The organism is Shewanella sp. KT0246 (assembly GCF_019654955.1).
Taxonomy (GTDB): Bacteria; Pseudomonadota; Gammaproteobacteria; order Enterobacterales; family Shewanellaceae; genus Shewanella; species Shewanella goraebulensis.
This window is the reverse complement of sequence record NZ_BPEV01000009.1, coordinates 1-57,671: the sequence shown is the minus strand read 5'-3', so window position 1 is coordinate 57,671 and position 57,671 is coordinate 1. Positions and strand designations below refer to the sequence as shown.

44 protein-coding genes and 1 tRNA gene (1 of these 45 running past the window's edge) are annotated in these 57,671 nt (G+C 40.5%); 30 read left to right on the top strand and 15 right to left on the bottom strand.

All coding sequences use genetic code 11. The annotated features are described in order from the left end of the window. The 3 genes from K5Q58_RS06100 to K5Q58_RS06090 all read left to right on the top strand — a co-directional run. On the top strand, nt 1-91 hold the 3' end of the coding sequence (locus tag K5Q58_RS06100) for a cytochrome b (RefSeq protein ID WP_220753069.1). The gene continues 461 nt to the left of window position 1, outside the view; 91 of the gene's 552 nt are visible here — the last part of the coding sequence; the start codon falls outside the window, past its left edge; its stop codon occupies nt 89-91. A 211-nt stretch (nt 92-302) separates the two neighbouring features. After that, complete coding sequence (gene lspA, locus K5Q58_RS06095; RefSeq protein WP_220753068.1) at nt 303-803, top strand: signal peptidase II; 501 nt, start codon at nt 303-305, stop codon at nt 801-803. Nucleotides 804-1,284: 481 nt separating this feature from the next. Further along, nucleotides 1,285-2,277: a choice-of-anchor H family protein gene (locus K5Q58_RS06090; protein ID WP_259651256.1), complete on the top strand. Its 993-nt coding sequence runs from the start codon at nt 1,285-1,287 to the stop codon at nt 2,275-2,277. A 118-nt stretch (nt 2,278-2,395) separates the two neighbouring features. Here the strand turns inward: K5Q58_RS06090 and xseA are convergent, their stop codons facing one another. Then, the gene (gene xseA / locus K5Q58_RS06085; protein WP_220753067.1) at nt 2,396-3,724 is read right to left on the bottom strand and encodes an exodeoxyribonuclease VII large subunit; all 1,329 of its coding nucleotides are present in this window, start codon (nt 3,722-3,724) and stop codon (nt 2,396-2,398) included. Between the two features lie 121 nt (nt 3,725-3,845). On the opposite strand from xseA, the gene guaB reads away from it, so the two are divergent. The 3 genes from guaB (at nt 3,846) to tadA (ending at nt 7,803) form a co-directional block, all read left to right on the top strand. Then, entirely contained in the window at nt 3,846-5,318 is a 1,473-nt protein-coding gene (gene guaB, locus K5Q58_RS06080; RefSeq protein ID WP_220753066.1) for an IMP dehydrogenase, read from the top strand. A 135-nt stretch (nt 5,319-5,453) separates the two neighbouring features. Beyond that, entirely contained in the window at nt 5,454-7,031 is a 1,578-nt protein-coding gene (guaA, locus tag K5Q58_RS06075; protein ID WP_220753065.1) for a glutamine-hydrolyzing GMP synthase, read from the top strand. A gap of 166 nt (nt 7,032-7,197) precedes the next feature. Next, on the top strand, nt 7,198-7,803 hold the full coding sequence (gene tadA, locus K5Q58_RS06070) for a tRNA adenosine(34) deaminase TadA (RefSeq protein ID WP_220753064.1): 606 nt from the start codon (nt 7,198-7,200) through the stop codon (nt 7,801-7,803). Nucleotides 7,804-8,005: 202 nt separating this feature from the next. On the opposite strand, the gene mltF is transcribed toward tadA, so the two are convergent. Next, a complete protein-coding gene (mltF, locus tag K5Q58_RS06065; RefSeq protein WP_220753063.1) occupies nt 8,006-9,469 on the bottom strand; it encodes a membrane-bound lytic murein transglycosylase MltF in 1,464 nt (487 codons plus the stop codon). Nucleotides 9,470-9,876: 407 nt separating this feature from the next. Here mltF and purL point away from each other — a divergent pair, with 407 nt between their 5' ends. Beyond that, nucleotides 9,877-13,758: a phosphoribosylformylglycinamidine synthase gene (purL, locus tag K5Q58_RS06060; protein ID WP_220753129.1), complete on the top strand. Its 3,882-nt coding sequence runs from the start codon at nt 9,877-9,879 to the stop codon at nt 13,756-13,758. A 154-nt stretch (nt 13,759-13,912) separates the two neighbouring features. On the opposite strand, the gene K5Q58_RS06055 is transcribed toward purL, so the two are convergent. Continuing rightward, nucleotides 13,913-14,512, bottom strand: coding sequence for an Sbal_3080 family lipoprotein (locus K5Q58_RS06055; RefSeq protein ID WP_220753062.1), 600 nt, complete (start codon nt 14,510-14,512; stop codon nt 13,913-13,915). A gap of 1,903 nt (nt 14,513-16,415) precedes the next feature. Here K5Q58_RS06055 and K5Q58_RS06050 point away from each other — a divergent pair. The 3 genes from K5Q58_RS06050 to cydX are packed head-to-tail and all read left to right on the top strand — an operon-like array spanning nt 16,416 to nt 19,263. Beyond that, complete coding sequence (locus K5Q58_RS06050; RefSeq protein WP_220753061.1) at nt 16,416-17,972, top strand: cytochrome ubiquinol oxidase subunit I; 1,557 nt, start codon at nt 16,416-16,418, stop codon at nt 17,970-17,972. A 15-nt stretch (nt 17,973-17,987) separates the two neighbouring features. Further along, nucleotides 17,988-19,127 (top strand): cytochrome d ubiquinol oxidase subunit II, encoded by a 1,140-nt coding sequence (cydB, locus tag K5Q58_RS06045; RefSeq protein ID WP_220753060.1) that lies wholly within the window; start codon nt 17,988-17,990, stop codon nt 19,125-19,127. A gap of 13 nt (nt 19,128-19,140) precedes the next feature. After that, on the top strand, nt 19,141-19,263 hold the full coding sequence (cydX, locus tag K5Q58_RS06040; protein ID WP_220753059.1) for a cytochrome bd-I oxidase subunit CydX: 123 nt from the start codon (nt 19,141-19,143) through the stop codon (nt 19,261-19,263). A 97-nt stretch (nt 19,264-19,360) separates the two neighbouring features. Here cydX and K5Q58_RS06035 read toward each other — a convergent pair whose 3' ends face one another. From K5Q58_RS06035 to K5Q58_RS06020, 4 genes are all read right to left on the bottom strand, one after another. After that, nucleotides 19,361-19,843, bottom strand: a complete 483-nt coding sequence (locus K5Q58_RS06035) for a DM13 domain-containing protein (protein WP_220753058.1) — start codon at nt 19,841-19,843, stop codon at nt 19,361-19,363. 209 nt (nt 19,844-20,052) lie between these two features. Continuing rightward, entirely contained in the window at nt 20,053-22,056 is a 2,004-nt protein-coding gene (locus tag K5Q58_RS06030; protein WP_220753057.1) for a methyl-accepting chemotaxis protein, read from the bottom strand. A 171-nt stretch (nt 22,057-22,227) separates the two neighbouring features. Next, nucleotides 22,228-25,302 carry an efflux RND transporter permease subunit gene (locus tag K5Q58_RS06025; RefSeq protein ID WP_220753056.1) on the bottom strand — a complete coding sequence of 1,025 codons (3,075 nt, stop codon included), beginning with the start codon at nt 25,300-25,302 and terminating at the stop codon, nt 22,228-22,230. Further along, nucleotides 25,299-26,411, bottom strand: a complete 1,113-nt coding sequence (locus K5Q58_RS06020; RefSeq protein ID WP_119969032.1) for an efflux RND transporter periplasmic adaptor subunit — start codon at nt 26,409-26,411, stop codon at nt 25,299-25,301. Before K5Q58_RS06020 ends, K5Q58_RS06025 begins: the two co-directional genes overlap by 4 nt. A 233-nt stretch (nt 26,412-26,644) precedes the next feature. On the opposite strand from K5Q58_RS06020, the gene K5Q58_RS06015 reads away from it, so the two are divergent. Together K5Q58_RS06015 and K5Q58_RS06010 are read left to right on the top strand one after the other, a co-directional pair. Beyond that, nucleotides 26,645-27,289, top strand: a complete 645-nt coding sequence (locus K5Q58_RS06015) for a TetR/AcrR family transcriptional regulator (protein WP_119969031.1) — start codon at nt 26,645-26,647, stop codon at nt 27,287-27,289. A gap of 159 nt (nt 27,290-27,448) precedes the next feature. Then, nucleotides 27,449-28,378 carry a DUF6268 family outer membrane beta-barrel protein gene (locus K5Q58_RS06010; protein WP_220753055.1) on the top strand — a complete coding sequence of 310 codons (930 nt, stop codon included), beginning with the start codon at nt 27,449-27,451 and terminating at the stop codon, nt 28,376-28,378. Between the two features lie 79 nt (nt 28,379-28,457). Here K5Q58_RS06010 and K5Q58_RS06005 read toward each other — a convergent pair whose 3' ends face one another. The 4 genes from K5Q58_RS06005 to K5Q58_RS05990 all read right to left on the bottom strand — a co-directional run bounded on the left by K5Q58_RS06005 (nt 28,458) and on the right by K5Q58_RS05990 (nt 34,233). Continuing rightward, nucleotides 28,458-29,030, bottom strand: a complete 573-nt coding sequence (locus tag K5Q58_RS06005; RefSeq protein ID WP_220753054.1) for a chalcone isomerase family protein — start codon at nt 29,028-29,030, stop codon at nt 28,458-28,460. Between the two features lie 350 nt (nt 29,031-29,380). Then, complete coding sequence (locus K5Q58_RS06000; protein ID WP_080916282.1) at nt 29,381-29,860, bottom strand: DUF2947 domain-containing protein; 480 nt, start codon at nt 29,858-29,860, stop codon at nt 29,381-29,383. Between the two features lie 163 nt (nt 29,861-30,023). Further along, nucleotides 30,024-31,586: a PAS domain-containing methyl-accepting chemotaxis protein gene (locus K5Q58_RS05995; RefSeq protein WP_220753053.1), complete on the bottom strand. Its 1,563-nt coding sequence runs from the start codon at nt 31,584-31,586 to the stop codon at nt 30,024-30,026. A gap of 355 nt (nt 31,587-31,941) precedes the next feature. Further along, nucleotides 31,942-34,233, bottom strand: coding sequence for a peptidase U32 family protein (locus K5Q58_RS05990; RefSeq protein WP_220753052.1), 2,292 nt, complete (start codon nt 34,231-34,233; stop codon nt 31,942-31,944). Nucleotides 34,234-34,359: 126 nt separating this feature from the next. On the opposite strand from K5Q58_RS05990, the gene K5Q58_RS05985 reads away from it, so the two are divergent. After that, complete coding sequence (locus K5Q58_RS05985; protein WP_259651255.1) at nt 34,360-35,022, top strand: glutathione S-transferase; 663 nt, start codon at nt 34,360-34,362, stop codon at nt 35,020-35,022. A 43-nt stretch (nt 35,023-35,065) separates the two neighbouring features. Continuing rightward, entirely contained in the window at nt 35,066-35,410 is a 345-nt protein-coding gene (locus K5Q58_RS05980) for a helix-turn-helix domain-containing protein (protein ID WP_220753051.1), read from the top strand. Nucleotides 35,411-35,592: 182 nt separating this feature from the next. Here K5Q58_RS05980 and K5Q58_RS05975 read toward each other — a convergent pair whose 3' ends face one another. Beyond that, nucleotides 35,593-37,005 (bottom strand): endonuclease/exonuclease/phosphatase family protein, encoded by a 1,413-nt coding sequence (locus K5Q58_RS05975; RefSeq protein WP_220753050.1) that lies wholly within the window; start codon nt 37,003-37,005, stop codon nt 35,593-35,595. A 381-nt stretch (nt 37,006-37,386) separates the two neighbouring features. Beyond that, nucleotides 37,387-39,972 carry an acylase gene (locus K5Q58_RS05970; RefSeq protein WP_220753127.1) on the bottom strand — a complete coding sequence of 862 codons (2,586 nt, stop codon included), beginning with the start codon at nt 39,970-39,972 and terminating at the stop codon, nt 37,387-37,389. A 442-nt stretch (nt 39,973-40,414) separates the two neighbouring features. Here K5Q58_RS05970 and K5Q58_RS05965 point away from each other — a divergent pair, with 442 nt between their 5' ends. The 4 genes from K5Q58_RS05965 to K5Q58_RS05950 all read left to right on the top strand — a co-directional run bounded on the left by K5Q58_RS05965 (nt 40,415) and on the right by K5Q58_RS05950 (nt 44,759). Then, a complete protein-coding gene (locus tag K5Q58_RS05965) occupies nt 40,415-42,493 on the top strand; it encodes a protein-disulfide reductase DsbD (RefSeq protein ID WP_220753049.1) in 2,079 nt (692 codons plus the stop codon). Between the two features lie 100 nt (nt 42,494-42,593). After that, nucleotides 42,594-43,115 (top strand): protein disulfide oxidoreductase, encoded by a 522-nt coding sequence (locus tag K5Q58_RS05960; RefSeq protein WP_220753048.1) that lies wholly within the window; start codon nt 42,594-42,596, stop codon nt 43,113-43,115. Between the two features lie 244 nt (nt 43,116-43,359). After that, nucleotides 43,360-43,863, top strand: coding sequence for a prepilin-type N-terminal cleavage/methylation domain-containing protein (locus K5Q58_RS21240; protein WP_308443210.1), 504 nt, complete (start codon nt 43,360-43,362; stop codon nt 43,861-43,863). Nucleotides 43,864-43,994: 131 nt separating this feature from the next. Next, nucleotides 43,995-44,759 (top strand): class I SAM-dependent methyltransferase, encoded by a 765-nt coding sequence (locus K5Q58_RS05950; protein ID WP_220753047.1) that lies wholly within the window; start codon nt 43,995-43,997, stop codon nt 44,757-44,759. A 206-nt stretch (nt 44,760-44,965) separates the two neighbouring features. On the opposite strand, the gene K5Q58_RS05945 is transcribed toward K5Q58_RS05950, so the two are convergent. Beyond that, entirely contained in the window at nt 44,966-45,646 is a 681-nt protein-coding gene (locus tag K5Q58_RS05945; protein ID WP_220753046.1) for an oligogalacturonate-specific porin KdgM family protein, read from the bottom strand. Nucleotides 45,647-46,241: 595 nt separating this feature from the next. On the opposite strand from K5Q58_RS05945, the gene pseB reads away from it, so the two are divergent. From pseB to K5Q58_RS05885, 12 genes are all read left to right on the top strand, one after another. Beyond that, nucleotides 46,242-47,255, top strand: a complete 1,014-nt coding sequence (gene pseB / locus K5Q58_RS05940) for a UDP-N-acetylglucosamine 4,6-dehydratase (inverting) (protein WP_220753045.1) — start codon at nt 46,242-46,244, stop codon at nt 47,253-47,255. Between the two features lie 6 nt (nt 47,256-47,261). Beyond that, entirely contained in the window at nt 47,262-48,428 is a 1,167-nt protein-coding gene (gene pseC / locus K5Q58_RS05935) for a UDP-4-amino-4,6-dideoxy-N-acetyl-beta-L-altrosamine transaminase (protein WP_220753044.1), read from the top strand. After that, nucleotides 48,425-49,117: a pseudaminic acid cytidylyltransferase gene (gene pseF, locus K5Q58_RS05930; protein WP_220753043.1), complete on the top strand. Its 693-nt coding sequence runs from the start codon at nt 48,425-48,427 to the stop codon at nt 49,115-49,117. The genes pseC and pseF overlap by 4 nt, the downstream gene beginning before the upstream one ends. Further along, the gene (pseG, locus tag K5Q58_RS05925; protein ID WP_220753042.1) at nt 49,114-50,166 is read left to right on the top strand and encodes a UDP-2,4-diacetamido-2,4,6-trideoxy-beta-L-altropyranose hydrolase; all 1,053 of its coding nucleotides are present in this window, start codon (nt 49,114-49,116) and stop codon (nt 50,164-50,166) included. Before pseF ends, pseG begins: the two co-directional genes overlap by 4 nt. Continuing rightward, entirely contained in the window at nt 50,163-50,810 is a 648-nt protein-coding gene (locus tag K5Q58_RS05920; protein ID WP_220753041.1) for a formyltransferase family protein, read from the top strand. The genes pseG and K5Q58_RS05920 overlap by 4 nt, the downstream gene beginning before the upstream one ends. Next, the gene (gene pseI, locus K5Q58_RS05915) at nt 50,803-51,873 is read left to right on the top strand and encodes a pseudaminic acid synthase (protein ID WP_220753040.1); all 1,071 of its coding nucleotides are present in this window, start codon (nt 50,803-50,805) and stop codon (nt 51,871-51,873) included. The genes K5Q58_RS05920 and pseI overlap by 8 nt, the downstream gene beginning before the upstream one ends. A gap of 19 nt (nt 51,874-51,892) precedes the next feature. After that, entirely contained in the window at nt 51,893-52,516 is a 624-nt protein-coding gene (locus K5Q58_RS05910; RefSeq protein WP_220753039.1) for a pseudaminic acid biosynthesis-associated methylase, read from the top strand. A gap of 139 nt (nt 52,517-52,655) precedes the next feature. Continuing rightward, complete coding sequence (locus K5Q58_RS05905; protein ID WP_220753038.1) at nt 52,656-53,798, top strand: N-acetyl sugar amidotransferase; 1,143 nt, start codon at nt 52,656-52,658, stop codon at nt 53,796-53,798. Next, nucleotides 53,788-54,408, top strand: a complete 621-nt coding sequence (hisH, locus tag K5Q58_RS05900) for an imidazole glycerol phosphate synthase subunit HisH (protein ID WP_220753037.1) — start codon at nt 53,788-53,790, stop codon at nt 54,406-54,408. Before K5Q58_RS05905 ends, hisH begins: the two co-directional genes overlap by 11 nt. An 11-nt stretch (nt 54,409-54,419) precedes the next feature. After that, nucleotides 54,420-55,127: a HisA/HisF-related TIM barrel protein gene (locus K5Q58_RS05895; RefSeq protein WP_220753036.1), complete on the top strand. Its 708-nt coding sequence runs from the start codon at nt 54,420-54,422 to the stop codon at nt 55,125-55,127. Further along, nucleotides 55,120-56,307 (top strand): N-acetyl sugar amidotransferase, encoded by a 1,188-nt coding sequence (locus tag K5Q58_RS05890; RefSeq protein ID WP_220753035.1) that lies wholly within the window; start codon nt 55,120-55,122, stop codon nt 56,305-56,307. The genes K5Q58_RS05895 and K5Q58_RS05890 overlap by 8 nt, the downstream gene beginning before the upstream one ends. 11 nt (nt 56,308-56,318) lie before the next feature. Continuing rightward, a complete protein-coding gene (locus tag K5Q58_RS05885; RefSeq protein ID WP_220753034.1) occupies nt 56,319-57,461 on the top strand; it encodes a DUF4915 domain-containing protein in 1,143 nt (380 codons plus the stop codon). A gap of 36 nt (nt 57,462-57,497) precedes the next feature. On the opposite strand, the gene K5Q58_RS05880 is transcribed toward K5Q58_RS05885, so the two are convergent. Further along, nucleotides 57,498-57,573: transfer RNA gene (locus K5Q58_RS05880), tRNA-Arg, on the bottom strand. Between the last annotated feature and the right edge of the window lie 98 nt (nt 57,574-57,671).

Sequence of the window (57,671 nt, the reverse complement as noted above, 5' to 3'; positions counted from 1 at the left end):
CATTATCGCATCGGTATTTTTACATGTGGCAGGTGCGCTAAAACATCATATTATTGATAAAGATAATACCCTGAAGCGTATGCTTAAATAATATATTGATGAACTTGAGTTATAGAATAGGGAGAGGTCTTCCCTATTTTTACTTATCATTTCTTTGACGCTACGACTTTTTAATAGATGATCATGCAATAAGGCTTTACTTCAAAACATTAAGCTGGAATTATTTAGCGCACGAAAAGAATTCGAATCAATTTAAGTAAAGGTTTACATCAATTAAGTAAACATTTGCCATGGAAGGTAAAATGAATATATGGAAAAGGTTACTCACCATCTTATTAGTCACATTGTCTTGTGTGGGGTGTGACCAAGGCTCTAAAGCACTAGCGGTTCAACACTTGCCTCGTAATGAAAGCTACAGTTTCTTCTTTGATATTTTTAGAGTCAGTTATGCTGAAAATATTGGTGCCTTCTTGGGCATGGGGGAACAATTCAGTGAACATACCCGTTTTATTATTTTCGTTGTGATTATAGGACTATTTTTATTAGGACTCCTTTTGTATCTAATAATAAATACTCAGCAACAACTCCCTTCAGTCATTGCGCTATCTTTGGTTTTTTCTGGTGGGTTAAGTAACTTTTATGACCGTATGTATAACAATGGCGCAGTCATCGACTTTCTTAATTTAGGCTTGGGTTCATTCAGAACCGGTATTTTTAATATTGCCGATATGGCCATTTTACTCGGAGCTATTATGTTGGTTTTTAGTCAATCTAACAGAACTCAAAGAAAGCGGGTTTTATAGTTACTGAGTGATATTTAATAAGGATATTTATGGATTTCAAAAGTAATAAATGGATTTATTTCACGCTTTTAGTGTGTCCAATAATTCTAATTATAAGTGTGTATGAATTGGGGCGGTTATTAGGTTATCTAATTTATTCAGATAATGCCTTAGCGTCCTATGCAAATGTTGGCCAGCTTGGTTTATTTGCCGCTGCGATTTGGGCTATAGGCGAGTTATATCGAACATACAAAGCTTTGAATCCGTATGAGCAATGAGTCATAGATTAACTACTTTATTTAGTCATATTCCTTTCTACTTCCATTCTGTTTTATTCCGGCGCCAACTATTTATTTAGCTTTGGCGCTTTGTTTGTTCATCTTGCATTCATTTTAAGTGTTCTTAAATAAGGGAACTTATATAAGGGCTGTTAAATAACATTCGCACACCATGGGTTAATTTAATTGATTTTGGTGCTGACTCTGAATGAGAGGGAATAATGATGGATATTCAAACTAATAAGCAAAAATGGTTCAATCAGATGGCGGCAGTTATTGGATGCGTATGGATGCTGACACTCAGTTTACCCGTAACAGCACAGAATACGTTTAACCCAAATATCATTGTGGTGAGTGAAGGGCGGCAAGTGAATAACGTAGCGCTTGCTGTTGAAGATAATCCAGCTTTGACCGCAAAGCAGCAACAATCATTAAAATTGTTAGTGGCTGAAGAAAGGGCAAAGCGTAAAAGTGATATCGCCCAAGGTAAATCTATAGCTGTGCGGGCTACTCGTGAGCAAATCATGTCAGAGCGTAAAGCGGGAATATTGTCTGCGGTAGCTCTACGAAGTGTTAATGATGCTATTGCAAAAGCAGCCGCTGAAAAGGCCAAAGTGTCAGTGAACGTGACTGACACTAATCTTGGATTAAATCAAGAATCTAATCCTTTATCTAATCATGTCCAGCAGCAATCTATTATAGGTTATCGTGATTTTGATATTTATGATGCCTATAGCCGTATATTCGATGATTTTGATGAAGATGGTTTTTACCAAACTTTTAGCGTGACCTTTGATGCAGATGTCTACGGTTTTACGCAAGGTGAACCAGCCAATGTTTATGCAGAGCTTTATTTAAGTCGTAATGGTGGGCCATGGGAACATTATTATTCCACTGAAGTATTTACTATTTATGGAGATGCTACAGACGATGATTACGAGGTACTCACAACCTTAGCTCAAGGCTATAAAACCGATTATTACGATGTGTTGATTGATTTATATGAGCTAGGTTATGAAGACATTGTGGCGACATTAAGTGCCAATGAATCTGATGGTTTATATGCCTTGCCATTGGAAAGCAGTGACAGAGATGAAGTGTACGAACAAGAATATGTTGAAGTAATCGAGTCTGAAGTGATTGTCAGTGGCGGTAGTTTGTCATTAACAGCTTTGTTGATGCTATTGATGATGAGGCTTTATCGTCTTAAAGCATAAATTAAACGTTAAGTTTTTAGACGAGCCTAAAAACAAAAGTCATCCCGACATGAGCAGGATGACTTATCTTTTTATGCGCAATTGAGCTGATGCATTATAAAGCTATTGCATCATTGCTCTACTGAACAACTGACTTAATCTCACCTTGATTCAGGGTGGTGGTCAGTGTGTCGCCAGTGTTAACTTGCTCAGCACTATTCAAAATCTTGCCTTTACCATCACGGGTAATACTGTAACCACGGCTTAATGTAGCTAATGGGCTAACAGTTTCTAGTTGATGCGCACTGTAACTGACTTTCTGATTGGCACTGGCTAGTCTTGCTTTCATGGCATCTTTTAAGCGACTTGTGAGATAACCCACTTTGTTTTGCTCTAAGGTTAACTTATGAGCGGGTGAGCGCTGTTGCAGTCGGCTCTTAAGTTGTTGCTGAGCTAATCTTGCATTAGCAAGCTTATGACGCAGGGCAGATTCAAGCTTTAACTGCATTTCATCAAAGCGCTGCTCAAGCTGTTGTAGCTGCCTTTTAGGATCTTCACGTTGCAACTGGTGGCTTAGTTCAGTCAGTTGCGTGCTTTGGTGTAATAAGTAATGGCGCATTGATTGTCGTAATCGTGAAAACATCAGGTTGAGTTTTTGGGTTTTATTGCCTTTATCATCGGATAACAATTCAGCACCTGCTGACGGAGTTGGTGCGCGTACATCTGCAACATAATCACTGATAGTCGTATCAATTTCATGGCCCACAGCGCTGACCACGGGCAGGGCACTATTATAAATAGCATGCGCTAGGTCTTCATCGTTAAAGCACCATAAATCTTCTAATGAGCCGCCACCTCGGGTAAGCAATAATATATCGACTTCTAAACGTCTATTGGCCGTGGTAATTGCATTAATGATTTGTTTCGCTGCTGTCGCGCCTTGTACTTGGGTTGGGTAAATCACCACTTCTATTGATGGGTCGCGAGTAGAAAGTACTTTAACTACATCACGAACGGCAGCACCAGTGGCTGAGGTAATAACACCAATTCGTTGAATATTTTGTGGTAATGGGCGCTTAGTTTCTGTTGCAAATAAGCCTTCGGCCGCCAATTTTAGTTTAAGTGCTTCATATTGCTGTGCTAGCAATCCATCACCAGCTGGCAACATTGACTCAAGCAATAATTGATAATCACCACGGGGTTCGTAAACACTGATGGAGCCTTTAACTAATACTTGTTGCCCATTAACTGGTGTGAAAGGAACAGTTTGATTACGACCTTTGAACATCGCACAACGAATTTGTGAGCGACTATCTTTTAATGTCATATACCAATGACCTGAATTTGGGGAAACAAAGTTCGAGATTTCGGCCTCAAGCCACACCTTACCTAGCTCACCTTCAAGCAGCTGGCGGACTTCACCGTTTAATCGGGAAACGGTGTAAACATTATTTTTCGAGCTTTTCATCAAATTCAACCGACCAAGAGTATTTTTTCACTATTTTCCATTTACCAACCTAAATATGCAAGGTATAATCCCGCCGCAATATTTACCCTTTCTAAACCCTACACTTTCTGGGAGATGTTGCATGTTAAGATTAAGAAATGACGCACTAACATTTGATGATGTACTACTAGTGCCTGCTCACTCAACCGTCCTCCCAAATACCGCTGTTCTAAAAACTCGTCTGACTAAAAAAATTGAATTAAACACACCTATCGTGTCTGCAGCTATGGATACCGTAACTGAAGCTCGTTTAGCAATCGCGATGGCGCAAGAAGGTGGTTTAGGTTTTATTCATAAAAACATGACGATTGAACAACAAGCTGAAGAAGTACGTAAAGTTAAGATTTACGAAGCTGGTATCGTTCAACAACCTGTGACAGTGACACCAAGCACTACGCTAGCTGAACTTAAGCAATTAACTGAACGCAATGGATTTGCTGGTTATCCAGTGATTAACGATGCGAATGAGCTTGTCGGTATCATCACTGGCCGTGATGTTCGTTTTATCACTGATTGGAGCCGTACCGTTGAGCAAGTGATGACGCCGAAAGATCGTCTAGTTACTGTTCTTGAAGGGACTAAGTTAGATGAAGTTCAAACCTTAATGCATTCACATCGTGTTGAAAAAGTATTAGTGGTTGATGACAACTTCAAGCTAAAAGGCTTAATCACAGTTAAAGATTTCCAAAAAGCAGAACGTAAACCCAATGCATGTAAAGACGAGTTAGGTCGCTTACGTGTAGGTGCTGCTGTAGGTGCTGGTGCTGGCAACGAAGAACGTGTTGAAGCATTGGTTAAAGCCGGTGTCGATGTATTGCTAATTGACTCTTCACATGGCCATTCAGAAGGCGTTTTACAACGTATTCGTGATACGCGTGCTGCATTCCCTGATTTACAAATTGTTGGCGGTAACGTAGCAACAGCTGAAGGTGCTTTAGCCTTAGTTGAAGCGGGCGTTGATGCAGTTAAAGTCGGTATTGGCCCTGGTTCAATTTGTACTACTCGTATCGTAACGGGTGTTGGTGTTCCGCAAATTACAGCCGTATCAGATGCTGCAGAAGCAATTAAGCATTTAGATATTCCAGTGATTGCAGATGGTGGCATTCGATTCTCTGGTGATTTAGCTAAAGCATTAGCGGCTGGCGCATCATGTATCATGGCAGGCTCAATGTTTGCAGGTACTGAAGAAGCACCGGGCGAAACTGAGTTATACAACGGCCGTGCATACAAGTCATACCGCGGTATGGGTTCTTTAGGTGCAATGACCCAAACTCAAGGTTCATCTGACCGTTACTTCCAAAGCGATAACGCTGCTGACAAATTAGTACCTGAAGGTATTGAAGGTCGCGTTGCTTACAAAGGTAAGTTGAAAGAAATCATTCACCAACATATGGGCGGTTTACGTTCATGTATGGGTCTTACTGGTTGTGCAACCATTAAAGAATTAAATGAAAAAGCTGAATTCGTGAAAATTACATCGGCAGGTATGGGTGAGTCTCATGTCCATGATGTAACTATCAGTAAAGAAGCGCCGAATTACCGTAGCGGTTCTTAATTAAATAAAGGCGGCAATGTGATTGTCGCCTTTTTTCAATCTGCATAATGTAATTAACGCATTTATTTATAAAGCGCTTAAGGTATGCAGATTGAAGTACACCTACTCTAAGCAAAACCAGATATAAGGTATCCCATGAGCAACATTCATGAGCATAAAATCCTGATCCTAGACTTTGGATCGCAATACACGCAGTTAATCGCCCGCCGTATTCGTGAAATCGGTGTTTATTGTGAGCTTTGGGCTTGGGATGTATCTGAAGAGCAAATTAAAGAATTTGCTCCTAACGGCATCATATTAGCAGGTGGCCCTGAAAGTGTGACCGCTGACAATTCGCCTCGCGCTTCTGAATACGTATTTAATGCAGGCATACCAGTACTGGGTATTTGTTACGGCATGCAAACCATGTCTGAGCAATTAGGCGGTAAAGTTATTCAAGGTGTGGGTGAAGGTGAGTTTGGTTATGCACAAGTTGAAGTGCAAACTGAATCAGCATTATTCAAAAGCATTGAAGATGCTATCAGCGCTGAAGGCAAGCCATTACTTGACGTATGGATGAGCCACGGTGACAAGGTATCAGAAATTCCAGAAGGTTTTGTTACTGTCGCTAAAACCGAAACTTGTCCTTTTGCTGCCATGGCAAATGAAGACAAAAAATTCTACGGTGTACAATTCCACCCTGAAGTGACACACACACGCCAAGGTAAGCGTATGCTTGAGCATTTCGCCCTTGATATCTGTGGTTGTGATGCCAACTGGAAACCTTCATCAATCATTGAAGATGCAATTGAGCGTCTGAAAAAGCAAATTGGTGATGACGAAGTTATTTTAGGCTTATCAGGTGGCGTTGATTCATCGGTAGTGGCTATGCTGCTTCACCGCGCTATTGGTGACAAGCTAACGTGTGTATTCGTTGATAATGGCTTATTACGTTTGAATGAAGCTGAGCAAGTGATGGATATGTTTGGCGATCACTTCGGACTTAACATTGTTCACGTTGATGCAGAAAACCGTTTCCTAGACGCAATGGCTGGCGAAGCTGACCCTGAAGCTAAGCGTAAAATCATTGGCCATGTATTCGTTGATATCTTCGATGAAGAATCAAAGAAATGCGTTAATGCTAAGTGGTTAGCTCAAGGAACTATTTATCCTGATGTGATTGAGTCTGCTGGTAGTGCAACAGGTAAAGCGCATGTGATTAAATCTCACCATAACGTTGGCGGATTGCCAGATGATATGGAACTGGGATTAGTTGAGCCATTACGTGAATTGTTTAAAGATGAAGTCCGTAAAATTGGTTTAGAATTAGGCCTGCCATACGACATGCTATACCGTCATCCTTTCCCTGGACCGGGTTTAGGTGTGCGTGTTTTAGGTGAAGTGAAAAAAGAATACTGTGACTTACTGCGTTTAGCTGATGCTATCTTTATTGAAGAGCTGCATAAAGCTGACCTTTACCACAAAGTCAGCCAAGCATTTACAGTATTCCTACCAGTACGTTCAGTTGGCGTAATGGGCGATGGTCGTAAATACGATTGGGTTGTTTCATTGCGCGCTGTTGAAACGATAGATTTCATGACTGCACATTGGGCACACTTACCATATGACTTCTTAGGTCGTGTATCTAACCGCATCATTAACGAAATCGACGGTATTTCACGTGTGGTATATGATATTTCAGGTAAGCCACCTGCAACAATCGAATGGGAATAACCTCCGATTAGATTGAAAAAAGGCGCTTAGGCGCCTTTTTTATTGGGATAAATTTATTGTTGTTTGCCGTATAATTTAAAGAAGTTGATGCATTGCTATTTGCTATAAGATTTAATGATTAAGCTAAATGCAATAAGTTAAACATAGCTAAGCCTAAGAGATACTAATGACGTTAGAAAACAAAGCCCATATCAGCCAAAAACAGCAAGCGAGTCAGGCCAAACCATTAACACCTGAGGAGCTAGTAATTCTTGCTGCTCAAGATGAGAAGTGGATGCGTGTGGCGATAGGGTTGGCGACGAAAGCTGAAGCCTTGGGCGAAGTACCTGTTGGTGCCGTTTTAGTTAAAGATGATCAAATGATTGCATCAGGTTTTAACTTAAGTATTACCGAGCACGACCCGAGTGCCCATGCGGAAATGCAGTGCATAAGAGCGGCTGGCAAAGTGTTAGAAAATTACCGCATGCTTGGGGCAACCTTGTATGTCACCTTAGAGCCATGCCCAATGTGCGCAGGCGCTATGATCCATAGCCGAATAGAGCGGGTAGTATTTGGAGCCAAGGACTTAAAAACGGGCGCGGCGGGCAGTGTGATTAACTTATTGCAAGACTCGCACTTTAATCACCAGTTAGCAGTGGATTCTGGTGTTTTAGCTGAAGAGTGTGCGAGTCAATTGAGTCAGTTTTTTAAACGTCGCCGTGATGAGAAAAAAGCACTTAAACAGCTGCTAAAGCAGCAATCAGACTTGTTGCTGCAAAAAGGCAAAGAATAGCTTTTGACGGTTTAGCATTCTACGCTGTTTCAATTTAATACTACTGCGACGGCGAGCATTATTATTCATATTCGGTTTTCTCATTATTCACCTACTTTAAGATATGTATATACGGTTGATGATACACCGTTTTGATGACTGTTTTATTGCGTTCATGACTGCTTTATTTCGTCGATGGCAGTCTTACTTCACCGATGGTGCCTTATTTTGCTGACGACTTGGTAATATCTTCAGAGCTTTCTATAATTTCTGCATTGAGACTGGTTGCATCATCAAGTTCACTTTCAACTTCTTCTAGCAAATCTTGCTGTTTATTCTGGTTATCAACCCAGACTAACGTATCGTAATAGCGGCGAATATTGTCAACATAATGGGCCGCCTCACTACCTCTGGCGTAACCGTAGCGTGTGTGCTGATAATATTTACGTTGCTGTAATAAGGGTAAAACCTGTTTAACATCACGCCAAGCACTGGGATCTTTGCCCATACCTTCGGTAATTTTACGGGCATCTTCTACATGTCCTAAACCAATGTTATACGAGGCAAGGGCAAACCAAATTCGCTGGCTATCAGGGATAGAATCAGGCAATCGGTCTATCATTTTTTGCAGATAAATCGCCCCACCGCGAATACTTTGCTCAGCATCTAAACGGTTATCAACACCCACAGAGCTTGCTGTAGGTTGGGTGAGCATCATCATGCCGCGAACGCCGGTTGGGGAGCGAGCTTTAGGGTTCCAATGTGATTCTTGATAACCAGCAGCAGCTAGTTTACGCCAATCTAAATCACCAGCATATTTTTCAAATAAAGCTTGGTATTCAGGCAGTACATTATCAATCGCTCGAATAAAGGCACGGGTATCAACATAGTCAAAGCGTTTTACATGGCCAAAATATTTTTCATTTAAATGTTCTAAGGTGCCATTTCGCTTTTGTATATGCCAAAAAGATAACAATGAGCTTAACAAGTGATCGCTATTAATCGGTGGCAGTAACCACACTACCTCGGTTTTTTCATCAAGTACGATACCTTCTCGTAGTTCGGGTAAATACCGTTGGTTAATAAGCAAGCTGTTTGAGTCGGCAATGGTGTAGAGTACTTCGCCTGATGCCACCATAGAGAGCAATTCTTCGTTATTTTTATCGTAAATTTGCTGCCAAGATAAATTGGGATTGGTTTGCTGCAGTTTAATGACGGTCTCAACGGCTGCTGATTCAGGTATAACCATAATGTCGCCCTGAAGGTTATTAAAGTCGCGAGGCTTTAGATTACCTGATTTGTAAATTAGTACTTGATTGACTTCATATAGGGTAGGGCCGAGCAAGAACTGTTCGCGACGATTATTGGTCGTTGTAATTGCTGCAGCGACAATATCAATTTCATTCATGTGCAGAGCATCAAACAACAACTCTCGACTATGATACGGAACCATTTCTAATGGAACATCGAGGTACTTGGCAAACTTAGCCGCCATTTCATAGTCAAAGCCACTTTCACCTTGATCAGAGTTAAGGTAGGTTTGCGAGCCGTAAAGCGTCCCTACCTTTAATACGGTACGATTAGGCGTATGTTCAATAAACTCTGTTGCATTCATATTCGCTTGATGGCAAGCGCTAAGTAGCAGGCTTATTGAAATAATTGAGGCTATCGTTATTAGTTTGGTCATGTCCCTCGAAAAATGAAGTGAGTAAGCAGGAGGCTGTAATTGGTAGTTAGTACGCACTTGATAGTTACGAATTCTCTCGCTTGTCGCCTATTTGTACTTCAAAGCTTCATTTAAAAATCTAACTCTATAAAGATACTGTAGCAGTAGTTTTCTATTTCACCTAGTCGAATGCCATTGGCTGTTAAATTATACGGTTGAATTCATTAGTAAAATCGAATTTAAAAAAATAAAATAATAATAAAATGTTGCTGAAACATTACTGTTAAAAATAGTCGATTATTTTTGATTGTTTTCATTAACGGGAAACACTGTTCTAGCAAGCCTTCTTAGGTGATTTATAAAGTGTGATTCCCTATAATAGCGCCAATTCTTACCCTGCCAATATAATCATAAGGTGAATTGACGTGATTGAGATCATTCGCGGAGCCCCAGCACTTTCAGCTTTTAGAATCCAAAAGCTTATGGAGGCCTGTGAAACTGCAGCCCTTCCTGTTGAGCAAATCTACGCTGAGTATGTCCATTTAGCTGATATCAGTGACAAGCTTGACGATAAAGAATATCAACAGCTTGAAACGATTTTAACCTACGGACCTGCCATTGAATCTCATGCTCCAGAAGGTTCATTATTTTTTGTTACTCCTCGTCCAGGCACCATTTCTCCTTGGTCTTCAAAAGCAACTGACATTGCTAAAAACTGCGGTTTAAGCAAAGTAAAACGTCTTGAACGTGGTGTTGCCTATTACGTAGCTGGTGCTTCACTGACCACTGAGCAATTAGCGCAAGTTAAAGGCCTAATTCACGACCGTATGGTTGAAGTGATTTTACCAGAGTTTGCTGCAGCATCTGTGTTATTTGAACGCACTGAGCCACTGCCGTTTAAGAGTATTAATATTCTTGCCGAAGGTCGCCGCGCGTTAGAAGTAGCAAACGTTCAGCTAGGTCTGGCTTTAGCAGAAGACGAAATTGATTATTTAGTGGATAACTTTGTTCGCTTAAACCGTAACCCTAACGACATTGAATTAATGATGTTCGCTCAAGCGAACTCAGAACATTGTCGTCATAAAATCTTCAATGCTGACTGGACTATTGATGGTGAAGTGCAGCCTAAATCATTGTTTAAAATGATTAAGAACACCTTTGAAGTTACTCCTGACAATGTGTTGTCAGCTTATAAAGATAACGCTGCGGTAATGAACGGTAGCGTTGCGGGTCGCTTCTTCCCAGATCAAGACGGCGTGTACAACTATCACACTGAGCCAATGCACATCTTGATGAAAGTGGAAACCCACAACCATCCAACAGCCATTAGCCCATACCCAGGCGCAGCTACAGGTTCAGGCGGAGAAATTCGTGATGAAGGCGCTACAGGTCGAGGTTCAAAACCTAAAGCGGGCTTAACTGGTTTTAGTGTATCTAACCTTAAAATTCCAGGGTTTGTACAACCATGGGAAGGCGATTACGGCAAACCTAGCCGTATTGTTACGCCATTAGAAATTATGACTGAAGGCCCATTAGGTGGCGCAGCATTTAACAACGAATTTGGTCGTCCAGCACTTGTGGGTTACTTCCGTACCTACGAGCAAGAAGTTTCAAGCCACAACGGTGTTGAAGTTCGTGGTTACCACAAGCCAATTATGCTTGCTGGTGGTTTAGGTAACATCCGTGAAGATCATGTTCAAAAAGGCGAGATCACCGTAGGCGCTAAGCTTATCGTATTAGGTGGCCCTGCAATGAACATTGGTTTGGGCGGCGGCGCTGCATCTTCAATGGCATCAGGCCAATCAAGCGAAGATTTAGACTTTGCTTCAGTGCAACGTGAAAACCCAGAAATGGAACGTCGTTGTCAGGAAGTGATCGACCGCTGCTGGCAAATGGGTGATGACAACCCAATTCAATTTATTCACGATGTGGGCGCTGGCGGATTATCAAATGCCTTCCCTGAGCTTGTGAATGACGCTGACCGTGGCGCATTGTTTAACTTACGTAACGTGCCTTCAGACGAGCCAGGCATGAGTCCACTTGAGATTTGGTGTAACGAATCTCAAGAGCGCTACGTTATGTCGGTTGCGCCAGAGAATTTAGAAACCTTCAGAAAAATTTGTGAGCGTGAACGTGCGCCGTTTTCAGTCGTCGGCGATGCAACAGCAGAGCAGCACCTAACGCTTGAAGATAGCCACTTTGATAACAAGCCAATTGATTTACCGCTTGAAGTGCTATTAGGCAAGGCGCCTAAAATGAGCCGTGATGTGGTGTCAGCTAAAGCTGAATCTCCAGCGCTGAATCAAGCAGAGATAAATGTAAAAGATGCGGTTTCTCGTATCCTACATTTACCAACGGTTGCAGATAAATCATTCCTTATCACCATTGGTGACCGTTCAGTGACAGGTTTAGTTAACCGTGACCAAATGGTTGGCCCTTGGCAGGTTCCAGTTGCCGATTGTGCTGTTACCGCGTCAAGCTTTGACAGCTACGCTGGTGAAGCTATGTCGATTGGTGAGCGTACACCGCTTGCACTACTTGATTTCGGCGCATCAGCGCGTATGGCGGTAGCAGAATCAATCTTAAACATTGCTGGTACTGATATTGGCTCATTCAAAGACATTAAATTGTCAGCTAACTGGATGTCAGCAGCCGGTCACCCAGGTGAAGATGCGGGTCTTTATGAAGCAGTAAAAGCTGTCGGTGAAGAACTTTGTCCAGAGCTTGAGTTAACTATCCCTGTGGGTAAAGACTCAATGTCGATGAAGACTGCGTGGAATGATGCAGGTCAAGACAAAACAGTCACATCGCCAATGTCGTTAGTTATCACTGCTTTTGGTGTGGTAAAAGACATTCGTCATACTGTTACACCAGAGCTTCGCACAAACAAAGGCGAAACTGAGCTGTTATTGGTTGATTTGGCCAAAGGTCAAAACCGTTTAGGCGGTTCTTGTTTAGCACAAGTATTCAGCCAACTGGGTGATGTTGCGCCAGATTTAGATGATGCTGCAAGCTTACGTGGATTCTTTGAAGTCATTCAGCCATTAGTCGCTGAGCAAAAAGTGATGGCTTACCATGACCGCAGTGACGGTGGCTTATTCACCACATTAGTGGAAATGGCATTTGCTGGTAACACTGGCCTAAATATCGATTTAGCAGCGCTTAAAGGTAACGACCTTGAACGTTTATTTAACGAAGAACTAGGTGCGGTTATCCAAGTGGCTAAAGCTGATAGCGCAGCGATTAAAGCGCAATTTGCCGCCGCTGGCGTTGATTGCCATAGTGTTGCGACATTAACGACAGACGATAACATCACAGTGGTTGACGGTGAACGTGCAGTATTCAGTGATTCGCGTGTATCGCTTCGTACTATGTGGTCAGAAACCACTTACCGTATGCAAGCCATGCGTGATAACCCAGAATGCGCCAAAGAAGAATTTGAGCTTAAACAGCAAGCTAAAGACCCAGGTCTAACAGTTAAATTAGGCTTTAACCCAAGTGAAGATGTAGCAGCACCTTATATCTTAAAAGGCGCAGCACCTAAGATGGCGATTATTCGTGAGCAAGGCGTTAACTCTCACGTTGAAATGGCAGCCGCATTTGACCGCGCAGGTTTTGAAAGCCGCGATGTTCATATGTCAGACATCTTATCGGGTCGTATCAGTCTTGAAGAGTTCCAAGGCCTAGTTGCTTGTGGTGGCTTCTCATACGGTGACGTATTAGGTGCGGGTGAAGGCTGGGCTAAATCAATCTTATTTAACGAGCGTGCTCGCAGTGAGTTTTCTCAGTTCTTTGAGCGTGATGCGACATTAGCGCTGGGTGTTTGTAATGGTTGTCAGATGTTATCTAACCTGAAAGAAATCATTCCAGGTAGTGAACATTGGCCACACTTTGTCCGTAACCGTTCAGAGCGTTTTGAAGCCCGTGCGAGTTTGGTTGAAGTGCAAAAGAGTCCATCAATCTTCTTTGAAGGAATGGAAGGTTCACGTATGCCAATTGCTGTATCACACGGTGAAGGTCGCGCTGAATTTAAATCTGTTGAAGCATTAGCAGCAGCTGAAGCATCAGGTACAGTGGCACTGCGTTATGTTGACGGTAACGGTCAAATCGCAACGCAATACCCACAAAACCCGAATGGTTCGCCAAATGCAATTACTGCACTAACGACAACAGATGGTCGAGTAACCATCATGATGCCGCATCCAGAGCGTGTATTCAGAACCGTTGCTAACTCATGGCACCCAGACGAGTGGGCAGAAGACAGCCCATGGATGCGTATGTTCCGTAATGCGCGCGTTAAGTTAGGTTAAGTTGTAACTTAACCTAGTATTGAGTGAACAGCTAAAAGGCGACCAAATGGTCGCCTTTTTTATGGTTAGTTTAAATATTAGACACCCATTGGATTCTAATAAGGACTTTTAATACTAAACGGTGCATATTGTCAGAATACTTTTCTCACAGTATTCATAATTTTTTAGAAAGAACTTTCTGCTTTTCTAGCTCGTACTCTTCCTGAGTAATTAGTTCTTCACTTAACCATCTTTTCAACTGTCTTAATTGATCCTCTTTGGTTTCCGAAACCAACTCCTTTTCTGATTCATTAGTTGGTATAGTTTTGCGGTAAGCATTTACGATCTCAGGTGAATAACCCGATAAAAGTTGATTAATAACGGGATCCATTTTCGAGTCTACACTTGCCCATTTATTTAAGGCTAAGCCACCTTTACCATTGAGGTGATATTCGGCATAAGCAATATTATCTAGTCCACGATATAGCCATAACTCTGCATGGTGCATGTACATAGCCATGTCCCAAGTTTTCAAAGCGGTGTAGTTCAAATGGTAGTCACAATAGTTTGGCATACTGTCTGTATAAACTTCTGTTGTTATTCCATGACGTTTAAATCCTTTTTGAACAACAGGCAAAAAATCGTGAACGATCACTTTGGGGTTTTCTTCAATACATACGTGACTTACTTGCATTTTGGGGTCAAGCTGCTCGACATTGACACTTGTACAACCTGTTATAAGTAAAAAAACTAAACTAATTAGAACCTTATTCAAAGTTAACTCCATTTATTTTTCAAAGCATATCAATTGAAATTTATGATAATAACCTTAATTTATAGCATTGTGAGTTTTTATATCATTGATATAAATCATTTAATTATATGTTTTGAAGTCGTGGCGCTTCGCCCACACCCGACGAAAGGGAAACAACAGCATTTCCCTTCTCGACATCCTATGATCAATCTGAGGCTATGTCGGCGTCCTGTATTCATCATGCAAATTAGCTCAGTGTACTTGGACATTTCCAATTGAGAATATTGAGACTGCAGGTTTGTTTATTGTTTCAATGCTGCTTTTTATTTTCGTTGAATGTTCCATTTGAATTGAGGTAAGCAAGAAAATCGCATGAGTCTGGCCACGGCCTTTTCTCGCACATCCATGTGCTTCAAGGCATTTAGTGCATCCTGTACTTAAGATGCCAGCTAGCTTTCGAGGGGAAGGGTGAGTCTTTGGCATCCACCCCATCGTGACATTTGTAATTCCCTATACATCAGACGCCCCATCGGAAGCGTTAGTGATTTTTGCAGCTTGCTGTAGCAGGCTGCAAAAGAAGGTTAACGCTGGATGATTCTCCGTTGGAAATTTTGCTGTTTAAATTTCGCCGGAGCGTTGAGGGATTGTTAAGGGGGACAAGCGCTTTCCCCCTTAGCTCTGGTGTGGGCGAAGCGCCACGACGTTGACTTAATCCAAACGGATTTTGGACAATTGGTCAATTCACAGTCAAAAGTTGATCAACAACTCAATATCAAACGTATGTTTGAATAGTTTCTGCTTTAGATAAAGAAAGACATCAATAAGGGGCATTAAAAAGCCCCTTAGAATCGAAACTCTAAAGGGCTAGTCAATACTCTATGTTGCAAGTGATCTGCAAGAGCTGTTTTGCGCTAACAAAACATCAAGGGTAATGTCGAGTAGAGTCAGCAAGCAATTGCATACTTTAATCTACCTTTCATTGTATTGCCGCCAATGGGTGTCTAAAGCTAAGACACAAACATGAGCAACAATATAAAACGCTTTAGTACGCTTGGTACATCTCAACAAATACTTTTTTGTAGCTGTTGATGAAACGCTCAAATAATTTAGTCATTTTCTAAATCTCCACTCAGTAATATTTAAAATTAGTAGAGTTGGGGATGCAACTTGATATCCATTTTATTCAAGTTCAATCGACCTACTCTCAACACAGGGCAAATTCTATATTCGTTTTAAAAAACACTCAAACGAATAAAATTAATCTTTATCATTAGTAAAACTTATCTATTTACATCTTTGTTTGTTGTTTTTTTTAAAGGTGAATGATTTTTTTGTTAATTAATTCAGTTATTTATTTTTATTTTGGGTTTGATTTCAGGGTTAAATATTCTATTGCTTAAATGTTGAAAGTTTATTTTTTGTTTTAGGAGTGTTTTTATTAGTTTTGAGTGGATTAGAGATGTTGATTTTACAAAAATGTAAACAAATCCCTAGCAAGTATTCGCTTTCGGGTCAACCCCTAAAAGGTGGTAGTTTGCGCGCCTGCTCAAAACCCGCATAAAAGCCATTTTTTATAGCTGATTATGTTGATTGGCATCAAATTTCGGTGATATAAATTACAGGTCTACAGTATTTGATTTTTCACTTAAGTTGTTGATATTTAATGATTAGTCATTATTAGTGGTTTTGGGTTTGTAGTGTTAAGTCACTTTTTGGGCTTAAGTGTGATAAATGTCTCATTTGCGAGGTGTTTTAACAAGATAAACTACCCACAAGATTGAGATGAAATAAAGCTTGTGTTTAACAAGTTGTTAACGTGGCAATATTGCTACTTAAAGTATTTTAAATTTTTTCCTGCAATGGCACTTGTTGTGATTGATGGGAATCATCATGGCATTTGGATGTACCGAGTAAGGAGTCACCAATGATTATTGAAGAGGTTGTAGAGCTGTCACGATTGCAGTTCGCGCTTACAGCCATGTATCACTTTCTGTTTGTACCGTTAACACTAGGTTTAGCCTTTATTTTGGCGATCATGGAATCACTATATGTGATGACTGATAACCAGATTTATAAAGATATGACTAAATTCTGGGGTAAATTATTCGGGATTAACTTTGCTTTAGGTGTCACCACCGGTTTAGCAATGGAATTCCAGTTCGGTACTAACTGGGCTTATTTCTCACATTATGTGGGTGATATTTTTGGCGCACCATTAGCAATTGAAGGCTTAATGGCATTCTTCCTAGAGTCGACTCTGGTTGGTATGTTCTTCTTTGGTTGGGATCGATTCAGTAAACGTCAGCATTTAGCAGTCACTTGGTTAGTCGCCATTGCTTCTAATATGTCAGCGTTATGGATTCTAGTTGCCAACGGTTGGATGCAAAACCCAGTAGGTTCTGTGTTTAACTACGAAACTATGCGTATGGAAATGACTAGCTTCGCTGAAGTGGTATTTAACCCTGTTGCGCAAGTTAAGTTCGTTCATACCGTTGCATCTGGTTATGTTGCCGGTGCGATGTTCGTTCTAGCTATTAGTTCTTACTATATCCTTAAAGGTCGTGACTTACCGTTTGCTCGTCGTTCATTCGCGATTGCAGCAAGTTTTGGTATGGCATCTATCCTTTCGGTTATCGTATTAGGTGATGAATCTGGCTATAAAGTCGGTGAAGTACAACGCGTTAAGTTAGCAGCAATTGAAGCTGAGTGGCACACTGAGCCAGCTCCAGCAGCCTTTACTGCTGTAGGTTTCCCGAATCAAGAAAAAATGGAAACTGACTTCGCAATTAAAATTCCTTTTGCAATGGGTATCATTGCGACACGTTCACTAGATGAGCAAGTGACAGGGATTATCGATTTAATTGATGAGCATGAGATCCGCATTCGTAACGGTATGATTGCTTACTCATTCCTTGAGCAACTTAAAGCTGGTGACGAAAGTCCTGAGCTACGCGCCAACTTTGAAGCGACTAAAGGTGACTTAGGTTATGGCTTGCTATTGAAGCGTTACACTGAAAATGTGGTTGATGCGACAGAAGAGCAAATTAAAGCTGCAGCTAAAGACTCAATCCCTAACGTAGCACCTATGTTCTGGTCATTCCGTATTATGGTTGGTGCCGGTGTGATTATGTTATTCGTGTTCGCTGCTGCGTTCTGGCAAAGCACGCGCCATAAGATTGAAGAGAAGCCTTGGGTATTACGTGCTGCACTTTACAGCTTACCGTTACCTTGGATTGCGATTGAATGTGGTTGGTTTGTGGCTGAATACGGTCGTCAACCTTGGACTATTTCAGAAGTGCTTCCGACCTTTATGTCAGCGTCGAGTCTAACGACTTCGGATCTGTGGTTCAGTATCATTTCTATCACTGTGTTCTACTCGATTCTACTAGTGATTGAATTGTTCTTAATGTTTAAGTTTGCTCGTCTTGGCCCATCAAGCCTTAAGACAGGTAGATATCATTTTGAAAACCAAGATGCTTAATCTGAGGACCTGATTATGTTTGATTATGAAATACTAAGATTTATTTGGTGGGCTCTGATTGGCGTGTTGCTAATTGGGTTCTCTGTGACCGACGGTTTTGATATGGGTGTGGGTGCGTTATTGCCAGTCATTGGTAAAGACGATACTGACCGCCGTATCATGATTAACACCATTGCTCCGCACTGGGATGGTAACCAAGTTTGGTTAATTACTGCTGGTGGTGCACTGTTTGCTGCATGGCCTATGGTTTACGGCGTATCTTTCTCTGGCTTCTATGTGGCTATGATGTTGGTACTGTTTGCCTTATTCCTACGTCCAGTGGGCTTTGATTACCGCTCGAAAATTGAAGATCCAAGATGGCGTAAGTCGTGGGATTATGCGTTATGCATCGGTGGCTTTGTGCCTCCGCTGATTATCGGTGTTGCGTTTGGTAACTTACTCCAAGGCGTACCATTTGATTTTGATCAGTTCTTACGTGCAACGTACCACGGTGGCTTATTTGGCTTACTTAACCCATTCGGTTTATTAGCAGGCTTAATTGCAGCGTTTATGTTCGTGATGCAAGGTGCATCTTGGCTACAAATGAAGACTGAAGGCGAACTACGTGTTCGTGCAGCAAAAGCTGCTCAAATCACAGGTCTTCTTGTTGCTGTGTTATTTGCTATTGCAGGTGTTTGGTTAGTAAACGGTATTGACGGTTACGTGATTACTTCTGCTATCGATACTGCTGGCCCTTCAAATCCAACGACTAAAACCGTTGCTGTTGAAGCTGGCGCTTGGTTAGCTAACTACGATAAGTACCCACTGACGATGCTATTCCCTGTATTGGGTCTGCTTATGCCAGTACTGGTTGTACTTGCGAGTCGCTTAAACCGTAGTGGTTTCGCCTTCTTGTTTAGCTCATTAGCTATTGCAGGTATCATTTTGACTTGTGGCGCAGCAATGTTCCCATTCATCATGCCATCTTCATTAGACCCGAATGTGAGTTTAACCATGTGGGATGCCACGGCGAGTGAGATTACACTTACTGTAATGACTTGGGCTGCAATCATTTTCGTACCGATTGTACTGAGTTATACCGCTTGGACTTATTACAAGATGTTTGGTCGCTTGAACCGTGAGTTCATTGAAAAGAACAAGACATCACTTTATTAATTAAGGAGCCATTATGTGGTATTTCTCTTGGATACTAGGTGTATTACTAGCCTGTGCTTTTGGCATCATTAATGCGCTTTGGCTTGAAAACACTGAAAACTTAGACAGAATCAAAGAATCTGACTCTGATAAGTAACCAGTAGTTTAAGCTAGAAAAATAAAACCCTGCCACAGAGCAGGGTTTTTTATTGGCTAAAAATCATAGTAGGAATAGCTAAAGTCTTGTTTAACGATTAAATAGACTGATATTGAGCTGCTGTAATGAATTGATTAAAGCTTTCACACCAAATGATGATGGTGTTGTAATCGGCGACATTGACGTTTGTAGTAATAGGAACCAAAAAGTTATCGAAGGTTTTCACGTCTGCCACTTGAACCATGGTTGATTTTAAGCGAATGAAGTCAGCTTCGGTCTCGACAAATTCTTTTGCCAAATACACTTTAAAATCAGGCCCAGGTGAGAGGTTACCATTGAGGGTAATAAACTCGTCACCAATGGTGACTTTACCTTCGCCCCAGTGCAATGCGTCACTGTCTTTTAGATCTCTGGTAAACTCAGTGGTAAAGCGTTGCTGAGTGTCGATAGACGTTACTTGCTCGCTACTAGGTGCATCTGGCGCAGTCAGAATCGGAAGTGCGTAAATACCTGCGCCAAAACCCACGGCAAGTACGAGCGCATGGCTTGAAAGTAATGCGGCTATGGTACGTTTTTTCATGCTTTTCCTTATCAATTTGAGCGAATCATTTTATTCAGTCTTTGATTTTTGCTGTTACGGCCATTTGTTATGAAACAAAAGGGCATGAACTTTTCAGTTCATGCCCTAATAAAGACCTGAGTTCGCAAAGGTTTATTTCAACTAATAAAAATCTTCTATTAACTTAAGTCTTAATGAACCTAAACTAAATGAACCTAAACTAAATGAGCTTAAACCTTAAAGAAATTAATCTTAGTTTTAAGTTCACCCGCGAGCTCTGTTAATCCATCAGCCACTTCAACTGTATCTCCAGCGCGCTCTTGGCCTTCATTGGCAAGCGAAGATATTTGATGAAGATTACGGGTAATTTCATCAGCTACAGCACTCTGCTGCTCTGTAGCGCTAGCGATGCTGCTAGTGAATGTAGCTAATTCACCGATACTTTCGGTGATTTGGCTCAATTGGTGACTGGTTTCCATGCCTTGCTCTGCAGAATAAGTGCCCAATTTATGACTGTCTTCCATTTGCTGGGCAGTGCTTTTAACTTGCGATTGCAATTGGCCAATGGTTTTACTGATTTCAGAAATCGAGCTCTGAGTGCGCTGAGCAAGCGATCGAACTTCATCAGCTACCACTGCAAAGCCGCGTCCTTGCTCACCAGCTCTTGCCGCTTCAATAGCCGCATTTAACGCCAGTAAGTTAGTTTGCTCGGCAATACTGTTAATCACTTCGGTAACTTGGTTAATGGCTTCACTTTCTTTACTGACATTTTCAATATTAGCTTGGCTTTCATTAAGCTGGGTTTTAAGTGAATTGAGTGACTCAACGACTTCGGTAAGTTGTTGATGACCGCTACGTGATGACTCATCCACTTGCTGGCTTTTAGTCGCACCTTCATTGGAATGATTTGCCACATCACGAATAGAGGCTGACATTTCTTCAATTGCAGTGGCGATTTGATTGGTTTGCATCATGAGTGATTCAGACTCATCACCATTTTTCCTTGCCATTTCTTGGGCTTTTTGCGCCTGAGATTCTAATGTTTCAACCGAGTGCTGCAATGAGTCGATCAAGTCTTTTAAATTAGTCGACATGTCCGCCGCGCTGGCGGTAATGCGGTCGATTTCATTGTTGCTTTGAGGATCTTTTACCTCAAATGTCTGAGAAAGGTCGCCTTTACCTAATGCTTGCAGTTGTTGTTGTAAAAGTTTAAGCGGTGCTAGTGTCTTAACTTGTAACATAGCGAGTAAACCGCTGATTAGAATAATCCCTAAAGCAGCAACGCCAGCGGTGATATATAGCAGCTGTAAACTTTCATTATTTAGCTCTGACGCCTCAGTTAAGCCTATTAATGTCCAATTCCAACCTGGGATATTAATGCTATTGGCAAACATAGTTTTTTGCTGATTATTGAGATACTCGTAGCTAAAATGATTGCCGATCATTCTATTGGCATCTAAGCCATTTAAAATTTCAGGGTTGAGTTCATCCCCAGTATTAAATCGAGGATGCGAAATCAGATTTTTATCGCTGTTTCTTACCAGCATATAGTAGCCTGATTCTTCTACCACCAGATTGTTGATGGTTTTTTGTAGCTCAGTGATTGACTCTGTAATGTCAAAACCTATATACAGAATACCAATGACTTCACCGCTATCATTTTTGATTGGGCGGTAAACTGTCATGTAATCTTTGCCGAATAACTTGGCATACCCTTCGTAGGTTTCTCCTCTAATTAGTGTTTGATAACCTGGGTGGCCTTTACCCAAATAGGTCACTAATGCTCTTGAACCATCGGCTTTTTTAAGCGAGGTTGAGATCCGTAAAAAGTCATCACCATCTTTAACAAAGATAGTTGCTGTGCCGCCAGTGAGATTTGAAAAGCGATCGACCCTACTTTTGGTGGCATTAATTTGGGTATTTTCATGAACGAGTGCAGGGGTTTGAGTGCTGTAAATTCTGACGCTGCGATCAGGTTTATGAAAATTGCCAGGATACATAGCACGAAGAATATCAGCGTTTCGGCGGGCAAGATTTAATAAGCTGACATATTGCAGTTCGATGAGCGCAGCATTACTTTGCATTTGCTCGTTCATCGAATCAATAGCTTTGTCTTTTAATACATTAGATGAGCTGAAATAGGATACTGAAGAGATAATACTGAATACTAGTATCGTGAGCGCTAACGAAAAGTACGTTATTTGTTTTGTTATTGACCAATTTCGATAGTTCATTTGATAGTTTCCGAATTAAAGGTCACTCCAATCTAGAGTAAATAAGACCAAGATGACTTGATTGAGATCATGTCTAGATTGAGTAAATTCGTGAATGTGTAATTGGCGATTCTATAATAAAAAACGACGCATTAATGCGTCGTTTTTTTTGATGGTTAGTAGTTGATTATATTAAACTTGTACGGGCGACAATATTTCAGAATTCTGTTGTTTTTTCTTCATTAAAATAAGGTACATGGTGGGTACCCAAATAAGTGACAGCATGGTGGTTAGTAATGTGCCGCCCGCAATTGCAATGGCAAAGGGTGGCCAGAATCCACCGCCAGCAATGATCAAGGGTAAAAAGCCGCCAATGGTGGTGATAGTGGTTGATCCAATGTGTCTGCCACAGCCACTCACTAAGGCAATAATGATGTCTTTATTGCCCAATCGAGCCTCTGGTACATCTTCTAATTCAGCTAAAATCACAATAGCAGCGTTAATTGCCAGACCCATTAAGCCCAACAAGCCAATGATGACGGTAAAGCCGAACGGATAACCAAACAGGTAAACGGCTAGTAAGCCAAGCCCAGCAGACTGGAAGGCACTGAGTAAGATAATGGCGGTTAATCTAAATGAGTTAAACGATAGCACTACAGTGGCCAATAGCAGTGTCACTACCACAACGATATTGGACAGTAAATTACCAACGGCTTCGTCTCGTTTGGCACTTTCACCACCAATTTCAAGATGATAACCAGACGGTAACTCAATTTGTTCTAACCTTGTTTTGACGTCATTGAGCACCTTACCGGGTAAAACTCCACTGATAATGTATGCTTCTATCGTGTTCACTCGCTCGCCGTTACGGCGAGGAATACCGCCACGGCTAACATTAATTTGGTTTTGTGATACCGCTGAAAGCGGGATGGTGTCTCCTTGGCTAGAGACTAAGTTAAGCTCTGCTAGACGCGTTGCTTCTTCTCTAGACGTATCAGCAAGCCTAACTCGAACAGGTAATGACTCCGTTTGCTCTAAAATGCTGCCGCCAATAATACCTGTGGTCGCCATTTCTATTTGCTTAGCGATATCAGATAAACTGAGACCACTCATTAAGCTGGCATCTTCGTTTATTTTTAACCAGACTTTAGGTGATCCTGCACTCAAGGTGGCACGGGTATGAATCACATCCTCTGTGTCCATCAGTAAGCCACGTGCTTGCTCGCCTAACTGGTTTAATGTATCCAATGACGGGCCATAGATCCGCAGTTCTACTGGTGCATTAAATGGCGGGCCTTGCTCAAGCTTTCTGACCAAGATTTGTGCCTGAGGGAAGTCAGCATCAAATTCTTGTTGCAGCGATAAAATCAATCTATTGGCAGCGTTAAAATCAGTGACTTTCACCATAGCTTGAGCATAGTTTGTTGCCCCTTGCTGACGTTGGGTAAGGTTGTAATAAAACGAAGGTGTATTACCGCCAACCACCCAAGTGATCATTTCAACATCGTCAATCGACTCAAGACGTTCATCAATGCTTTTAACTTGTTTAAGGGTGTTATCTAGGCTGACGTGAGGCGCTAAATAGACTTCAATTTGGAACATATCTCGGTCTGAAGGCGGAAAGAATTGTTCGGTCATTTTAGTCGAAGCATAAAAGCCCGATACCGGTAATATTCCGATGAGTATGGCTGTGAGTAAGGGTTTTGATAAGCCAAAGCGTAAACTGACTTTAAAAGCGTGTCCTAGGCGAGGAAAGGCCATGCCTTTTTGGTACCAAGCCATGGACTCGTTATCTTGACTAAAGCGTCCTGCAAGGCCTGCAATAATGGTGTGGGAAATGAGGTAAGACCCTAACAAAGCGAACATGACTGAAATAGCAATGCCACCAACAAATTCACCAGCAGCGCCTGGCATGAGTACAATTGGCGCAAAAGCTAACATCGTGGTGATAGTAGAGCCAGCTAAAGGCAACCAAAGGTGATGCAAGGTTTTACTAACAGCCTCAAGCTTGGTTAGCCCTTGCTTGCGGCGCTGGGCAATGGCATCGACAATCACAATGGCGTTATCGACCATGATCCCAAGAGCAACCACTAAGCCTGTGACTGACATTTGATGGATGGGTAAGCCGGTGTATTTCATGCAAGCAAGTGTGAAGAGCGCAGTTAGTGGTAGTGATAGCGCCACAATAACGGCGTTACGCAGCCCGAGTGTTAACATAAGTACAAAAAGAATGATCAAAAATCCTTGGATCAGATTGATGACTAAGTCGCCAAGACGAACACTGGTATAACCTTGTTGATCAAATAGCCATTGCACATCAATGTTGGCAGGCAGGTTTGCACTATAGCTTTCAACTACCTGACTCACTTGAGCTTGCCATTTATCAACACGGTTATTATCAATCATACGTGCCGACACTAGTACCCCAGGTTCGCCATTAATTAATGCGATGCTGGTTGCAGGGGTTTTCGGTTGACGACTGACATTAGCCACGTCACCAAGGCGAATAATCTGGCCGCTTGCATCAATTTTTAGCGGTACTTCGCTGACCCGAGTAATGGAATCTAGCTCACCGGATACCTCAATTAAGGCTTTAAATGTGGCGTTATTGATTTCACCTGCTGAAATTTTACTGTCAGCGTTTGACAGAATGCTTGCAATGCTTGCTGGGGTTAACTTGAGTTGGCTGATTTTATTGCCATCAAGTTCTACTAATATTTCTTCATCAGGTGTGCCTGATAATTTTACAAAGTCAGTGCCGTTTAATACCCGAAGTTTGCTTTGTAATTCTTTAGCGTAGCGGTTTAGCACATCAGTACGGATGGGGGTGTCGCTGTTCCATACCAAGCCTAAAATGGCAGTGTTGGCATAGCCTGTTTGATCGTCCAGTAAACTATTTTGCGCCGATGTGGGCAGTTGATATTTACTGTCTGCAATGAGATCTCGGGCTCTAGACCATACGGGAGCAGTATCAAGTACCGTGTCTTTTAACTCCAATTGAATCACTGAAATGCCAGGACGGGAAGTGGATTGAACCAGCTTTAGCTCTTCTAGGCGGCGCAGCTCATTTTCTAATACTTCAGTGACTAACGCTTCGACACGTTCAGCTGAAGCGCCAGGGTACTGGGTAATAACCGAAGCAAAGCGATTGGTTATGGTGGGATCTTCTGTGCGAGGCAAACTACTAATAGCGCCTAAACCAGCCACCAATAGTAATGCAATCATAAGACTGGCGAGTCTGCCGTTTTCGACAAAGGCCTTAATCATAATGACCTCGCCACAGTCTCAGAAGTGGGATTTACACGCTGTCCTACCACCAGTTTATGCAAGCCTTGAGTAATAATTACATCGTCTTTTTGAATCGCACCATTGATGTAAGCTTGTTTTTCTGTGGTATATAAAATATCAACGTCTCGGCGTTCTATTCGGGCTTGTCCTTGTTCATTTTTCGTGACCACAAAGACATTCCATAAGCCTCTAACACCGTCGGTAAGAGATGATATTGGTACCCAATATCCCGCATCAGCAATTTGTTGTTGATACTCAAGGTAGGCAATTTCGCCATTAATCACTTGGCTATTGTTGGGTAAGTCGATACGTAATTGAACTGTACGAGTGATAGGATCTATTTCGGCGCTAATACCAGCGAGTAAGCCTTTATGGATTTGGTCTCCAATGCGAATATCGACGACTTGGTTTGATTTAAGCGTTTGAGCGACGCTATGCGGAACACCGATATAGGCTTGCTGTTGATTTGTGCCGATTAAGGTAAACACTGGGCTACCTAAAGCGATCACTTCACCTAAATTATGATGACGTTTGCTGATGGTGCCATTAAATGGAGCCACTAACGTTGATTTTTCAAGTTTAAGTTCTGTGGCGTATAGCGAGGCTTTAAGGCGTTTTTGATTGGCTAAAAGACTAGCGACTTGCTGCTGGGTTTCATCGAATTGCTGCTCAGAAACATACTGCTTTTTTTTGAGCTCAATGGAGCGTTCCAAGTTACTTTGGGCTAAATCTAAATCCGCTTGGGTTTGTTGCAGTGATGCACTTAATTGTTGCAGCTCAGCTTCAAGTAATTGGGTGTTTAAGGTGGCAAGCTTTTGCCCTTTAACCACAGCGTCACCGCTGTCGACAATAATGTCACTCAGCTTGCCAGCAAGTTCAAACCCTACACCTGTGGTATCAGCTGAGCGGACAATGCCTGTGTAACCTTGCTGATGTTGATAACTTGAATTAAACCGTAGGGGTTGGGTGATGACATTCGGCACGGCCACAGTAGGCGTTGAGATGGTTTCATCATTGCCGCAACCACTTAGCAGCAAAAATGAAATGACAATACTGAGTGCGGATAATGAACGCGTCGCTGTTTTCATGGGAACATTCCTATTGCTAATGCAACTTCCAAGGCAAATCATAGCTATTGTATTGACCTGCGAATGACATCTGTGTGATGCTCAATAATTAAAACTAGACTGTCTAGTCCATTTTAGGCTTAGTTTATGGTCAAAAAACTAGACTGTCCAGTCTAATTTGTGATTAAATGTTATGCTTGTTGTTTAGTTGTAAAGCGATAACGTGCGCCTGTTGAGACAAAAAAGAAGAGTTTATGAGCAAAATTTCTGATATTCCAGTGACATGTAATCATGACTTGCCGCGAACAAGAAGTGAGCAAAAAAAAGCAACGATACTGCAATCGGCCATTGAGCTTTTTTGTGTTCAAGGCTTTCCGAGCACCAGTATGGATATGGTGGCGAAGAAGGCAGGCGTATCAAAGCAAACGGTTTATTCTCACTATGGCTCTAAAGATGAGTTGTTTATTGCTGCTATCGAATCTAAATGTGTTGTTCATCAGTTAACGGGCAACTTACTAGAAGACGCGACAAATCCTGAAAATACAATTCGTACCTTTGCGCACCAGTTTGGTGAGCTAATCATTAGTGATGAAGTCGTTGCTGTATTTAAAACCTGTTTGGCTCATGCTGAAACTCACCCGAATTTATCCAAGCTTTATTTTGATGCTGGCCCAAAACACATATTGGGCTTATTAAGTGAGTATTTGGCGGAAGTAAATAAACAAGGCGTTTTTTATTTTGAAAAACCGCATGACTGCGCCGTGAGGTTATGTTTAATGTTGTTTGGTGAGGTAAAACTTCGATTAGAACTAGGCTTAGATGTGAGCGATTTAATTGCAGATCGAGAGCAATATATAAACGATAGCGTCAACCTCTTTTTAACGGCTCACCATGTTTAAGATTTGAATATAAATCAGTGCTTTTGTGTCATGCTAAAACTGTGTAATATCTCATAATATATTGAAATTGTGATCCAAATTGGTAGTGCCTTGGTATTACCTTTTGCTATTGAGTATTAATCATTTCGACCACAATAATAATGAGAAAGGAAGCAGTTAATGAAGGTTATTCCAAGCTTGTTCCAGGCTAATCAGCTTGATGTAAGTTCTGTTATAAAAGTGGTTAAGTTAACAGCGCTTGCTGGACTTCTCCTTGCTCCTCAAGTTATCGCGAGAGATTACTCCCCGTTTAAGTTTCATGTCTCGCGCACCTCCACAGACTCAGCCCAAGTGGGTGACACTAACGCAGAGTTACAACGTGATGTTTGGCGCTTAAAGTTATCGGGTGCGATGCCTATCAACAAAGAGTGGATGATCGGCGCTAATATTGGCTACGACAATTTAGATTATGGTTTTAAAAACATCGATAGCGGTGTGTTGAACGGCCAAGTCACGCCTTGGAATTCAATCAATAAGTACAGTGCAGGTTTGTCACTGATTTACCGTCCAAATCAAAATTGGATGTTTATGGTTGCGCCTAAGCTGCAATATTCTTATGCCAATACCGCATCATCTTCAGATGCACAAAGCTATGGTGTAGTTGGCTCGGCGATGTATCGTTTTGAGTCTGGCAACATGCTCGGCTTTGGTGTGGCATATCTTAATGATATTTCAGAAGTTAAAACTGTGCCATATTTGGCCGTTCGCTGGAAAATCACTGATAAGTTAACCTTAGGGAACCCATTTGAAGCAGGCTTCAGTGGCCCTGCTGGTTTAGAGCTATCTTATAAAATGAACGAGAAGTGGGATTTTGGAGTGGGAACCTCACGCCGCTCAGAGCGCTTCTTGATATCTGATAACGAACAAACCATCGAAATGGAAGAGTGGGTTACCTTTGCTCGTGCTGGCTGGAATATCAGTAAAAAAGCCACGATTAATGCTTATGGCGGATACTTCTTCAATAGTGAAATGGAACTCAGCGAACCAGACGTTACCGATGAAATTGATAATCAAGCCGCAATTGGTTTAGCGTTCGATATTAAGTTTTAATCAGCAAATAATTCGATTGTTGTGAACAATAAAAAAAGCGACCATTAGGTCGCTTTTTTTATTGCAAGAATAGCTAGGGCTAATTCGCTAACATATTCTTGCGTAGGCTCTTTTGAGCAGGGTCGTCACCTAACCAAATCTTCAGCAATGCTTGTCTAAATGCTTCGCCTTCAATAGTGGCTTGTTCAACGCCGTTTTTAAAACTGGTTACGCCAGCACCTTTATGAGTGACAAAGGTAAATTGATCACCTTTGCTGACTTCTTCAGTAAATAGGCCCATAAACTGAGTGATTTCAGCTTGTATTGGACTAATGTCACCGTCAGTTGCGCTATCAAACCCTTCGTTAATGGCATCGACCATTTTATCTGAGGTAATCATACCTGAGGTGATGTTAAGGCGAACAACTGCTATTGGTTGTACTAATACAGACGTTAAATCGGTTGCTGGCGTTGCGATATAGAGGCTGCCAACATACAAATCCATAAAGAATTTACTGCGAACACCTGCGCCATTTAATGCAAGAGATTGCTCTGCGATTGTGAGGTTATCTTCAAGTTCGACACCTGATACGGTTTTAGCTTGTACTAGCGCCGATGAAAATAAACTTGTTGAAAGAACAGCGGTTAGAGCGATTGTTGAAAATGCTTTCATAGAGGGACTCTTTTTATAATTGTATTGATAGGGCCTGTTGATCTTTGCTGGTTAAGTTTTGTTCGAAATGAAAGCGTTTTAATTAAGGCGGATGGATTGATGCCTAGTCATCTAAGCACTTCTTTATTTAAAAAGATTCATCCAACAAAGAGTAAAACACTTTTAGTCGAACCCTTTGGGCAGCGTTTGTTGTCCATTTTTACTGCGTTATCGACTTTTTATGTAGAATAACTACACCACAAAGTCTCTGCCTTGTATAAATGGATAACAATTCGCTGCAAAAATAACCTTGAAAGACCAACAGGCCCTTGCCACGTTGATAAGTTTGAGTAAACGTGGCTAATCGGTTTTTAGCTGCGCATCCCTAGCTTATATTGTCCATTTTGTTCAAACATGATTGCTTGTTTTTTCTTGGGAGCAATCAGGATTGGACCGTCATCGAAAAACAAAAATGCTTTCCAATTACGGGCAAACACCGCCCAAGTGGTTTCAATAATTTGATATTTTTCGTAGCAGAAGAATACTTGGGTATCGTCGTCCCAATCGATAAATTCAGCGATAGGTTCTAGTAGCGTATTGTCATCTGAATCCCAAGCTGATTGCCAATGTTCAGTTTGTTTCCAAGCGTCTTGTTTGGCCGCCCAGTCACCTTTAGAGAATAATTCAGCACGATTACACTTATTACTTATCCATTGATTCCAGACAGTCATTGCACTCTTATCGGTAAGTGGCTTGATTAACGCTTTATCTGTATCTAACACAGGTAAATCTTTATGGTTAAAAATCCACTTGCGCTTGTATGCATCTAATGGGATGTAAGTGTGTGCCAAAAATAGCTCCTAGGTTTGAAAGAGATGGGTCTGCATTAAGACTGGGATTATAACGACTCGGTCATCATAGTGCTAGGGCTGTAGGGAAGGGTTATATTAATACAACAAGAAAGCTTGATGCGCAGCACTCACGGGGGAGTGTAGAGCGCCGCGCACCAAACTTTTAAACTCTAAATCGTCTTATCAGCGAATGAAAAATGCCGATAGTGTTTTCAAGTGATTCACTCGCTGTAAGCGACTTATGCGCTGCATTGGCAGTTTCAGATGCGCCGTCTGCGATATCGATAATCTGTTGGTTAATGTGTTCGGCCACGGCGCTTTGTTCTTCGACAGCAGAGGACATTTGAAAGGTCATATCGGTAATATTAACCACCGCATCTTTAATTTCATTCAGGGCATTACGGGTATTTTCAACGACTTCCACACCGTGTTTTGCTGCAAGCTCACCTTGGGTCGACATTTCTACAGCGCTGGTAGTTCTTTGTGAGAGCTGGTTAATGACGCTGTGAATTTGGTCGGTTGATTCGCGAGTTTTTAATGCAAGGGCGCGAACTTCATCAGCAACTACACTAAAACCGCGGCCTTGCTCACCCGCGCGAGCCGCTTCAATAGCAGCATTTAACGCTAATAGGTTGGTTTGATCTGCAATGGATGAAATGAGATTAGCGGCTTGACCGATTTCAGCGGTTGAGTCAGCTAATTCCTTAACGGTAACAGCAATACTGTCGACGGTATGACTGAGTTGATGAATTGATGACAAGGATTCATCAGCCAGCTTTGAACCTGCATCCACAAATTGAATGGCGTTTTCAGCGCTATGAGAGTTTTCTTCAATTTTTTGGGCAACTTCTTGAATCGCTTGAGACATTTCGGTGATAGCTGAAGCAATCTGTTGTGTGGCAATACCTTGTTGTTCTACGGAGGTCTGAGTTACGGCGACTTGGGTTTTACTGATATTGGAGATGTCACCTAAACCAGAAACCGACTCGTTAATGCGAGTTAACGCAGTGCGGCACCTTGCCATTTCGCTGATAAAGGCAAGCTTTGCTTGAGCACTCATGCCGACATCGTCAAAGTAGGTTTGGGCTACGGTAACATCTGCGAACGATTTAGGGCTGATATTCAGTAGTTGTTGCCAATGACTAGCTTGCTGTTTAAGACTCCATAAGCTGCTAAGCAAAGCTGTTGCCAGCGTTGCAAATAACTCAGTGTGATTGCCTTGAAAGCCAAAGTATCCCATCAGCGCTAGGCTAGGTAGAACAATTGGCAGTATTTTTGCCAGATGATGACCTAGCTGAGTCATTAATGGGGCTGCTGATTTCCCTGCGAGAATCCGTGAATAAGCCTTAGCCGCTCGCTGTTTTTCTGATGGTTCGGCGCTAACTCGAACTGACTCATAACCCACTAAGGTTTTGCCATCATATACTGGGGTGACAAACGCGCTGACCCAATAGTAATCGCCATTTTTGCGGCGGTTTTTAACTAGCCCCATCCACACCTTTCCTGCTTTAAGCGTTTTCCACATGGTGGCGAAAACGGCTGCAGGCATATCAGGGTGGCGCACTAGGTTGTGCGGTTTACCAATGAGCTCTTCGCGGCTATAACCACTGGTATCGATAAAAGCTTGGTTGCAATGGGTAATAACCCCTTTGGGATCGGTACTGGAAACGAGTGGGGTATCTGATGGAAATAAATATTCTTTATTGCTTGCAGTATGACTGTTCATAGTTCTTCTTATTATTAACTGCTGATGTCGCAAAAATGAGTTAAATGTGATGTTTACCTCAAAATGTATCAAGAATGTAATGCAAACTTAATGAGATTTAAAGTAGCTAAAACAACTGCTTAGAGTTGTTTTTTAGGATGATATGCTAAAGAGTATAAAAACCTTAATTTAAACAAGTGTTTAAATGGACTTAATGAATAAATGAGTAAACGCTTGGTGATACAATTTGTTGCAGTTTTTGTATTGGTTAGCGTTAAATTTAAATTTTTCAGCTTGTTATGAGCATAAAAAAGCCCTGCAAAATATAAGCAGGGCTAGATAGTATCTTGAATGCTAAGTCATAATGCAGTCAGACTTACAAACCATTTTGGTATTGCAGATGAGTAGACTCTGGCACCATTTTGGCTAACGTATCACTGGCATTAAATTGCCCATCGAGTAAGGCTTCAAACTGCTTAATCAGTTCAACCTTATCTGGAGACTCTCTATCACCTGCACCAATGTTGGTTAAATCAATCATAAAGCCATCAAACATATGGCTTAAATCGTCAATAATCTCAGTATTTAAAAATTGATCTTGATTATAAATACTTGGGTAACCTGCCTTTTGTTTATCAATGGCAAATGAGTCGCCTTTGAGGTTTTTGATGCTGGTGGACTTATCACAGGACAACATACAACCATTATCAATACGCGGTTTTTCACAACCAACACTTTGTTGGAAGAAACACTGACGACTAGCCATTAATAAAATTGGGTGATAAATGCTGTAAAGCATTTTAAAGTTGTTTGGTCTGGCGATTTGCTTAATTTGTTGCTTGTTAATTTCATTTGAAATAAACGCGCCAGCGCAGTCAAAGCCTTCTTTCATCGCTAATAACGCATAAGAGTTAGTGGTGTTTAAGAACGGCCCTGCAATCCATTTAACGCCAAGCTGTTGGGCGCGGTAAGCGATACCAGTGTTATTGGTGACAATAAGTGGTGGTTTCACTTGCTCTAAAATATTAAGCGCGACATCGTAGTCTTTGCCAATAAGTACTGGCGGGAACCAAGGGATTAATCTTGGATTTTGCTGCAGAAAATCGACATATTTAGTACAACCACGTTTGTAAGCGTCGGGTAACTTGAAGTAAATATCCCCTTCAGTCACATCGGCAAGCTTGGCGTCTTCTTCGTCACAAATCAGCATCGATAGTGCAGGCTTTTGCTCAGCAGGTTTTGCATGGCGTTCAAGCTTTGGCAATTCCACTTCTGCTATGACTTCAATACCGTCATTTAAATAAGCTAATAGCTCATTTTTAAGTGTGGTGATTTCACGATAAGGAATACTCATGCCATCGGTAAGTTGGTCAGTTTCAAGCTCAACTAATTCATAGTTGGCGTTATTGATATTTTTAAAGCGTTTTTCAATCGCTTCTTTATCAACACTTAATTTTTCACTTGGTCGCATTAAACTTGTTGAGCTAAACATCACTGTTTTAGTGTCAGCATCAGCTAAGTCGCTGCTGTTTTGCTCAGTGGTGACCGTTAATGTCAGTGGCCTATCTTGTTCACTGGCAAAACTTAACTTGAGTTTGATTTTCTCAATACTTAAGTGAGCTATTTTATCGTCAACCGATGCATTGATTGCCTGCTTATCGAGTTGCAGTTGCTGCTGCGCATCATGGATTTGCACCACTGAAATAGATTCGCCTTTGTCGGCTTTAAGTTGATCAACCAAGTGGTTTTTAGAGTTATCACGTGGGTTATCAATAAACATTGATTGGTTTAAGTCACCGCGCAAGAAGGCATTGGTGAAATCGCGGTTAAAGACTTTATATAAACGTTCGCCGCTTTGGGTTAGCTCGCCTGTTTCAACATAGCCGTCAATTTGCTTTCGGAAACTATCAATAACGGTGTGAACGTAACTTGCACCTTTTATACGACCTTCAACTTTAAACGAATAAACCCCAGCATCAATAAGCGCAGGTAAGTCAAAAAAGGCCGAATTGTCTTTAATGTTCAGGGGAAAGTTATTGCCCGATTCTGTGGTTTCGTATTCTTCTCGGCATGCTTGGCTACAGCGGCCACGGTTACCTGAATTACCAGCGCTAGCTGAGGTTGAATAACACAAACCTGAGAATGCGACACATAATGAACCATGAACAAACACTTCTAATAAAGTGTCATGCTCTTTAGCTACGGTTGCCAATGTAGTGATTTCCCGCAGATTTAGCTCACGAGATAAATTAACTCGAGTTGCACCAAGTTGTCTTAAAAATGGAATTTGACCCGCATTGTGAGTCGTTAACTGAGTCGATGCATGGATATCTAAGGTCGGGAAATGTTTACGTAATACATAAAGCAGTCCCATATCTTGCACGATCACGCCATCTAAAGTGGTATTAACCAGTTTATTCAGCAACTTCATCAGAGTCTTAAACTCTTGCTCTAAAATGACGATATTAAGCGTTAAGAAAATTCGACAATCGTATTGATGGGCAAGTCTTATGATCCCGACCAATTGATCGAAGGAAATATTAGCAGCGCGATTACGGGCATTAAATGTATCTAAGCCGCAATAAACAGCATCTGCACCCGCAATAATGGCCGCTTTAATCGCTTCGACATCACCACCAGGGGCTAATAATTCAATCTTCGATTTCATGTTCTAAAAGGTTCTCAGTTAATTTTAGTGAGGGGATGTTACCCGTATATTTTGCTAATGAATATCGTTAAAGTACATTATTAATTAGTAAGCTCGTATATAAGTTGTAGGGAAAACAGCACAACAATGAATAAAATCATGGATTTACCCGTACTCTATTCGTTAAGAAATTGTCCGTTTGCAATGCGGGCAAGAATTGCAATTTATAAGTCACAGCAAGCTGTTTTACTGCGTGATTTAGTTTTGAGCGATAAACCCGCTGAAATGTTACAGGCTTCACCTAAGGGAACCGTGCCTGTTGTGGTAACCCCAAACGGTAAGGTTATCGAAGAAAGTTACGAGCTGATGCTTTGGGCGTTAACTCAAGGTGATCCTGATGATTTATTGTGTGCTGATAATGATGAAGCGTTTGATGCCATGCTGACGCTTATTTATCAATTTGATAGTGAGTTTAAACGCTGTCTAGAAAATTATAAATGCGCCAAACGATATAGTGAGTCGAATATTGCTGAGTGCCGACAGGCATGTGAAATCTATATCGAACAGTTAGAAAAGTTGTTGTCTCAGCACAGTTATTTAATGGCAGACAGAGAAAGCTTGGCTGATATCGCGCTATTGCCGTTTATTCGTCAGTTTGCCCGTGTTGAGCGGCAATGGTATCTACAGTCGCCATATCCCAATTTAAGAGCTTGGCTTAATCGTTATTTGCAAAGCAAGATGTTCAGTAAAGTGATGACGAAACATCCTTTATGGCTCGAGAATAAAGAGGATGTTGTGTTCGGTGGTTGATGCCATCATGCTTACTAACGTGCGCATTAATCGGAAGAGAATAATGAAACAATCAAAGGTGTTATTTTCAAAAAGGTCTGCGCCTGAAAAAAGTGCGCGGATGGTTGAAACAATTTATGGATGTAAGTGGTCACTGACCGTGTATCAACTATTAGCAAACGACATTAATCGTCCCGGTGCAATGGTTAATCATGTTGAAGGCTTAACCACAAAAGTGCTGAATGAATGCCTTAAGCGAAACGTTGAATTTGGTATTTTAGAAAGACTGACATTTAATGAAATACCGCCAAGAGTGGAATATCAAGTCACTGAATTTGGTCAAAAGTTTTTACGGATTTTAGATGAACTAGAAAAATTGCAACTAGAACTGGAAGCGGATGAAAGCTAATTTGCTCCGTAAGCCTGATAGGTAATCTCTAGTCCTAAAATAACTAGCCCTAAATTAACTAGTCATAAAATGATTTGGGAATAAAATAGCTCGATAATATATAAATTGGTAATAAAAAAGCCCGCAAATCGCGGGCTTTTTAGTATCAGTTTTTAGTCTGAATTATTGAGCTTATTGACGGATTAAAGTTCTACGTTAATCCATACTAAACGGTGATCAGAAGATACTGACTTTCCGCCGCCGCCCCAATTACCTACACGCTCGTCATTCATCATTAGACGACCTTCTTCGAAAGTCGCTGGCCAGAATACACCTGAATCGGTCACATTCAAGTCACTTGAAGGGATAACGTGGTCTAAGCGTAAACCAGATGTGCTGGTCACAAGATCTGGGTACTTAGTGCCCCAGTTTTCTTCTTTACATTCACCGTTAGACAAACACTCTGGTCCGCCTAAGCTACTTGGTGCGTAAATTCCGTGAGTAGCAAGTTGGTTAACTTGGTCACTGTACATTAAGTCTTTGATGGTATCTAAGTAGCCGTCTCCAGATTCTGGATCAGCATTCAAGTCACCTAAGATCACAAATGATGCATCGCTATCGATACCGCCTTTGTTACCTTCATCATCGTAAATATAGCTACCTTCACCAGATGTGTAATCATCCCAGAATTTGATTTCAGCACGGTTAAGTAACTTGTTGTTTTCAGTCACAGTGTCGAAAATAGGTGGTGTTGGGTGCGACATTAATAAGTGAATGACTTTATCGCCATCTGCTGTAGGAATGATAATAGGTGCATCAACATGGTTCTTAGATGACATTGGCTTTTCTGCCCATGCCTCAGCGCTGTACCATTCATCACCACATGCCTTTCCTTCTGGGATCGGATTGTTTTCGTCTTCACAGTTAATGATGGTTGGGTTGGTTTCACCTGGCATGTCTTTCCATTTGAAGTCTTGGAAAGTACGGATGTTATCTGTATCAATTGGGTATTGAGATAGTAAGCTGAATGCATATTGACCGTGGTAGAATCCAAAGCCCCAAGCATCATCAGGAAGGGCAACTTTACCATCGTGGTTCAAGTCGTGACCACTTAATAGGCCAGTATTTGTGGCGAAGTTTTCAAAATAACCAAATTGTATTGGCTCAAGGGCTTCAAATTCTTCAGATGTTGAACCTAACGCATTTTGTGGCACAGTCAGGTAGTTTAAACGGAAACCTTGAATTGCTTGTTGGCTTTCTGCTGTCCCATCGTTATTGAATTCACCCATCCATAAGATTGCAGGTCGTTCAGTTTGGATAATTGCTGCAACGTTGCGAATTTGAATAACCTTTTCTGCCACAGCTAGTTCTTCGTCGCTAAGTGACTCATCGAACCATTTCTCCATTAATTCATCTTGCTCTGCGACGGTTAACGCCATTTCAGCGACAAGATCTTCAAAGGTACTTCTGTCAAATGACAAGTTATAAGCACCGATGCGTACATCTGTTGTTTCAGGTGCTGGTTCACCTGGATAGTAGTTGTTTGTTTCGTCGTTGCAACCCGTAAGCAACGCCACACCGACAGCTAAAGCTGCAGCTGATTTAAACATTTTCATATTGAACCCCATTTCTTATTTATGTATTCCCTTTACTGGGAATTGACCGAGATTTTAGCCATGTGTAATGAGGGGCTACAAATAAAATATACCGATGTAAACTCGGAGTTAACCTTAGATCTATTTGTATCTTATTTGGGGTTTCGGTGTTTCTTGCGGGTTGTGCTTAGGTTGTTTTTGTTGGTGTTTATTGCGAATTGCTTAATTGAGTGGGGCACTGTTGTTTTAAATTGTTTTTCCCATTACGCCTTGAGCTTTTTAGCTGTACTTGTATCAATATAAAGCCCGCAAAATGCGGGCTTTGGTATCGATGACAACTTATATGCAGCTAAAGGTGCATATAAGGTGCAGTTAAGTGATTATTAACGAGTTAACAGAAAGCTATTCACCTTTTTGAAAGCTTAGTTCTGTGGTGCTTTCAACCGATGCTGCAATGTCTGCTTCAGTGAATAACAACGGACGGAACTGCTTTTCAGTTGAATACAGTACGCTTTGATCTGCAAACGATGGGCTAAGGACATTACTAGACTCTGAGTAAGTAAGAATTCCTTTGGCCACTGGGCCATCGTCAGTAAAGCTTACTGCCATCATCCAGCTTGAACCATAACGGATTTGGTAACCCTCTGCAGTTAAGCCTGAAGAAAGCGGAGCAGCTGATACGGCATCCATTACAGCAGCGTATTTATGCTGAGGTATTAAGGTATCATCGCCTGACAAACTGGTTGAGAATACATTAAATCCACCTTCAGCATTGTGAGTGCCAGGCCAAGGAAGTTTAGTGCCCGAAGCGCTGCCATCAGGTAGTGATTTTTCAACAAACTGAACTGTGCCCATAGGCGCGTCGACACTAAAACCTGCAGCTTCGACATTTAGAGCTGCACGAGCAAGAGCAACCAATGCACTGCCGTCAGTGGTTAATGTATTGGGGGTCATTGCCGCATTTTGGTAATCAAATGGCACAGTTAACATGCTGTTTTGATCAAACTGATGGGCAAACTCACGAATCAATGCGCCGCCGACACTGTCGTTATCTTGCTTGCCATTCCAGCCTTTTAGCGCCATACACGCAGAGCTGATGTCCTTAGATATGGTGTCACTAACCATTACAGCTGTGTCGCCTTGAGCGTCACATTGGCTGATTAAATCAGCAAATATCAGATCGTTTAAGTAAATACGATTTGATAATGCTGCAGCTTCTAACTCATCAACATTGAACTTACCATCATCACCAGCGGCATCTTCCATTAATGTCAGTGCCATACGGGTTCGAAGTGATAACTGGCCACGTTCCTTGCCATACATTGGTGAATAATCTTCTAATGGTTCAGCTAGGTTAGTTGACCAGAATGAGTTGTTAGAGTTTTGCACAAAGTCAGTACGCTCAAGCTTTGGTGCGCGGTGATAAGGTGTTGGTCCGTCAAAATCAAAGATTGAAGTATTACCGGGTAAAATCGTAAAACCAGCTTGCTCTCTGGCTGCAATAATATCTGGATTAGTTTTAAGTAACGATACGGCAAAGTCACTTAAGCCCGGAACTGTTGAGTCATCAATGTAAAAGGCATTACCTTCTTTATCGGCGTACATGGTGTTATTAAAAATAACTCCGTCATAGTTCTTAAATGCTTGCTGAAACTCATCTTTATTACTAGCGCGATTCATCGCGAACCAATGATCGATAGGATCTTTGTTAGCCATGTTGGCATCTTGCAGCATAAAGGCTTGACCGTCATCCCAACCAAAGGGGGCAAGGGCTGCTGGAGCTTCGACAATCGGGCCTTTTGCTGTAGTGTATATGTCTTTTTCAGCAATAAGCATCCCCGCAGCACCGCCATTCACAACGACTTGTACGGTTTCTTTGGTAATCGGCATCGGTTTACCTTCGTAGAGATATTGAAGGCGATCGCCACTGACGAGTTCAAGGTTATACATCACGAAATGTTCAGCAGTTGAGAAGGTATGTGTCCAAGCTAGGTCTTTGTTAAAGCCAATATTGATTAGCCCTGGCATGCCAACGAGTGAGCCGCCCATAACATCCAGTTGACCTGGAATTGTGATATGAGATTGCCAAAAACGCAGATTGCCCGTATGAGGGAAGTGAGGATTACCTAATACCATGCCTTTACCGTTTTCGGTTTTATCTTTACCTAACCCCCAGCCGTTTGAGCCTAAATCACGTGGATTAGTTTCTGGGGTAGTAATGGTATTAGCGCGAGCGATTAGTTTACTGTTCACATCTTGAATAAACGCGGTTTGAGTAGCTGAAGGCGCTGGGCCAACAATGCGAGGTAAGTATTCTTCGCCATCACCAGGATTTGCGTAAAAAATCAGATCTAAGAAGTTTGCTGCGCCCGGGAGCAGGGCAATTGAAAATAAATAATTGGCAATATCCACCCCTTCGATGGGTTTTACCCAAGGCTGGCCTGCACAAAATGGCTCAGCTTCTTGCTCACCAGCTTCAACATCGGCTAGGAATTGATTGTAGCCTGCGCTAAAACCCTCCATTAATGCACGTGAGTTATAACTAAATTGTGGATACTGGGCTTCGGCCATTTCTCGTATTTTTAATGCTTTGTAGGCAAAATCCGAGACTAAATTACCGTTATCTTCTGATGTTGGTAAACCAGTAGCAAAATCAATTGAGGCATGTGGACCAAAATACATTGAACGTTCAGAGTTTGCTTTTACGAATCCGTCAGCCATGACACATAAATTGTCTTGAGCTTGAGCATAACCGCTACCAAAGCCCAAGCTTTCAAGGTTGTCGGCTTGAATATGTGGAACGCCATAGGCTGTGCGGCGAATTTGTGCTTTAAGCATCCCGTCTGGCGCAAAAGCTTGTAGTGGCGGTGTGACTTCAGGTTCAGGGGTAACTTCAGGGGAGCGAGAGTAGTCAGTGTCATTGCCGCAACCTGCGATAAAAACTGAAGATGCAACGCCAATAGCTAGCATGAGTTTATTCAAATGCATTACTTTCATGGAAAATTATCCTTATTATTGTTGTCTCATTTTATTGATAAATGAGTGAGTCTTGCCTTTCCTTGGTGTCTCAACTTCAGATGAGTTATGCCTTTGGGGCCACAATATCGAAATACAACAAAAACACCTGAATCGATTAAAGCAATCATTCAAACGTATGTCTATATTTAACCTGTTTCAGTTTATGTCAGAAATACAGCGTTAGATGAGAGTGGGGGAAATGGGTGTGTTGTCATGAAAATCAATAAATAAAGTACCGCTTCACAGATTTACACTTTATCCACTAATTTAGTGACATTAGATGAACTATTTTGTCATTATTTCGGTCTATTAAGCTGCCATCGTCTATGTCCTTGGTAACGCATTTTTTAATTGTCATTTTACAACCGTATTTATTGCTCGATCAGAATGAGGGCAATATAAGGAAAGTTTGTTGAATATTGTCAAAACGATCATTTTTTCTACTTTGATGTTGATGCTGGCAAGCATCACTCCATTGGCCAATGCCGCCTCGACAGGTTGGCTTGTGAATGATAATCACCCTCCAGTTAAAGTGCGCTTTATGCTGACGGGGGAATTAGATGAAACCACGCAAACGGTTCCGGCTATTTTAGATGTTCAGTTAGATGATGATTGGAAGATGTACTGGCGTACGCCGGGTGAGGGCGGAATTGCGCCTAAAATAGATTGGAGTGAGTCGTCTAACCTTGATGTGGTGGATTGGCAATGGCCAACACCGCAGCAATATACCATTATGGGTTATAAAACTCAGGGGTATCAGCACGAAGGTGTATTCCCTATTCACCTGAAAGTTGACGATATTAACCAGAATACGGCTCTGAAAGGCAAATTCACTTTGTCTTCGTGCACTACAGTATGTGTATTAACCGACTATGAACTTGAATTAGATTTTGTAGCTGACGAACTTACAGCTGACACAGAAGCGATGTTCGCATTTAACAAGTCAGTTTCTACTGTACCGCAACAGGTCGATTCAAAAACATCTGCAGAAAATATCAACATTGGCTGGGACAGCATTAAAGAATTACTGCAAGTCACAGTATTAGATAGCCAGTGGCGCAGGCCACAAGTGATTGTTGATGGCGATAAAGAGACTAACTTCAACCCGATAGGTGTGACTCGTCAATCTCAACCCGATGGCAGTGATGCTTGGGTGGCGCAATTTGAAGTATCAAATTGGTCAGGGGATCCAAAACTATTAGAGAAACAACTTAATGTCACGGTGAGCGACAATCAGCGTGCATATGAATATAAAACTGGAGTACAGCCAACTTCAATAGAAGCTGCAGGTAGCTCGCTACTAACTATGATGTTGTTCGCCCTTATAGGTGGCTTAATTCTTAATGTCATGCCGTGTGTATTACCTGTATTAGGCATGAAACTTAGCTCAGTCATTGCGGCGCCAGATCTACAAAAAAATCAAATTCGTTCACAATTTATTGCCTCAGCTTTAGGTATCATTGTGTCATTTTGGCTGTTGGCTGCCTTTGTTATTACGCTTAAATTTACAGGTCAAGCCATTGGCTGGGGAGTGCAATTCCAAAACCCATGGTTTATTGGCTTTATGGTGGTAGTGACCTCAGTATTTGCAGTTAATATGCTTGGGGCATTTGAAATTAACTTGCCATCGAGTTTGCAAACTAAGTTGGCAACCACAGGCGGTAATGATCATCGTGGTCACTTCTTGCAAGGGATGTTTGCGACATTGTTAGCGACACCATGCAGTGCACCGTTTTTAGGTACTGCTGTCGCATTTGCATTAGGGGCGGATGTATTGAGTCTAGTGGTGATATTTACTGCGCTAGCCATTGGTATGGCACTGCCTTGGATATTAGTGGCAATGTTCCCACAGATTGCCCGCTATTTCCCTAAACCTGGCCGTTGGATGAACATCGTTAAAGTGTTCTTCTCGGTAATGTTATTGATAACTAGTTTGTGGTTAATCAGCTTGTTATCTAGCTTTATCAGCGTGGTGGTGTTGTGGGTGGTTGCGGCATTATTCGTCATTATATTCTTTGGTCTGATGGCTAAACATTATGGTCTACCTGCTGTGATTGCTAGCTTTAGCATGGTGCTAATGATTGCTGCTATTGGCGCGTTCGCTACGTCAGATGATTGGTCAAATCCTCTGCCGACAGATTTAGCATGGACACCACTCGAGCAAACCGATATTGCTAGCAGCGTAGCTCAGGGTAAAACGGTATTTGTGGATGTGACAGCGGATTGGTGTATTACCTGTAAAGCCAACAAAGTTGGGGTAATACTTCAAGATCCTGTTTATTCTGCGTTAAAGCAAGACAGCATAACCTTGGTTGAAGGTGATTGGACAACGGCGTCTCAGCCAATTACTGATTACTTACAAAGCCATGGTCGCTTTGGCGTGCCATTTAACGTTGTATATGGCCCTAACGCGCCAGAAGGTATCAAGTTACCAGTGATATTAACCACTGAGCAAGTACTTGCTGCCATTGAGCGTGCATCAGGTAATTAATCAATTTTAATGTGTTGAACTGAATACAAATTAGATAATGCTCGGTCTTATCAATTAAGTGAAGCATCATCAGTAAACACATTGGTATGAATAATAGAACATGGCAGATTTAGATAAAAAAACTTGGACTCAAAAAGGATTAAACGGCTTAAAACAACTAGGCATAATGTTGCTGTTGTTTTTAGTTGTTTCCACCGCTGTTGATTTGTGGCGCGGCAAGGATATTCCTACAGAAGTTTTGCCGCCTATAAGCGCTTTGGACTTGGATGGCAATTTAGTTGATGTGATGGGCATGAGCCAAGAAGACCCTGTTTTAGTCTATTTTTGGGGGACTTGGTGTCCAGTGTGCAATTTTGTTACTCCAGCCGTTGATATAATGAGCGAGCATTATCCTGTGGTATCAGTGGCGATGAGCTCTGGTAGCGATGACAGGTTGAATCACTTCTTAGCTGATAAAGGTTACACCCTGAGTACGATTAACGATCAGCAAAGCTTTTTAGCCAGAGAGTGGTCAGTACAAGTCACACCTACTGTGATGGTATTTAAAGGCGGAGAACTCAAGCATTACACCACTGGTTTTACGAGCTTACCTGGGATGTGGTGGCGAATGGTATTTGCTTAAAAAAATCATGAATCACTAAGGTTAGAATGTCATCATTCATTTTAAGTGATGAAAGGCCAGTACGTATATCGTACTGGCTTTTTTATGCTAGTAATCTAGCAGCGTCATTTATAGTTAATGATTAAAATACTTAATTTTTTAAGTTACTTATGATGAGTTAGCTTGATTAATCATCAATTTAAGTACAGAGTTATTTAATAGGACTTATTACACTGTTAAAAGTGACTTGAACGAGGGAATGGAGATGTCAATTAGACATAACAATCAGTTAAGAGGTTTTACGTTAATTGAGCTGGTTGTAGTGATCATTATTCTAGGCATAATTGCTGTTATTGCTGCGCCGAAATTCTTAAACATAAAATCCGATGCTGTTATTGCAAATCTTTCGGGAATTGAAGGAAGTTTAAAATCTGCTAACAGTTTGGTTTACTCCAAATCCGCAATTCAGGGGCAAGAGAGCCTAAGCGATGGTGTTGTTGATCTAGATGGGGAAACGGTCACAACAACTTTTGGTTATATAAAACCGTCTTTAGATAATATTGAAAAAATTGTTGAAGGCACGTTTGAAACCGTTACGTTTGCGCAGCTAAATACACCTATCACCGAAGATTGGGGAGTATTGGATTTCTTGGGGGTTATCTCTATTGTGATACCGAAAGGATATGCTTTTTCAGATACGTGTTTTGTTTTTTACTTATCAGTTAATACAACTGAACCTACCTATACTCAAAACACTAGCGGTTGTTAGTAATAAACAAGCACCTCAGTCTATAATTTAAAATCTAATAAACATAATTAGCAACACATTAGTAAGTGCGAATGTAGCTAGTTTCCCTTATGTTAGCTGTTCGCTAAGGAAGCTAATTTTTAAGGATTACCATGAATAAAACTCTTCTTGCGTCGTTGCTTGTTAGTGCATCGGCTTTTTGCTCATTTCCATCATTAGCAGCACTCACTCCCTTTCAAGAAAATGTCCTCGAAGTGATGAAGATGGATCACCGTACAGAAGCTGACAAGTTAAGGGATGCTAATCGTAATCCCGAGGTTGCACTTGAGTTTTTTGGTTTGAAACCTGATATGAAAGTCATTGAGCTTGTTCCTGGAGGTGGTTGGTATAGTAAGATTCTGGCACCTATACTTAAAGATAAAGGTGAGTTTCATATTGCGTTTAAGAAAGAGTGGCTAGATGAAATGGATGATTTACTCTCGATAAATGCGATGAGTAAAACTAAAAAGCTACCTATAGAACTTGATTGGAATTCTAAAGAGAGAAGGTTCAGCTTAGGTAATATTGATTTTGGTATGACAGATGCCGATATGATGCTGAGTATTCGTGAGTATCATAACTTTAATTTAGAAGATAAAGCCAAGCTGAACAAAGCCACATTTGACGCTTTAAAACCTGGTGGAGTTTATGTGATTGTCGATCATACTCGCAGACACATGATGCCAGAAGCAGACGAAATGCGCCGCCGTGAAGATCCTGTAGAGGTTATTTTAGAGGTGCAAGCTGCAGGCTTTGTATTAGAGAAGTCCTCAGATATGTTTTACCGACCAGATGACGAACTTCGTTATGAAGTTGGCCGCAAAACAGTTACAGGTAATACTGATAGATTTACGCTTGTCTTTAAAAAACCTGAATAAATCATTCACTTTGTTGAGAGGGCGAAACCGCGCTCTCAACCTTATAAAAATACACAACTGCTATTACTTAATAGCTAGCCAACAAGACTTAACAGTCATGGTTCAATATACAGCCCAGCTGTTTTTAGTTGATAACCCAGAGACTGCTAAAGCAGATTAGGAGATAAATCGCATCATTTGTCCTACAAATAGGGTTAACTAAGTTATTAAAAGCTATACCTTATCCCGATACGACTTCTCAATTCTCTTTGACTAGAGTCATCAGAAACAGAAACATCTCCGAATTCTACCCAAGGAGTCCAGTTGCCTATTTTATAGTGAGCCGTTAAATTATTTTCATAGTTTGTTCTACTATCGTTATATAGCAAGTACTCAGAATTATCGGCGTAGTAATAATTTCCTTCAAAACCGAAGGTCCAGTTTTGGTATTTATATCCAACATTAACGGTATAACGATGCCTTAAATGTTTAATATCTTCACCAGGTTTTACATCTAGGCGATATCGACCACTTAATGAAAGGCCATCAATAGAGTTAGAGGTATAAGTTAAGCGTAACTGCGGCTTGTAGGTGGCACCAGACGAACCAAATTCAATAGGTATTCCAGTGCTAAGTGTCCATTGGTCATTGAGCTTAAATCGGTAGCCTAAATCTAATTCAGACCCATTCGACTGTAAGTCTTCCATGAACTTGCCATCAGCGCCTTTAAATTTAAGTTCTAAACCAACTGAGAAATTGCTGTCAAAAGTGTGCCCCATTTTGACACGACTAGCATGCTGATCTGTTCCGCTTTTATATTCTTGGCGAAAATCCAACGAAGCAGCATTTGCATTCGAACAAAGAAAAAACACAACACAAACCAACAAAACTAGTTTATTAGATGACATCGCAAACTCTATCTAAGGCCTTATTTATTTGTATTACAATATTAATAATAAGGATTTCCAATATACAGTTTTACAAACTGTGACTAATGACATGAATAATGGTTTTATCACCTTATATATCGGTAACAACTAGGTATATAAATTACCAACTGTTAACTTGGTGACATTATTGGGCTGAATTTAACTTATTGATAACTGGAGGTGGTGTATGGTTTCTTGGGGAAAGTAATATGACTTTTTTAAGATTAACCTAAAATGATTTATCAGAAGTGAGCTAACACGTTTCAGTAGTTACTCTACAAGAATTTCACGTGGTACTATGAATGGTAGGTTAGGTGTCAAGGAGCTGATTTAAATGGTTTAATGGAAGTTAATCTATTATATGTTAACCGACTTTCAATGAGATATTTGAGAAAAACTCTTAGTTGGATAAATAATGGTCTAATGTTTGCTTTCAAATTTGAGTGAAATGTAATCGTCGACTTTTTGACTAAGAGATCCTATTTGAGACCATATTCACCTTTTGGTTAAAAATAATTTAGAGAATGTTTATCTGTGTCACTTAAGTCTAAAAGAGTTTTATGGGGAATAATTAATGCTAAACAGTAAATCAGTGTTGATCACAGGTGGCACAGGCTCTTTTGGTAAGCAATTTGTAAAAACGATTTTACAGCGATATCCTGATGTAAAAAAAGTGATTATTTATTCTCGTGATGAGTTAAAACAATTCGAAATCCAGCAGCAATATCCTAGAAAAGAATTTCCACAGTTACGCTTCTTTATTGGTGATGTGAGAGACCAAAATCGTCTAACGCAAGCATGTGAAGGTGTGGATGTCATCATTCATGCTGCAGCAATCAAACAAGTTGATACCGCTGAATATAATCCAACAGAATGTATAAGAACCAATATTGATGGCGCGGAACATGTTATCCATGCGGCGCTGCAATGTGGCGTTCGAGATGTCGTAGCACTATCAACAGACAAAGCATGTGCACCCATCAATTTATATGGAGCAACAAAGCTAGCTTCAGATAAATTATTTGCTGCAGCTAATAATATTAAAGGTTCTAGAGATATTCGTTTTAGTGTGGTTCGATATGGCAACGTGATGGGCTCACGAGGATCTGTTATTCCTTATTTCATGGCAAAAAAGAAAGAAGGGGTGCTGCCTATAACTCATAAGGATATGACTCGCTTTAATATATCCTTGCAAGATGGCGTAAATATGGTGATGTATGCGCTAGGGAATCATCTCGGTGGTGAGATTTTTATTCCTAAAATCCCTTCTTATAAAATCTTAGATGTAGCAAAAGCTGTGGCCCCTGAATGTGAAATTAATGTTGTTGGTGTAAGGCCTGGTGAAAAGCTTCATGAAGAAATGATTACCGATACAGATTCATTAAATACTATTGATTTAGGCCGTTATTATGCAATTTTACCTTCAGTATCATATACATACTCGGAAGAAGACTACTTACAACATCACAAAGCGATTAAAGTGCCGTTTGGATTTAAGTATGATTCAGGTACGAACGTGGAGTGGGAAACCGTAGAAGGGTTACGTGAGTTAATTAAAAAACATATTGATGCTGATTTTACGGTGTAGTGACAGATGATCCCATATGGTAAACAAGAAGTATCACAACAAGATATAGATGCGGTCATTGAGGTTTTACAGTCAGACTTTCTGACTCAAGGGCCTAAGGTTCCTGCATTTGAATCGGCTTTAACTTCATATACCAAAGCACAATATTCAGTTGCAGTGAATAGTGCGACTTCTGCATTACATATTGCATGTTTAGCACTGGGATTAGGTAAAGGAGATTGGTTGTGGACATCACCAATTACATTTGTTGCTTCAGCTAATTGTGGCTTATATTGTGGAGCTCAAGTGGACTTTGTCGATATCGATCCTCAAACATACAATATGAGTGTAACTGAACTAGCAGCAAAGCTTGAAACTGCTAAGGGGATGGGGAAATTACCCAAAGTTGTTATTCCTGTTCATTTATGCGGCCAATCTTGTGACATGAAGAAAATCCATGCTTTATCTATTAAGTATGGATTTAGCATTATTGAAGATGCTTCGCATGCGATAGGCGGCAGATATCAAGATACCCCTGTTGGTAGCTGCAAATACTCCGATATTACAGTGTTCAGTTTTCATCCAGTGAAAATTGTGACAACCGCTGAAGGGGGCGCTGCGATGACAAATAGCTTGCATTTAGCTGAAAAAATGCAGTTATTTAGAAGCCACGGGGTCACCCGCAACCCTGACTTGATGAAAAATCAAATTCATGGCGGGTGGTACTATGAGCAAACTGCTCTCGGATTTAACTACAGAATGACAGAGTTACAAGCTGCTTTAGGTATCTCTCAAATGAACCGCTTAGATGACTTTGTAAGTACTCGACATAAAATAGCAACACGCTATCGGCAGTTGTTATCTCAACTACCTATCATATTGCCATTTCAGCTTGAATCGACATATTCCGGCCTCCATTTATATGTTATTCGTCTTCAACTGGATAAAGTTTCATTGTCTCATCAAAAGGTATTTACCTTATTACGTGATAACGGAGTCGGTGTGAATTTGCATTATATCCCCGTTCATACTCAACCTTATTATAAAGAGATGGGGTTTGAGAACGGAGACTTTCCTAACGCTGAATCATATTATCAAGAAGCAATCTCAATACCTATGTTCCACTTAATGACAGAAGAACAACAAGATCATGTTGTTAAAAGCCTAACTGAGATTTTGGGAGCTGAATCATGAGAATTGCCATCATTCCCGCACGGGGAGGCAGTAAGCGTATTCCTCGCAAAAATATTAAGTTGTTCCATGGAAAACCGATGATTGCTTACTCAATTGAAGCTGCATTTGCTTCAAATAGCTTTGATAAAGTCATAGTCTCTACTGATGATCTTGAAATAGCTGAAATTGCTAAATCTTTTGGTGCGGATGTGCCCTTTATACGGCCTAGTGAAATTGCAGATGACTACACTACAACGATGGATGTTATGCAGCATGCTGTTGCTTGGTGTATAGAACAATCTTGGGCCCCTGAATTTGTTTGCTGCATTTATGCTACTGCTCCCTTTATAAAAGTGAGAGATTTACAAAAAGGCTGGCAGTTAGTGAAAGAGGAACACGTTAAGTTTGCCTTTAGCGCAACAACATTTGCTTTCCCAATACAGCGTGCAATCAAATTATCTGAAGATGGCAGCGTGGCAATGTTTTCACCTGAATATGAGCAAACCCGCTCGCAAGATTTAGTTGAGTCATACCATGATGCAGGTCAATTTTACTGGGGAGAAGCTTCTGCTTTTCTGGCCGGGCTTTCAATATTTTCAGAGCATTCTCGCTGTATAGTATTACCAAGGAAACAAGTTCAAGATATTGACACCCAAGATGATTGGGATTTCGCAGAAGCTCTCTATTTAGCAATGCAAGAAAACTTATGATAAAAGTTGTATTTCGAGTCGATGCATCAATCCATATTGGCAATGGCCATACTATGAGATGTTTAGTTTTGGCTGAAGCATTGCAATGCCATGGTTATCAAATTGAGTTTGTAAGTAGAGACTTGGAAGGTAACTTAAATGAGTATATCACCAGTAAAGGATTTCAATTAATAGTTTTGCCAGCAATTAATCCGGTTGTTTCTCCACAAACGGATGCTGATTATTTAGCTTGGTTGCAATGTTCGCAATTAGAGGATGCCGTTGACTTTTTAGAGACCATTAAACAAGCAGATATCGTTGTTACAGACCATTATGCAATTGAGTTTTTATGGCAGCAAAAAGTACGTGATTGTTTGAACTGTAAGATTATTGCCATAGATGATCTGACGCGACATCATTGTGCAGATATGGTTATCGATCAATCTTTAGGTAGACAGCCGAATGAGTACTTCGACGTTAATATTGCTCTGATGGGAAGTCGCTATGCACTATTGGCTCCTGAATTTACGAAACTGAGAAATAGTGCTCTGCAGCGTGAAAAACCGAAAGAAAGAGGGAGAGTCTTAGTTAGCATGGGAGGGGTTGATGCTCCCAATGCAACGCTAGCGGTGTTAAAGCAACTAATGTTGTTAAAGAATATAAGCGTAACTGTACTATTGAGTAAAAAGTCTCCTAGCTATATTAGTGTGGCTAATTTTTGTCAAAAGTATTTAAATATTTTGCATATCGACTTTTCCGAAAACATGGCTCAGCTGATGATGGAACATGATGTATCGATCGGTGCGGCAGGAACGACATCATGGGAAAGGGCCTGTTTAGGGCTGCCTAGTATAATGATTCCATTAGCTGAAAATCAATTGAACATTTGTGACCAAATTGTAGCTAGTGGTTGTGGTTATAAAATTCAATTGAATGATATTTCCAGTGAATTAATTTTGAAATATGAGACTTTACGTTTCAACTGGAAAATGTTGTATCAAAACAACTTATTAATTTGTGATGGTAATGGTGCTCATCGTGTGGTTCGAGAAATCCTAAGGTTAGTATGAAAAATATAACCATAATATGCAGTAACTCTGCTCACCCTATTTATTCTTATTTAAAGGATTGGAAACAGCAAAAATCTGAGCTGTATAATATTAAATTATTAAATTCCTTAGCTGAGATAGATTATGCCGGTGATATTTTATTCTTGGTTTCATGTTCAGAAATTGTGAGTAAAAATGTGAGAGAGATGTTTACTTATAATTTAGTTCTACACGCAAGCGACCTCCCAAGAGGGCGAGGTTGGAGCCCACATGTGTGGGACATTATTAATGGAGTAGATAAATTAACGCTCTCATTAATCAATGCTGAAGATGAAGTTGATACAGGAGATATTTGGCGTCAAAAAACGATTCACTTAACTGGCAAAGAACTTTATCAAGAGATTAATCATAAATTATTTCTAGCTGAAATCGAATTGATGAGCTGGGCTTGTAAACATATTGATAACGTAAGTGCATATCCTCAAAGTAAATCTATTGGTACGTACTATAGAAAACGAACTAAAGATGATAGCCGGTTAGATGAGAATGCATCGATTTACTCTCAATTTAATTTGTTAAGAGTTTGTGACCCTGAACGATTTCCTGCTTTTGTCGTTATTAATGGAAAAAAATATAAGATTTTAGTGGAGGAAATGAATGGATAAAAATTATATTGAAATTTCAGGTAGAAAAATTGGGCCAAATTATCCTCCATATATAATCGCAGAGCTCTCAGCTAATCATAATGGAGACATCAATCGAGCTTTTAGCATTATGGAACAGGCTAAAAAAGCAGGGGCTGATGCAATCAAACTGCAGACCTATACAGCAGATACAATTACGATTAATTGTAATAAGAAAGACTTTCAAATAAATGACGGGTTATGGTCTGGTCGAAACCTATATGAGCTTTACCAATGGGCTCATACCCCCTGGGATTGGCATAAGTCGCTGTTTGAAAAAGCAAAAGAGTTAGGAATAACAATTTTTAGTTCACCGTTTGATAATACAGCGGTGGATTTGTTAGAAGAGTTAAATACTCCAGCTTATAAAATCGCGTCGTTTGAGCTAGTTGATTTACCCTTAATTAAACGAGTTGCTCAAACTGGTAAGCCGATGATTATGTCGACAGGAATGGCGGATAAACAAGAAATTCAAGAAGCCATTGAGACAGCTCACCATCATGGTTGTAAGGAGTTAGTTATTTTGCATTGTGTCAGTGGCTACCCAGCACCCGCTGAACAATATAATTTGAAAACGATATCTGATATCGCTAATTACTTTGGCGTATTGGCTGGGTTATCAGATCATACTATTGATAATGCGACTGCAGTAGCTTCTGTTGCTTTAGGGGCGTGTTTAATTGAGAAACATGTGACTTTAGACCGACGTGGTGGTGGAGCCGATGATAGCTTTTCATTAGAACCTAAAGAGCTTGCTCAGTTGGTTAATGATGCTAAAACCGCTTGGCAAGCACTAGGTAAAGTGACCTATGAAAGAACAGAAGCAGAAAAAGGCAATGTAAAGTTTCGTCGTTCTTTGTATGTAGTCAAAGACGTCAAGCAAGGTGAAGAGTTTACAGTTGATAACGTAAAAAGTATTCGCCCTGGATTTGGCTTCCCCCCCAAATATCTCGACCAAATCATTGGCAAAAAAGCTATAGCAAATATCGAGCGTGGTACAGCAATGACTGAGGCTCTTTTGATAGAACAAATTGTAAAAAAATAATTTCTTTAGGAGACATGACGTGAGTTACAAAACTGAACAAGAGTCATTCTGGGCGGGCGAATTTGGTAATAATTATATTGACCGTAATGATAATAAAGAGCTAATAGCGAGTAATGCAGTACTATTTTCGTCAATTTTAAAACGAACAGGCGCAACGAAGAGTATTATTGAATTTGGTGCTAACATTGGGATGAACCTCAAAGCCATTGAATTGTTGCGCCCGAATGCAAAACTATCAGCGATAGAGATTAATGCTCAAGCGGTTACAGAGCTTAAAAAAAATCAAAATATTGAAGTGTTTCATGATTCCATTTTGAGCTACTCACCTGAAAAGGCTTATGATCTTTGCTTCATTAAAGGTGTGTTAATTCATATTAACCCTGAAGATTTAACGACTGTTTATCAAGCCCTATATCGTTCAAGTTCTCGATACATATGTGTTATTGAGTATTACAACCCGACTCCTGTTGAAGTTCCGTACCGTGGTCATGCCGGTAAATTGTTTAAGCGTGATTTTGCAGGAGAAATGCTAGATATGTTTAAAGATTTAACTCTTGTAGATTATGGCTTTGTTTATCATCGAGATACGGCTTACCCTAAAGATGATTTGAATTGGTTTTTGCTCGAAAAAAAAGCAAAATAAAGACATGTTCACATGCCATGTGTGCTGAGATTTAAATGATGTTTATAGAACTGTAATTTATGAATATTTGAAAGTTTATGTGAACTGTAAATAGTTAGAGATAACTTATTGTAATTGATGAAGTCAGAGTCGAGTTCAAATGAAATATTGTAAAAGCTGTTTAACGACTAATTTGAGGCCGAATGCCTCATTTAATGACACGGGTATTTGTATTGCTTGCCAATATTCAGGTAGCGATCAACTGACGACTTCAAGGGTAAAACTTGAGCAATTACAAAAGAAAATCATCACAAGTCGCGCCAAACAACGTAATAAAGGTGCGTATGATTGCATTGTTGGGGTCAGTGGCGGTAAAGATAGTACCCGACAAGCCCATTGGGTGCGTGATCGTTTAGGGTTAAGGCCATTACTTGTATGTTGTGCTTACCCACCTAAACAAATGACTGATATCGGAGCCAAAAACCTTTCTAATTTAATTGAAATGGGTTTTGATGTTATTGTTGCAACCCCAGCCCCAAAAACTGCAGCACAGCTAGCTTTAGCTTCTTTTAGACAGTTTGGTAATGTTTGTAAATCTACCGAAATGTCACTGTTTTCTACGGTACCTCGTTTAGCAATAGAAATGGGGGTGAACACCATATTTTGGGGGGAAAATCCAGCATTACAAGTCGGCGATGCTGCCGTTGAGGGGATTGATGAGTTTGACGGAAATAATTTACGTAAACTAAATACGCTAACAGATGGCGGAACCGATTGGATTAAAGAACAGGTTAGTTCTCCACACCTTGCTGAACACTATATTTACCCTGACGAAATAGGATTCGACAAACATAAAATCAATATATTTTATTTAGGTGCGGCTTGGGATGATTGGAGTAACGATGATAATTCGGCTTATGCCGCATTACAGGGATTAACGTTAAGACCTCATGATGAACATATTACGGGTGACTTATCCAATGCTTCAATGATTGATGAAGAATTTACTAATATCAATATGATGCTTAAGTATTATAAATTTGGTTTTGGTCGAGCGACAGATTCGGTGAATGAAAAAATACGAAATGGCCAAATAAGCAGAAAGAAAGCTATTGCTATTGTTGCTGAATTTGATGGTGTTTGTGGGGATAACATTATAAAAAATTACGCAGATTATGTCGGGATCACTGTTGCTGAATTCTGGCAGATAGCAAATAAATGGATTAATCCCAAATTGTTTACAATCAATAAAGAAAGTAGGCCAAAGAGAAAGTTCACTGTTGGAGTCGATTATGTCGGTTGATATTCTATCAATTGGAGCGGGTAATGTGAGATCAATTCAACATTGGATTGAAAGTGCATTTATTTCAACTCGAATCGTGCATCGTGCCAGTGATATAAAGTCTGATATTTTGATATTACCTGGCGTCGGTGCTGCTGGTTTTTATATGGAACGATTAAAATCGGGTAGTTTTGATAAAGCGATTATAGAACACACAGAATCAGGCAAAAGACTTATAGGCATATGTTTGGGTTTTCAAGTGCTTAGCTCGCACACTGAAGAAGATGGTGGTATTGAAGGATTGGGGCTATTACCAGGTGAAGTCATTAAGCTTTCTGATACTACTCATAATGGCTGGGAGAGCTTTGATTTACAAAAATGTAATTTGCGTCAAAGTGCTTTTTGTTCACCTTCTCAACTAACTCGAAAGCAAAAAGTAACAGGCCGTGTTTTTTATAATCATGAGTATGGTTATCAACACACCGGAGACGTTGATGCTTTTGAATTGCCCATCAGCGAATCATTCAATAAATACAATGCGATGTTGGTGAAGGATAATATTTTAGGATTACAGTTTCATCCTGAAAAAAGTCAGCAGACAGGACATGAGCTATTGAAGTTGATGTTATAAGGATACGTAAAGTGAGAGAAGGCGCGATAGTTCTATTGCACGAAGGACAGTGTTATCAATCATATCATTGGAATAAGTTGAGACCTCTAGGAACATTACAGACTGTTGTTAACGCTTTAGAAAGTTATGAGTGTGACGAGATTGCAATTATTCGTCCCGTAAGAGCAACGGATTCTGTATCTGGTTTTGAAATGGATTTAGCTGTTATTTCATCACTGAACACGTCGACTCCAATCAGCTTTGGCGGCGGCATTCGAAGCGTCGAGATGCTCTACAAACTATCTAACCTTCCTATTGAAAGATTAATTTTGTCAACGGCATTTTTAGAACAAAATATTGAATTATTAGACAAGGCTGTTCATCTAATGGGTCGTCAAGCCATTCAGTGCTTATTACCTATGTCTTTTAATGATGATATTGCCAAAGTTTGCCATCTCTCTTCTGCGTCGCTTATTGATATTGCTAATATTGACATGGATTTAATCAGTACTTTTGCAAATGAAATCATTATATATGACACCGATAATGAAGGTGGTTATTCAGGTTTTCGGACGCAATTAATGACCCAGTTGCCGTTTGAAAGTTCCCGTATTATTGTCAGTGGCGGTATTTCTCAAGCTTCTATCAAATGGGCTCTGGAGCAGCAATATGCTGCAGTGTTAGTTGAGAATAAAGTGTTACATCGTGAGTATTCAAGAAAGGCTCATAATTATGGTTAAACAATGTCCAACATGTTTATATAACACTGCACATCCATTTGGATTAGCGTTATACCAAAATACTTGTTCAGGTTGTGATACTCATCTAGAGAAGTATCAAATAGATTGGCAGCTTAAAAGAGGGCAACTTGAAACTCTTTTAGAAAAACATAAAAGTAAAAATAATAGTTATGACTGTGTTGTACCGGTCGTTGGAGATGCTGACGATTATTATGTACTTGAAAAAGTACTAGAGCTTGGCCTATCTCCATTAGTTGTCTGTGTGAATAATTATTTTAATAATGATATTGGTTGGTATAACTTACATAATCTGATTACCCACTTTGATGTTGATTCGTTCGTTTTCAATCCTGACATTAGAGTTTATAAAGATTTAGTAAGAACATCACTGCGCAAATTTGATCATATTCAATTACCTTTCCATGCTCTTCATACTTCTTTTCCTGTGCATGTAGCGAATGAACGAAATATTCCACTCGTCATTTGGGGGGGGCACCAAGCTATTGAGCAAGTTGGTAAGTTTACTCATCATGATAGAGTTGAAATGAGTCAATGGAGCAGGTTGCAACACGATATGTGTGATATCAGCTTGGAAGAGTTAATTGGTAATGGTGCTCAAATTGATTTACGACACCTCAATTACTATCAATATCCCAATATTTCATCGTTAAGCAAAAAAGGCGTCACAGGAATTTATTTAAGTAATTATTTTAAGTGGGACCCATTGTTGCAAAATAAAGCTATGGTTGAACATGGTTTTCAACCTCAATTGAGTCGTGCCACATTTGATTGTTATGAACGTGCCGGTAGCTCTGTTTATTATGAACTGCATGATATTTTAAAATATCAACGCACAGGCTATCGAAAAGTAACTGATCAATTAACCAGAGAAATTAGACATGGGCGAGTCACTTTAGAGCAAGCAACCGAGCTTGCTCATAAATATCAGCAACAACCCGCAAACATTAAACCTTTTTTTAAGTGGCTTGATGTGACAGAAAGTGGTTACGATTGGTATGTAAAACATCGTTTAGGCAAGGTTAAACACTTAATTCAAAGTGATGTTAATGAAGCAATACCTCCTACACCTAAATTGCCCGAAAGCCTTTCAAAGATGATGTCACCTAGCTTCTCCCCTAAAGAACATCACTTATATTTCGCAAAAGGTATCAGTATTTAAAAAGGATTATGATGAAAAAAATTATCTTGTTCGGTAGTGGTACTGTTGCCGAAAAAAACCTACATTTGATGCCAGAATTCATTGTCGATAACAGTGTCGACTTACAAGGCTCATTGTTTCACGGTGTTCCAGTTAAAAGCCCAAATGAGCTAAATGGCTTATCGGCTCATTACAAAGTGATAGTGTGTACTACGTCAGTAACTGAAGTTAAACATCAGCTTAATGCTTACGGATTTGTTTGGGGTCAAGATGCGGATGTGGCCGAATTATTAAGTGAAAGAATGGAAATGAGTCAACTTGAAGAGACTCAATTTCAATTTCTTGTGAGTAGTGGTCTACCTTCCTCTGCGGAAACTTTTTCTGGTGGAGGAATATATTTGATCCAAGAAACTGATGAGTACCCTTCTGCAAAACAGTTATTTAAAGGTAATACCCATGGTTTGATTCGTCATGATGACGAAGGTTTTGCATTTTCTTCTCAGGGTGACGGTATCATGTTGATGAACAAAGATTTTGAAGTATGTCATCAAATCGAATTGCCAGAAGGGCTTAGGGCTCATGGGTTAAGAAAGTACAAATCATTATGGGTCATCGTGTCAAGTTATGGTGACTGTATTATTGGGGTAAACCATCAGGGGAAAGAGGTATTTAAGTACAAATTTAGTGAAAAGTTAGCTCGATTTGGCAGTGCTCAACACCATTGTAATGATATTTTCATTGTTGATGATTTTGCCTATGTTTCAATGTTCTCCGTCACAGGTAACTGGAAACGTAACAGTTTTGATGGCGGTATCATTGAAGTGGACTTAATCACTGGAGAAATGAATGTCATCATTAATAATCTGACAATGCCTCACAGTGTTATTTGTGATGAGTTTGGTCTTAAAGTACTCAACTCATTTAAAGGGACATTACTGGGTAATAATTTTGATGTTTTAGCGACCTTGCCAGGTTTCGTTCGTGGATATGATTCTGATCATGAGTATCATTACATTGGTGAAAGTAAGAATCGTAACTTTTCAAGGTTAGAAACTGGAAGAACCCCTGTATCTATTGATACTCGAATTACAATAGTAAATAAAAAGTTCAACTTTAGTCGCTCGATACAGCTCCCTAAAAAAGTGTCAGAAATTCATTCAGTGATTAAATTATAATAATTGAATAATAGGAGGCTTGATTGAAGTTAACTGTGGTCTCCCCACAAGGACTCGAACCCTGATCGATCGCTTAGGAGGCGACTGCTCTATCCTGTTGAGCTATAGGGAGACTTTGCTAATTATACAAGTTTTATGATTGATTTAAAGTTTTTAAATTCAGTTGTTTGTTCTTTATTCATTCAATTGAAACTCATTAATATTCAATAG

Bases quoted from the DNA above. Each gene is read 5' to 3' on its own strand.
- lspA (WP_220753068.1), top strand. From the start codon at position 303: ATGAATATATGGAAAAGGTTACTCACCATCTTATTAGTCACATTGTCT.
- K5Q58_RS06090 (WP_259651256.1), top strand. From the start codon at position 1,285: ATGGATATTCAAACTAATAAGCAAAAATGGTTCAATCAGATGGCGGCA.
- xseA (WP_220753067.1), bottom strand. From the start codon at position 3,724: ATGAAAAGCTCGAAAAATAATGTTTACACCGTTTCCCGATTAAACGGT.
- guaB (WP_220753066.1), top strand. From the start codon at position 3,846: ATGTTAAGATTAAGAAATGACGCACTAACATTTGATGATGTACTACTA.
- guaA (WP_220753065.1), top strand. From the start codon at position 5,454: ATGAGCAACATTCATGAGCATAAAATCCTGATCCTAGACTTTGGATCG.
- tadA (WP_220753064.1), top strand. From the start codon at position 7,198: ATGACGTTAGAAAACAAAGCCCATATCAGCCAAAAACAGCAAGCGAGT.
- mltF (WP_220753063.1), bottom strand. From the start codon at position 9,469: ATGACCAAACTAATAACGATAGCCTCAATTATTTCAATAAGCCTGCTA.
- K5Q58_RS06050 (WP_220753061.1), top strand. From the start codon at position 16,416: ATGATTATTGAAGAGGTTGTAGAGCTGTCACGATTGCAGTTCGCGCTT.
- cydB (WP_220753060.1), top strand. From the start codon at position 17,988: ATGTTTGATTATGAAATACTAAGATTTATTTGGTGGGCTCTGATTGGC.
- cydX (WP_220753059.1), top strand. From the start codon at position 19,141: ATGTGGTATTTCTCTTGGATACTAGGTGTATTACTAGCCTGTGCTTTT.
- K5Q58_RS06035 (WP_220753058.1), bottom strand. From the start codon at position 19,843: ATGAAAAAACGTACCATAGCCGCATTACTTTCAAGCCATGCGCTCGTA.
- K5Q58_RS06030 (WP_220753057.1), bottom strand. From the start codon at position 22,056: ATGAACTATCGAAATTGGTCAATAACAAAACAAATAACGTACTTTTCG.
- K5Q58_RS06025 (WP_220753056.1), bottom strand. From the start codon at position 25,302: ATGATTAAGGCCTTTGTCGAAAACGGCAGACTCGCCAGTCTTATGATT.
- K5Q58_RS06020 (WP_119969032.1), bottom strand. From the start codon at position 26,411: ATGAAAACAGCGACGCGTTCATTATCCGCACTCAGTATTGTCATTTCA.
- K5Q58_RS06015 (WP_119969031.1), top strand. From the start codon at position 26,645: ATGAGCAAAATTTCTGATATTCCAGTGACATGTAATCATGACTTGCCG.
- K5Q58_RS06010 (WP_220753055.1), top strand. From the start codon at position 27,449: ATGAAGGTTATTCCAAGCTTGTTCCAGGCTAATCAGCTTGATGTAAGT.
- K5Q58_RS06005 (WP_220753054.1), bottom strand. From the start codon at position 29,030: ATGAAAGCATTTTCAACAATCGCTCTAACCGCTGTTCTTTCAACAAGT.
- K5Q58_RS05995 (WP_220753053.1), bottom strand. From the start codon at position 31,586: ATGAACAGTCATACTGCAAGCAATAAAGAATATTTATTTCCATCAGAT.
- K5Q58_RS05990 (WP_220753052.1), bottom strand. From the start codon at position 34,233: ATGAAATCGAAGATTGAATTATTAGCCCCTGGTGGTGATGTCGAAGCG.
- K5Q58_RS05985 (WP_259651255.1), top strand. From the start codon at position 34,360: ATGAATAAAATCATGGATTTACCCGTACTCTATTCGTTAAGAAATTGT.
- K5Q58_RS05980 (WP_220753051.1), top strand. From the start codon at position 35,066: ATGAAACAATCAAAGGTGTTATTTTCAAAAAGGTCTGCGCCTGAAAAA.
- K5Q58_RS05975 (WP_220753050.1), bottom strand. From the start codon at position 37,005: ATGAAAATGTTTAAATCAGCTGCAGCTTTAGCTGTCGGTGTGGCGTTG.
- K5Q58_RS05970 (WP_220753127.1), bottom strand. From the start codon at position 39,972: ATGCATTTGAATAAACTCATGCTAGCTATTGGCGTTGCATCTTCAGTT.
- K5Q58_RS05960 (WP_220753048.1), top strand. From the start codon at position 42,594: ATGGCAGATTTAGATAAAAAAACTTGGACTCAAAAAGGATTAAACGGC.
- K5Q58_RS21240 (WP_308443210.1), top strand. From the start codon at position 43,360: ATGTCAATTAGACATAACAATCAGTTAAGAGGTTTTACGTTAATTGAG.
- K5Q58_RS05950 (WP_220753047.1), top strand. From the start codon at position 43,995: ATGAATAAAACTCTTCTTGCGTCGTTGCTTGTTAGTGCATCGGCTTTT.
- K5Q58_RS05945 (WP_220753046.1), bottom strand. From the start codon at position 45,646: ATGTCATCTAATAAACTAGTTTTGTTGGTTTGTGTTGTGTTTTTTCTT.
- pseB (WP_220753045.1), top strand. From the start codon at position 46,242: ATGCTAAACAGTAAATCAGTGTTGATCACAGGTGGCACAGGCTCTTTT.
- pseC (WP_220753044.1), top strand. From the start codon at position 47,262: ATGATCCCATATGGTAAACAAGAAGTATCACAACAAGATATAGATGCG.
- pseF (WP_220753043.1), top strand. From the start codon at position 48,425: ATGAGAATTGCCATCATTCCCGCACGGGGAGGCAGTAAGCGTATTCCT.
- pseG (WP_220753042.1), top strand. From the start codon at position 49,114: ATGATAAAAGTTGTATTTCGAGTCGATGCATCAATCCATATTGGCAAT.
- K5Q58_RS05920 (WP_220753041.1), top strand. From the start codon at position 50,163: ATGAAAAATATAACCATAATATGCAGTAACTCTGCTCACCCTATTTAT.
- pseI (WP_220753040.1), top strand. From the start codon at position 50,803: ATGGATAAAAATTATATTGAAATTTCAGGTAGAAAAATTGGGCCAAAT.
- K5Q58_RS05905 (WP_220753038.1), top strand. From the start codon at position 52,656: ATGAAATATTGTAAAAGCTGTTTAACGACTAATTTGAGGCCGAATGCC.
- hisH (WP_220753037.1), top strand. From the start codon at position 53,788: ATGTCGGTTGATATTCTATCAATTGGAGCGGGTAATGTGAGATCAATT.
- K5Q58_RS05890 (WP_220753035.1), top strand. From the start codon at position 55,120: ATGGTTAAACAATGTCCAACATGTTTATATAACACTGCACATCCATTT.
- K5Q58_RS05885 (WP_220753034.1), top strand. From the start codon at position 56,319: ATGAAAAAAATTATCTTGTTCGGTAGTGGTACTGTTGCCGAAAAAAAC.